The 55594-nt window shown below is 50.7% G+C and carries 59 protein-coding genes, 1 pseudogene and 1 riboswitch (2 of these 61 cut by a window edge); of the genes and pseudogenes, 24 read left to right on the forward strand and 36 right to left on the reverse strand.

What is annotated here, in order from left to right; genetic code table 11:
• A protein-coding gene (locus KJS42_RS06955) for an NCS2 family permease (protein WP_213622412.1) crosses the window boundary here: on the forward strand, positions 1–527 show its final stretch. It extends 763 nt beyond the left edge of the window; only the last 527 of its 1290 coding nucleotides appear in the window; the start codon falls outside the window, past its left edge; the stop codon is at positions 525–527.
• A 47-nt stretch (positions 528–574) separates the two neighbouring features.
• Here the strand turns inward: KJS42_RS06955 and KJS42_RS06960 are convergent, their stop codons facing one another.
• A complete protein-coding gene (locus tag KJS42_RS06960) occupies positions 575–1411 on the reverse strand; it encodes an alpha/beta fold hydrolase (protein WP_213622413.1) in 837 nt (278 codons plus the stop codon).
• 174 nt (positions 1412–1585) lie between these two features.
• Between KJS42_RS06960 and KJS42_RS06965 the strand changes: the two genes are divergently transcribed.
• The gene (locus KJS42_RS06965) at positions 1586–2035 is read left to right on the forward strand and encodes a MarR family winged helix-turn-helix transcriptional regulator (RefSeq protein ID WP_155604665.1); all 450 of its coding nucleotides are present in this window, start codon (positions 1586–1588) and stop codon (positions 2033–2035) included.
• 34 nt (positions 2036–2069) lie between these two features.
• On the opposite strand, the gene KJS42_RS06970 is transcribed toward KJS42_RS06965, so the two are convergent.
• Positions 2070–2771, reverse strand: a complete 702-nt coding sequence (locus KJS42_RS06970; RefSeq protein ID WP_213622414.1) for a MerR family DNA-binding transcriptional regulator — start codon at positions 2769–2771, stop codon at positions 2070–2072.
• 153 nt (positions 2772–2924) lie between these two features.
• Here KJS42_RS06970 and KJS42_RS06975 point away from each other — a divergent pair, with 153 nt between their 5' ends.
• Positions 2925–3803: an alpha/beta fold hydrolase gene (locus KJS42_RS06975; protein ID WP_244868406.1), complete on the forward strand. Its 879-nt coding sequence runs from the start codon at positions 2925–2927 to the stop codon at positions 3801–3803.
• Between the two features lie 59 nt (positions 3804–3862).
• Here the strand turns inward: KJS42_RS06975 and KJS42_RS06980 are convergent, their stop codons facing one another.
• The gene (locus tag KJS42_RS06980) at positions 3863–5374 is read right to left on the reverse strand and encodes a malate:quinone oxidoreductase (RefSeq protein ID WP_213622416.1); all 1512 of its coding nucleotides are present in this window, start codon (positions 5372–5374) and stop codon (positions 3863–3865) included.
• A 335-nt stretch (positions 5375–5709) separates the two neighbouring features.
• Here KJS42_RS06980 and KJS42_RS06985 point away from each other — a divergent pair, with 335 nt between their 5' ends.
• Genes KJS42_RS06985 through KJS42_RS06995 form a run of 3 tightly spaced genes read left to right on the forward strand, consistent with a single transcriptional unit; the run spans position 5710 to position 7232 of the window.
• Complete coding sequence (locus KJS42_RS06985) at positions 5710–6192, forward strand: DUF2975 domain-containing protein (RefSeq protein ID WP_155604919.1); 483 nt, start codon at positions 5710–5712, stop codon at positions 6190–6192.
• A gap of 13 nt (positions 6193–6205) precedes the next feature.
• Positions 6206–6418, forward strand: coding sequence for a helix-turn-helix domain-containing protein (locus KJS42_RS06990; protein ID WP_155604661.1), 213 nt, complete (start codon positions 6206–6208; stop codon positions 6416–6418).
• Positions 6408–7232: a DUF817 domain-containing protein gene (locus tag KJS42_RS06995; RefSeq protein WP_213622417.1), complete on the forward strand. Its 825-nt coding sequence runs from the start codon at positions 6408–6410 to the stop codon at positions 7230–7232. Before KJS42_RS06990 ends, KJS42_RS06995 begins: the two co-directional genes overlap by 11 nt.
• Positions 7233–7266: 34 nt before the next feature.
• Here the strand turns inward: KJS42_RS06995 and KJS42_RS07000 are convergent, their stop codons facing one another.
• The 3 genes from KJS42_RS07000 to KJS42_RS07010 all read right to left on the reverse strand — a co-directional run bounded on the left by KJS42_RS07000 (position 7267) and on the right by KJS42_RS07010 (position 10740).
• Entirely contained in the window at positions 7267–8172 is a 906-nt protein-coding gene (locus KJS42_RS07000; protein ID WP_213622418.1) for a helix-turn-helix domain-containing protein, read from the reverse strand.
• Between the two features lie 82 nt (positions 8173–8254).
• Positions 8255–9634 (reverse strand): amino acid permease, encoded by a 1380-nt coding sequence (locus KJS42_RS07005; protein WP_213622419.1) that lies wholly within the window; start codon positions 9632–9634, stop codon positions 8255–8257.
• A gap of 133 nt (positions 9635–9767) precedes the next feature.
• Positions 9768–9848, reverse strand: a riboswitch (glycine riboswitch).
• Positions 9849–9945: 97 nt separating this feature from the next.
• On the reverse strand, positions 9946–10740 hold the full coding sequence (locus KJS42_RS07010; protein ID WP_213622420.1) for an SDR family NAD(P)-dependent oxidoreductase: 795 nt from the start codon (positions 10738–10740) through the stop codon (positions 9946–9948).
• Between the two features lie 178 nt (positions 10741–10918).
• On the opposite strand from KJS42_RS07010, the gene KJS42_RS07015 reads away from it, so the two are divergent.
• The 5 genes from KJS42_RS07015 to KJS42_RS07035 all read left to right on the forward strand — a co-directional run bounded on the left by KJS42_RS07015 (position 10919) and on the right by KJS42_RS07035 (position 14676).
• Entirely contained in the window at positions 10919–11770 is an 852-nt protein-coding gene (locus KJS42_RS07015) for a helix-turn-helix transcriptional regulator (RefSeq protein WP_213622421.1), read from the forward strand.
• Between the two features lie 35 nt (positions 11771–11805).
• Positions 11806–12372, forward strand: a complete 567-nt coding sequence (locus KJS42_RS07020; RefSeq protein WP_155604657.1) for a TetR/AcrR family transcriptional regulator — start codon at positions 11806–11808, stop codon at positions 12370–12372.
• 132 nt (positions 12373–12504) lie between these two features.
• The gene (locus KJS42_RS07025; RefSeq protein WP_213622422.1) at positions 12505–13626 is read left to right on the forward strand and encodes an ABC transporter permease; all 1122 of its coding nucleotides are present in this window, start codon (positions 12505–12507) and stop codon (positions 13624–13626) included.
• Positions 13626–14315, forward strand: coding sequence for an ABC transporter ATP-binding protein (locus KJS42_RS07030; protein WP_213622423.1), 690 nt, complete (start codon positions 13626–13628; stop codon positions 14313–14315). The genes KJS42_RS07025 and KJS42_RS07030 overlap by 1 nt, the downstream gene beginning before the upstream one ends.
• Positions 14316–14346: 31 nt before the next feature.
• Complete coding sequence (locus KJS42_RS07035) at positions 14347–14676, forward strand: heme oxygenase (protein ID WP_213622424.1); 330 nt, start codon at positions 14347–14349, stop codon at positions 14674–14676.
• Positions 14677–14746: 70 nt separating this feature from the next.
• Here KJS42_RS07035 and KJS42_RS07040 read toward each other — a convergent pair whose 3' ends face one another.
• The 3 genes from KJS42_RS07040 to KJS42_RS07050 all read right to left on the reverse strand — a co-directional run bounded on the left by KJS42_RS07040 (position 14747) and on the right by KJS42_RS07050 (position 17213).
• On the reverse strand, positions 14747–15271 hold the full coding sequence (locus KJS42_RS07040; protein ID WP_213622425.1) for a DinB family protein: 525 nt from the start codon (positions 15269–15271) through the stop codon (positions 14747–14749).
• Positions 15272–15376: 105 nt separating this feature from the next.
• Complete coding sequence (locus KJS42_RS07045) at positions 15377–16348, reverse strand: helix-turn-helix transcriptional regulator (RefSeq protein ID WP_213622426.1); 972 nt, start codon at positions 16346–16348, stop codon at positions 15377–15379.
• 139 nt (positions 16349–16487) lie between these two features.
• A complete protein-coding gene (locus KJS42_RS07050; RefSeq protein ID WP_213622427.1) occupies positions 16488–17213 on the reverse strand; it encodes a 3-ketoacyl-ACP reductase in 726 nt (241 codons plus the stop codon).
• Positions 17214–17372: 159 nt separating this feature from the next.
• Here KJS42_RS07050 and KJS42_RS07055 point away from each other — a divergent pair, with 159 nt between their 5' ends.
• Positions 17373–17747: a MerR family transcriptional regulator gene (locus KJS42_RS07055; protein WP_213622428.1), complete on the forward strand. Its 375-nt coding sequence runs from the start codon at positions 17373–17375 to the stop codon at positions 17745–17747.
• Positions 17744–18505, forward strand: a complete 762-nt coding sequence (locus KJS42_RS07060) for an SDR family oxidoreductase (protein ID WP_213622429.1) — start codon at positions 17744–17746, stop codon at positions 18503–18505. Before KJS42_RS07055 ends, KJS42_RS07060 begins: the two co-directional genes overlap by 4 nt.
• A gap of 63 nt (positions 18506–18568) precedes the next feature.
• On the opposite strand, the gene KJS42_RS07065 is transcribed toward KJS42_RS07060, so the two are convergent.
• Positions 18569–19540 (reverse strand): aldo/keto reductase, encoded by a 972-nt coding sequence (locus KJS42_RS07065; protein ID WP_155604650.1) that lies wholly within the window; start codon positions 19538–19540, stop codon positions 18569–18571.
• A gap of 105 nt (positions 19541–19645) precedes the next feature.
• Between KJS42_RS07065 and KJS42_RS07070 the strand changes: the two genes are divergently transcribed.
• The 3 genes from KJS42_RS07070 (at position 19646) to KJS42_RS07080 (ending at position 21819) form a co-directional block, all read left to right on the forward strand.
• Positions 19646–20110: a MarR family winged helix-turn-helix transcriptional regulator gene (locus tag KJS42_RS07070; protein ID WP_213622430.1), complete on the forward strand. Its 465-nt coding sequence runs from the start codon at positions 19646–19648 to the stop codon at positions 20108–20110.
• Positions 20111–20269: 159 nt separating this feature from the next.
• A complete protein-coding gene (locus KJS42_RS07075; protein ID WP_213622431.1) occupies positions 20270–20911 on the forward strand; it encodes a thioredoxin family protein in 642 nt (213 codons plus the stop codon).
• Complete coding sequence (locus tag KJS42_RS07080) at positions 20908–21819, forward strand: DMT family transporter (protein WP_213622432.1); 912 nt, start codon at positions 20908–20910, stop codon at positions 21817–21819. Before KJS42_RS07075 ends, KJS42_RS07080 begins: the two co-directional genes overlap by 4 nt.
• Here KJS42_RS07080 and pdxR read toward each other — a convergent pair.
• Both pdxR and KJS42_RS07090 read right to left on the reverse strand, forming a co-directional pair.
• Complete coding sequence (gene pdxR, locus KJS42_RS07085; protein WP_213622433.1) at positions 21816–23264, reverse strand: MocR-like pyridoxine biosynthesis transcription factor PdxR; 1449 nt, start codon at positions 23262–23264, stop codon at positions 21816–21818. The two genes, KJS42_RS07080 and pdxR, sit on opposite strands and share 4 nt — an antisense overlap.
• A gap of 240 nt (positions 23265–23504) precedes the next feature.
• Positions 23505–24896, reverse strand: a complete 1392-nt coding sequence (locus KJS42_RS07090) for an MATE family efflux transporter (RefSeq protein ID WP_213622434.1) — start codon at positions 24894–24896, stop codon at positions 23505–23507.
• A 113-nt stretch (positions 24897–25009) separates the two neighbouring features.
• Here KJS42_RS07090 and KJS42_RS07095 point away from each other — a divergent pair, with 113 nt between their 5' ends.
• Complete coding sequence (locus tag KJS42_RS07095; protein ID WP_306433130.1) at positions 25010–25516, forward strand: staygreen family protein; 507 nt, start codon at positions 25010–25012, stop codon at positions 25514–25516.
• A 44-nt stretch (positions 25517–25560) separates the two neighbouring features.
• Here KJS42_RS07095 and KJS42_RS07100 read toward each other — a convergent pair whose 3' ends face one another.
• The 4 genes from KJS42_RS07100 to KJS42_RS07115 all read right to left on the reverse strand — a co-directional run bounded on the left by KJS42_RS07100 (position 25561) and on the right by KJS42_RS07115 (position 28642).
• Positions 25561–25986, reverse strand: coding sequence for an SRPBCC family protein (locus tag KJS42_RS07100; protein ID WP_213622436.1), 426 nt, complete (start codon positions 25984–25986; stop codon positions 25561–25563).
• Between the two features lie 72 nt (positions 25987–26058).
• Entirely contained in the window at positions 26059–27015 is a 957-nt protein-coding gene (locus KJS42_RS07105; protein ID WP_213622437.1) for a sigma-70 family RNA polymerase sigma factor, read from the reverse strand.
• A gap of 46 nt (positions 27016–27061) precedes the next feature.
• Entirely contained in the window at positions 27062–27583 is a 522-nt protein-coding gene (locus tag KJS42_RS07110) for a DinB family protein (RefSeq protein WP_213622438.1), read from the reverse strand.
• A gap of 84 nt (positions 27584–27667) precedes the next feature.
• Positions 27668–28642, reverse strand: coding sequence for a phosphotransferase family protein (locus KJS42_RS07115; RefSeq protein WP_213622439.1), 975 nt, complete (start codon positions 28640–28642; stop codon positions 27668–27670).
• 342 nt (positions 28643–28984) lie between these two features.
• Between KJS42_RS07115 and KJS42_RS07120 the strand changes: the two genes are divergently transcribed.
• The gene (locus tag KJS42_RS07120; protein ID WP_213622440.1) at positions 28985–31363 is read left to right on the forward strand and encodes a glycoside hydrolase family 16 protein; all 2379 of its coding nucleotides are present in this window, start codon (positions 28985–28987) and stop codon (positions 31361–31363) included.
• 64 nt (positions 31364–31427) lie between these two features.
• On the opposite strand, the gene KJS42_RS07125 is transcribed toward KJS42_RS07120, so the two are convergent.
• Positions 31428–32012 (reverse strand): TetR/AcrR family transcriptional regulator, encoded by a 585-nt coding sequence (locus KJS42_RS07125; protein ID WP_193417505.1) that lies wholly within the window; start codon positions 32010–32012, stop codon positions 31428–31430.
• A gap of 131 nt (positions 32013–32143) precedes the next feature.
• On the opposite strand from KJS42_RS07125, the gene KJS42_RS07130 reads away from it, so the two are divergent.
• Positions 32144–33295: a YhgE/Pip domain-containing protein gene (locus KJS42_RS07130; RefSeq protein WP_193417506.1), complete on the forward strand. Its 1152-nt coding sequence runs from the start codon at positions 32144–32146 to the stop codon at positions 33293–33295.
• A 109-nt stretch (positions 33296–33404) separates the two neighbouring features.
• Here the strand turns inward: KJS42_RS07130 and KJS42_RS07135 are convergent, their stop codons facing one another.
• The 3 genes from KJS42_RS07135 to KJS42_RS07145 all read right to left on the reverse strand — a co-directional run bounded on the left by KJS42_RS07135 (position 33405) and on the right by KJS42_RS07145 (position 35147).
• A complete protein-coding gene (locus KJS42_RS07135; RefSeq protein WP_213622441.1) occupies positions 33405–34022 on the reverse strand; it encodes an NAD(P)-dependent oxidoreductase in 618 nt (205 codons plus the stop codon).
• A 150-nt stretch (positions 34023–34172) separates the two neighbouring features.
• The gene (locus KJS42_RS07140; RefSeq protein WP_155604642.1) at positions 34173–34640 is read right to left on the reverse strand and encodes a phage tail protein; all 468 of its coding nucleotides are present in this window, start codon (positions 34638–34640) and stop codon (positions 34173–34175) included.
• A 21-nt stretch (positions 34641–34661) separates the two neighbouring features.
• Entirely contained in the window at positions 34662–35147 is a 486-nt protein-coding gene (locus KJS42_RS07145; RefSeq protein ID WP_213622442.1) for a GyrI-like domain-containing protein, read from the reverse strand.
• A gap of 96 nt (positions 35148–35243) precedes the next feature.
• Between KJS42_RS07145 and KJS42_RS07150 the strand changes: the two genes are divergently transcribed.
• Positions 35244–36218: a helix-turn-helix transcriptional regulator gene (locus KJS42_RS07150; protein ID WP_213622443.1), complete on the forward strand. Its 975-nt coding sequence runs from the start codon at positions 35244–35246 to the stop codon at positions 36216–36218.
• A gap of 67 nt (positions 36219–36285) precedes the next feature.
• Here the strand turns inward: KJS42_RS07150 and KJS42_RS07155 are convergent, their stop codons facing one another.
• On the reverse strand, positions 36286–37518 hold the full coding sequence (locus tag KJS42_RS07155; protein ID WP_213622444.1) for an endo-1,4-beta-xylanase: 1233 nt from the start codon (positions 37516–37518) through the stop codon (positions 36286–36288).
• A 139-nt stretch (positions 37519–37657) separates the two neighbouring features.
• Positions 37658–38338, reverse strand: a complete 681-nt coding sequence (locus tag KJS42_RS07160) for a TetR/AcrR family transcriptional regulator (RefSeq protein WP_213622445.1) — start codon at positions 38336–38338, stop codon at positions 37658–37660.
• A 133-nt stretch (positions 38339–38471) separates the two neighbouring features.
• Here KJS42_RS07160 and KJS42_RS07165 point away from each other — a divergent pair, with 133 nt between their 5' ends.
• Positions 38472–39824, forward strand: a complete 1353-nt coding sequence (locus tag KJS42_RS07165) for an MATE family efflux transporter (RefSeq protein ID WP_213622446.1) — start codon at positions 38472–38474, stop codon at positions 39822–39824.
• Between the two features lie 71 nt (positions 39825–39895).
• Here the strand turns inward: KJS42_RS07165 and KJS42_RS07170 are convergent, their stop codons facing one another.
• Together KJS42_RS07170 and KJS42_RS07175 are read right to left on the reverse strand one after the other, a co-directional pair.
• Positions 39896–40777, reverse strand: a complete 882-nt coding sequence (locus KJS42_RS07170) for an RNA polymerase sigma-70 factor (protein ID WP_213622536.1) — start codon at positions 40775–40777, stop codon at positions 39896–39898.
• A 31-nt stretch (positions 40778–40808) separates the two neighbouring features.
• Positions 40809–42152: a phytoene desaturase family protein gene (locus KJS42_RS07175; protein ID WP_213622447.1), complete on the reverse strand. Its 1344-nt coding sequence runs from the start codon at positions 42150–42152 to the stop codon at positions 40809–40811.
• 73 nt (positions 42153–42225) lie between these two features.
• On the opposite strand from KJS42_RS07175, the pseudogene KJS42_RS23100 reads away from it, so the two are divergent.
• A pseudogene (locus KJS42_RS23100) lies at positions 42226–42321 on the forward strand (oxidoreductase); the annotation flags it as partial.
• Between the two features lie 62 nt (positions 42322–42383).
• Here KJS42_RS23100 and KJS42_RS07180 read toward each other — a convergent pair.
• The 5 genes from KJS42_RS07180 to KJS42_RS07200 form a co-directional block, all read right to left on the reverse strand.
• On the reverse strand, positions 42384–43289 hold the full coding sequence (locus tag KJS42_RS07180) for a sensor histidine kinase (RefSeq protein WP_213622448.1): 906 nt from the start codon (positions 43287–43289) through the stop codon (positions 42384–42386).
• Between the two features lie 20 nt (positions 43290–43309).
• Complete coding sequence (locus KJS42_RS07185; protein ID WP_213622449.1) at positions 43310–44074, reverse strand: ABC transporter permease; 765 nt, start codon at positions 44072–44074, stop codon at positions 43310–43312.
• Positions 44067–44990, reverse strand: coding sequence for an ABC transporter ATP-binding protein (locus KJS42_RS07190; protein WP_193417516.1), 924 nt, complete (start codon positions 44988–44990; stop codon positions 44067–44069). Before KJS42_RS07190 ends, KJS42_RS07185 begins: the two co-directional genes overlap by 8 nt.
• Positions 44990–46441, reverse strand: a complete 1452-nt coding sequence (locus tag KJS42_RS07195; protein WP_213622450.1) for a serine hydrolase domain-containing protein — start codon at positions 46439–46441, stop codon at positions 44990–44992. The genes KJS42_RS07190 and KJS42_RS07195 overlap by 1 nt, the downstream gene beginning before the upstream one ends.
• An 88-nt stretch (positions 46442–46529) precedes the next feature.
• Positions 46530–47225: a response regulator transcription factor gene (locus KJS42_RS07200; RefSeq protein ID WP_213622451.1), complete on the reverse strand. Its 696-nt coding sequence runs from the start codon at positions 47223–47225 to the stop codon at positions 46530–46532.
• Between the two features lie 206 nt (positions 47226–47431).
• Between KJS42_RS07200 and KJS42_RS07205 the strand changes: the two genes are divergently transcribed.
• Positions 47432–48925 carry a peptide MFS transporter gene (locus KJS42_RS07205; RefSeq protein ID WP_213622452.1) on the forward strand — a complete coding sequence of 498 codons (1494 nt, stop codon included), beginning with the start codon at positions 47432–47434 and terminating at the stop codon, positions 48923–48925.
• A gap of 157 nt (positions 48926–49082) precedes the next feature.
• Entirely contained in the window at positions 49083–49856 is a 774-nt protein-coding gene (locus tag KJS42_RS07210; RefSeq protein ID WP_193417520.1) for a SagB/ThcOx family dehydrogenase, read from the forward strand.
• On the opposite strand, the gene KJS42_RS07215 is transcribed toward KJS42_RS07210, so the two are convergent.
• From KJS42_RS07215 to KJS42_RS07245, 7 genes are all read right to left on the reverse strand, one after another.
• The gene (locus KJS42_RS07215; protein WP_213622453.1) at positions 49857–50231 is read right to left on the reverse strand and encodes a YciI family protein; all 375 of its coding nucleotides are present in this window, start codon (positions 50229–50231) and stop codon (positions 49857–49859) included. It lies immediately after the preceding gene.
• Positions 50232–50245: 14 nt separating this feature from the next.
• A complete protein-coding gene (locus KJS42_RS07220; protein ID WP_213622454.1) occupies positions 50246–51580 on the reverse strand; it encodes a sensor histidine kinase in 1335 nt (444 codons plus the stop codon).
• A complete protein-coding gene (locus tag KJS42_RS07225; protein WP_155604630.1) occupies positions 51577–52251 on the reverse strand; it encodes a response regulator transcription factor in 675 nt (224 codons plus the stop codon). The genes KJS42_RS07220 and KJS42_RS07225 overlap by 4 nt, the downstream gene beginning before the upstream one ends.
• Positions 52252–52276: 25 nt before the next feature.
• Positions 52277–52858, reverse strand: coding sequence for a hypothetical protein (locus KJS42_RS07230; protein WP_213622455.1), 582 nt, complete (start codon positions 52856–52858; stop codon positions 52277–52279).
• A gap of 217 nt (positions 52859–53075) precedes the next feature.
• Positions 53076–53780 (reverse strand): VIT1/CCC1 transporter family protein, encoded by a 705-nt coding sequence (locus KJS42_RS07235; RefSeq protein WP_213622456.1) that lies wholly within the window; start codon positions 53778–53780, stop codon positions 53076–53078.
• A gap of 199 nt (positions 53781–53979) precedes the next feature.
• Complete coding sequence (locus tag KJS42_RS07240) at positions 53980–55236, reverse strand: acyltransferase family protein (RefSeq protein WP_213622457.1); 1257 nt, start codon at positions 55234–55236, stop codon at positions 53980–53982.
• A 136-nt stretch (positions 55237–55372) separates the two neighbouring features.
• Positions 55373–55594: the 3' portion of a VOC family protein gene (locus tag KJS42_RS07245; protein WP_213622458.1), read on the reverse strand. Its footprint extends 174 nt past the window's final position; 222 of the gene's 396 nt are visible here — the last part of the coding sequence; its start codon lies beyond the right edge, outside the window; the stop codon is at positions 55373–55375.

Below are 55594 nucleotides of genomic sequence, written 5' to 3' on the forward strand. Positions count from 1 at the left end.
TCGAGAATATCGGGCTCGTCCATTCCCAAGTCGACGGCATGCTTCAAGCTCCAGAGAAAAATGGGAAATCGCTTAAATCTGTATCGATTTCCGCGGTGGCTTGCGGACTCTTGGGTACCAGCCCGACGGTATCGACGGTCGAGACTGCGGCCGGCATTACCGCAGGCGGAAGAACCGGGTTAACCTCGGTCACGACCGGGTTGTTATTTCTGGGTTCGTTGTTTTTTATGCCCTTGATCAAAATCATCCCGGACGCCGCGATCGCCCCGATCCTGATCATCATCGGCGGACTCATGCTGACGAATATCACGAAGATCGATTTCAGCGATTTCTCCGAAGCGTTTCCCGCGTTTCTCGTCATTCTGATGATTCCTTTAACGTATAGCATTGTCGACGGTATCGCCTTCGGCTTTATCGCGTATCCGCTGCTTAAGATGTTCTCGAAGAAGCGGGAACAGCTGTCGGTCTCCATGTTCGTCATCTCGTTCCTGTTCCTGGCCAACTTCCTGCTGCAGTCGGTTCTATAGAACAAAACAAAGGGCACCCTCTTGGGTGCCCTTATTTCTTATTTTACTTATCCTTGAAGAAATTTCACCAACGCCGCATTAAATTCTTCCGCATGCGTCACGTTAAATCCGTGTGGGCCGCCTTTGACCACCACAAGCTGGCTGCCCGGAATTTGCTCGTGCGCTCTTTGGCCGCTAAACTCTACCGGTACAATCGCGTCCGAATCACCATGAAGGATTAAGGTTGGTACGTTGAATTTATCCAGATCCCCTCGGAAATCCGTATAGCTAAATGCAGAGATGCAATCCAGCGTCCCTTTCGGGGAGGCAAAGGCAGCGATATCGCGGTTGTATAAGCGGAACGGTTCACTCACCAGGTCGGTTCGACCTCCAGCCGCGAAGAAATTCGTCGTGAAGTCGTCCAGGAAAGCCAGCCGATCCGTGAGTACGCCGTCCTGGAATCCCTTGATGGCGGCGTCATCGAGCCCGCCGTCCGGGTTATCCTTGGATTTGTACAGGTACGGCGGAACCGCCCCAGCCAGAACCGCCTTGCTTACCCGCTGCGTCCCGTAGGTTCCGATATATCTAGCCACTTCTCCGCCACCCATCGAGAATCCGACCAAGGTGACATCGCGTAAGCCCAGATACAAGATCAATTGATGCAGATCAGCAGCAAAGGTATCGTAGTCATAACCGTTCCAAGGCTGCGACGACTGGCCGAACCCGCGGCGATCATACGTAATCACCCGGTAGCCGGCTTCCACCAAAGCAGGCACCTGCTTCTCCCACGATCTTCCGCTCAGCGGCCAACCGTGAATCAAAATCACCGGCTTCCCCGAACCTACATCCTCGTAATGAAGCTCCACCGGAATTCCATTCTCTTGACCAACCGTAACTTTTGCCATTGTTAATCCCTCCACGTTTTGTTTTTCAAAATTATATTGTGCAAAATATTTATATTCACATCTTACCCGCCCTCCACAATATTGTCAACAATTAAATTGTAAAAAATATAGTTTCTTTTTCTTGCTTCTGTTATGATGTTTGTAAACTTACATTAAAGGCAATCGAGGTGCATCATGGAAACGAATGAGCCAAGCTTGAAGTTAGGTGAACATCTTTGTTTTTCGCTGTATGCCTGCTCCCGCGCCATCCTGCGGCTGTATCGCCCGTATTTGGATGAGCTGGAGCTGACCTATCCGCAATATCTGGTCTTGGTCACCTTGTGGGAGAAGGAGAAGAGCACCATTAAGGAGCTCGGAGAAGCGTTGGATCTGGATACCGGAACTTTAACGCCTTTGTTGAAGCGGATGGAAGCTGCGGGGCTAATCGAAAGACGCCGCGATTCCGCCGACGAGCGCGTGGTGAATGTGCTCATTACCCCGAAAGGCAAAGCGTTGCAAGAGAAAGCAGCCTGTGTTCCGCAGTCCCTGCTTGCTGCTTCAGATATGGAGCCTGAGGAGATAAACCGCCTAAACGAAACGATCATCCAATTGCTTCAGCAGGTGAACGCCTCGTCGAAGAAATAAACAACCCTCTTCCGTTCCTTCCCAGGCGCTCGAATTACGAGAGACATTGGATATAAGCCATCAGCTCTGCGATTCCTCGGTATTGGGTCGTGAGCTTCTGGTTTAGTTTCTCGAGAGCCACTTGGAAGGAACGGTCGACTTTGGATAAACGGAAGGCTTCCATGTCTTGCAAAATATCCCGCAGGTTCTCGATATAATAGATCGTTTTACGTAAACTGCTGATGACCAGAATCTTACGCAATTCGGGCACGGAGAATAGGCGATATCCGCTTTCCGGGTGCCGGGTCGAGGTGATCAGCCCCTCCTTCTCCCAATGCCGAATCGCCGAGGGATTCACCCCCGCCAGCTCGGCCACCTTCCCGATCGTCATCGCTTCGGTCAGCTTCCGGTTCTTATACGAACGGAAATCCGCCTGCCGGATCATGGTTAACAGCCCTTCCACCCTCTGCTTCTCTTCCTGGACCTGGTACAATTGATGATTGATCAGCCACAAGGCTTCCGTGACGCTGCCTTCTTTGATTCTTCGCATCACCTCATAAACGACAGGGATCTCATAACCGGCTAACAACGATCGAATGGTGATAAACGCTTGGATATGGACCGTCGTATAGATTCTATGGTTGCCCGCCGATCTCAAGACCTCTGGAATTAACCCTTGTTCTTCATATCGCCTTAATGTGGTTGTGCTTACGTTCAGCCGTTCCGCAATTTGTGCTGGCGTATAGACTTCCTGCATAAGCCCACTCCCTTTGCTTAAAGTAAAACCTTAAAGTGCTACGTTAACCTAGTGTCGTTATAATCATCATAACATCAGGCATTCGCGGCACAAAACCGAAAGATTGCATGAATGTTATATCCTGAAGGTATCACATGCAAGGGAGCGATTCGAATGAAACATCAGAAGCTTGTCACCTTAGCCGATGGTTCAACGTTGGAAGTCGGCCTAACCGGAAAACCCGGAGGCAAAACGATCATGCTGCCTATAGCCAAAAAGCCCGCCTACGGACAAGAAGCGGAAAGCCTTAGGATGTGGGGCGTTGATCCCGAGTTAGGCAAGCGCTTCGTAGAGGGCTTGTCCGATCAGTTTCAAGTTCTGCATTTTGATTATGAAGGGCATCGGTTTCAACACCCTGAGCCCGATCATTTGACGCCGGATCGTATCGTGCTCGATTTCCTGCGCATCGCCGACGAGATGCAGGTCGAAACCTTTAGTTACTACGGCTATTCCTGGCTGGCCCTAGCCGGCTTACAGCTGGCGATTCGGACGAACCGGCTGGAGAGCTTGATCATGGGGGGATTTCCGCCTTATGGAGGACCCTACCGAGAAATGTTGACCGTCACAGCCAAAACTCATGAACAAGCGCTGAGCCCCTCCCCGTCTTCAAAAGAACCCCTACAGGACTTCGGCAGCCCGGAAGAATTCGACTGGGATCAGGTTCAGGTGACACTCGATCCGAAGCAAACGAAGCAATTTTTGACCCTGTATCTAAGCTTGATCGATTTCGACGACACCTCCGTGCAGGAGAATATAACCCTTCCGAGACTTACCTTTGCCGGCGAAGCGGACTGCATCGTGTATGGCGAGAACTTTGGGAGCGTAACTGTCGATATCACGGGGACATTACGCAAGCATGAACAAACGTTACGCCAGCTCGGCTGGGATGTGGCGATCTTACCGGGGAACGAGATGGACCATACGAAAGCCATGCAGCCTGACACTGTTCTGCCTGTGATCCACCCCTGGCTGGCCGCGAATTTATTAAACTAATGGAAAGAGCTAAGCTCGGCTTGACGCCGGCTTAGCTCTTCAACATGATGCAGAACAAATTATGATACCGAAACGGCTTGTGGCTTGGTTTCCGATAATCCAAGTGCCTGTGAAGTTGCTCGATGAACCGACTGGAAGAGGTCCGGATTTTCCGACAACGAATAGCCAAATGAAGGAATCATTTCTTTGATCTTAGGCTTCCAGGTTTCATACTGCTGCGGGAAGCATTTCTCGATAACCTCCAGCATGACTTGCACCGCGGTCGAAGCCCCCGGGGAAGCGCCAAGCAATGCGGCTATCGTGCCATCGGCGGCACTGACTACTTCCGTGCCGAATTGCAGCGTTCCTTTGCCGCCCTCCACTGTATCCTTGATGACTTGCACCCGCTGACCGGCGACGATCAGATCCCAATCCTCGCTCTTGGCCCCCGGGACAAAGTCCCGCAGCTCCTCCATACGTTGTTCCTTGGACAACATGAGCTGCTGAACCAGGTATTTGGTCAGTGACATCTCCTTTACCCCGGCGGCCAGCATCGTCAGAAGATTATGCGGTTTGACGGAGGTGATGAGATCGAATAGAGAGCCGGTCTTGAGGAACTTCGGCGAAAAGCCGGCAAAAGGTCCGAACAGCAGCGCCTTCTGATTGTCGATGAACCGGGTGTCCAGATGCGGAACGGACATCGGCGGTGCCCCAACCGAGGCTTTGCCGTAAACCTTGGCATGGTGCTGCTCTACGACTTCCGGATTGTTGCACACCATAAACAACCCGCTGACGGGGAAGCCGCCGATCCGCTTCCCTTCCGGGATGCCGGATTTCTGCAATAAATGCAAGCTCCCGCCGCCAGCACCGATAAAGACGAACTTGGCGGTATGGCGCTGGGTCACGCCGCTGCTCAAGTCCTTCACTTTCAATTCCCACAACCCGTCCGGCATCCGCTTCAACTTCTTCACGCTGTGCTTGTAACGGATATCCACGTCCTGTTCCTTCAAATGATTCAGCAGCATCCGCGTTAAGGTACCAAAATTCACGTCCGTGCCCGAATCGATCTTCGTTGCCGCAATCGGCTCTTGGGCTTTTCGCTCTGTCATCATCAACGGAACCCATTCTCTCAGTTTCCCAGGATCATCGGAGAACTCCATCCCTTGGAACAGAGGATGCGAGGATAAGGCTTCGTAACGTCTTCTGAGGAATTCAACATTCTGCTCCCCACGCACGTAGCTCATATGAGGCAGCGGCATGATGAAATCCTGCGGATTCCGGATCAGATGGCGTTGAACCAGATAAGACCAGAACTGCCTTGACACCTGGAACTGTTCATTCACTTTAACCGCCTTGCTAATATCGACGGTTCCGTCCAGCCGCTCCGTGGTATAGTTCAACTCACACAACGCGGCATGACCCGTTCCCGCATTATTCCATTCGTTCGAGCTTTCCTCCCCTGCTCGGGCAAGTTGTTCAAACACCGTGATGTTCCAGTCCGGCGCCAATTCTTTCAGCAGGGTCCCTAACGTCGCACTCATAATTCCGGCACCAATCAAAATAACGTCTGTACTTGTTTGTCCGTGATTCATGTTTACCGTCCCTTATGCCCTTATTTTGCTGAAAGGATGTAAGCGCTCTCGAATCGCTCTCGCTACAAGTCTGGAGACGAGCCGGCCCACACCTTTTCCGTAATAATTGATTTGATTTAAGTGTAACAACAATAGTGAGGGATTGAAATATTAATTTCTAAGATATTTAATAATTGATTTTTTGAAGCCATCCAAAAAGAACTTATCAGGCACTCTTAACAAAAGTATCATTTCTCGATATATACATTTCATTTATTAATAAATATTTATTGATTATCGATAAAAAACATGCTAAATTAGCTTCGACACTATCACTACGCGAGGTGCTGTTAATGATGAAACGTGAACAAGGTTCTACCCTTTTCTTAAGGGGGGTCGTTTTCTTGATGGGGATCGCCATCCTTGCCGTATGCGTGATTGGGGTACCCACGATTGCCAAGGATTTGGTGGAGTATTATCCGCCGTTGATATACTTGACCCTGCTCACTGCCATGTACGCTTCCGCTATTCCCTTTTTCTATGCGCTATACCAGACACTGAGGCTGTTAAGTTATATCGACAAGAATACTGCCTTTTCTGAAGCCTCGGTGATGGCTTTAAGACGGATTAGAAACTGCGCCATCACCATCTGCATCTTATATGCGGTCATCTTGCCAGTCCTATTCATCATCGCGGAGAAGGACGATGCTCCGGGCCTCGCCGCTCTCGGATTGGTCATCTGCTTCGCTTCCCTCGTCATTGCCGTTTTTGCGGCCGTGCTGCAGAGGCTCTTAAGAAATGCTATCGACATCAAATCGGAAAACGATTTAACGATCTGAGGTGAGGGAACCCATGGGTGTAATTATCAATATCGACGTCATGCTGGCAAAACGGAAAATGAGTGTCACGGAGCTTTCGGAGAGGGTCGGTATCACCATGGCCAACCTCTCTATATTGAAAAACGGGAAGGCCAAAGCCATTCGTTTCTCCACCTTGGAGGCGATATGCAAGGCGTTGGATTGCCAACCCGGTGATATTATGGAGTACCGAAACGATGAGGAGTAGCCTGAGTCAATCCCTGAACAAAGGGGAGTTGCGCGTAGGTGAACGCCTTGATCATGCCCTTCGGCAGTTGGTGCGCTTCGGCTGGCAGCAGGCATTGTCCTGCGTGTTCCCTGTGGTGATTTTTGCATCGCTGGCTTTGACGCAGTTTCTTCCGCTGCCTTGGCTCCCCCGTTATGACTGGTTGCTGCTGATCTGCCTCGCCATGCAGGTCTGGATGGTTCGTTCAGGACTGGAAACCCGCGACGAACTGAAGGTCATCACGGTCTTCCACTTGATCGGCTTGGCGCTGGAGCTGTTCAAGGTTCATATGGGTTCTTGGGCGTATCCCGATGAAGGGTGGACAAAGGTAAACGGCGTGCCCCTCTACAGCGGGTTCATGTACGCCAGTGTGGCGAGTTATCTGTGCCAGGCCTGGCGACGTCTGAAGGTGGACCTGGTCCGCTTCCCCCCGCTCTGGTTGGTCGTCCCGCTGGCCGCCTCCATTTACCTGAATTTCTTCACCCACCATTATTGGATCGATGTTCGGTGGTGGTTGTCGGCGCTGGTGCTGCTCGTCTTCTGGCGGACCTGGGTCACCTACGAGGTTGGCGGCAAACCCTACCGGATGCCGTTATCCCTCTCCTTTGTGCTGATTGGCTTCTTTATCTGGGTCGCAGAGAATGTCGCCACGTTCTTCAGCGCCTGGAGGTACCCGAACCAATCCGATGGCTGGCATCTCGTCCATCTCGGCAAGATTAGCTCCTGGCTTCTGCTCGTCATTATCAGCTTCCTGATCGTTGCGGCATTGAAGCGGGTGAAGGGGCAACAGAAATAAGTAAAAGGCCATCCAGCAGGATGGCCTTTCCCCTTTATCCCTTCTTCTTAACCGGTCGCAGCACGGCATATCCGTAACCTTCCGGGTAATGCCGTTGATAGTCCTGCTTGAGCTCTTCATCCCATTCGTACCCCAGTTGGCTGGGATCAAAGTTCCAAGCAACCTCCTCCACCGCGCTCATCACCGCTCCGTTATCCTTTAGGTAGTCAAACGGCGGGTGGAAGAACACCAGGTATTCCGACTCCGGGATCTCCCGGCACTCCATTCCTTCCGGAATCGGTCCGTCATCTTCCAGGGGAACCGGGATGCCGTACAGATACCCTTTTTGGCCGTCCCGGTAAAACCACCCCGCCGTCTGCCCTAATTGCCCCTTCAGGGTATGGTTAGACATGCTTTCTAAGGTTCCGCTGACTTCGTCGCAGGAGTGCCCGTTCTCCCAGAAATCCCCGTAGTTGTTGACGGTCAAATCCCAGATCCCGATAAACTTATGGGCCGGAATGAACTCGACTTTGATCTCCGCCGGCTGCAAGTGAATTTCACTCATGTGATCCCGCTCCTTGATCCAATAGTGATAAGGCGAGAATACTTCCTGACGAATCGCTAAGGGAATGGGTCTTGGCGCCTTTTGGTAGGCCGCAGGGGTGAGCTGAAAGGCTTTCACGAACGCTCTCGTAAACGCCTCCTGCGATGAAAATCCATACTTTACGGCGATATCCAGGACCCGCTGATCCGTGTCGCGGAGCTCCATGGCGGCACGGCTGACTCTTCGCGTCCAGATATAATCCCGCAAGGTCACCCCCGTGTACTGGTTGAACTGTCTGGAGCAATAAAACGGGGAATACCCCAGCGCGTCTGACATCTTCAATAGAGACGTATCTTCCGTGATGTGCGTCTCCACCCAGTCCACCATGCGTTGAACCGTCTCATTCCATTCGTACATGGAAGTCCTCCTCCTTTCACCCTGATCATATCACCGGAAAATCCTATAAATTTGATTCGAATTGCAAACCTGGAAGCCGCTGTTATAGATGGGTTTGCTCTAGGGGTGCAGGGGTTGCCTGTTCCTTACGCTTTCTCATCGCATGCAAGACGAACAATAGAATGAACCATAGTGGAGTCAACAATAGGGCCGGACGTGTCTCATCCGCGAACAACATAATCAGCAGGATTGCTGCAAACAAGGTGAGAACAGCATAATTGATAAAAGGGGTAAACAGCGCTTTAAACTTCGACTTAGCCTGCAGCTCCGGTTGCGTTCGCTTATAACGAATATGACACACAAGCACCACGCCCCACACCCATATAAAACAAATGGCGCTAATCGTCGTCACGATGCCGAAAGCTTGCCCCGGGATCAGTTTGCTTAACAGCGCCCCGACGGAGATGATCAGCGTGGAAATCAGCAGTGCGTTGCCAGGCACATGGTTCTTGTTCAATTTCGCCATCCGGGTAGGAGCTTGATTATTCTTGCTTAAGTTATACAGGATCCGGCTGGTCGAGAACATCCCGCTGTTACAAGCGGAGGCGGCCGAGGTCAAAACGACAAAATTAATGATCCCCGCGGCAATCGGAATGCCGACCAGACTAAATGTCTTCACAAACGGGCTCTCCGCCGGAGTCAGCCCCGTCCAGGGGTTAATGCATAAGAGAGCGACTAAAGCGCCAACGTAGAAGAATAAAATTCGCAGCGGAATTTTATTGATGGCGGATGGGATATTTTTCTCCGGATCGGAGGTTTCTGCAGCGGATACCCCAACGAGCTCCACGCCAACATAGGCGAACACGACCATTTGGAAGGAAAGCAAGAAACCGGTTATTCCGTTGGGAAACAGCCCTCCGTGCCCCCACATATTCTTCACGGTTACGGCTCCAGCATCGGTCTTGAATCCGATGACCAGCAAAATCACACCGATGGCGATTAACACGAGAATCGTCACAACCTTAATCAACGCAAACCAAAACTCCAACTCGCCGAAATTCTTCACGGTTAACAGGTTAAGTCCCAGCAAAATAATCAAGCAAATCACCGCCGGCACCCATTGCGGGATATCAAACCAATATTGCACGTACACCCCAACAGCAATGACATCCGCCATCGCCGTCATGATCCAGCAGAACCAATACGTCCATCCTGTAACGAACGCGGCCCAGGGCCCAAGATAGTCTTCGGCAATGTCCGTGAAGGATTGATATCCCGCTTTCGATAACAGCAGTTCTCCCAGCGCTCGCATGACAAAAAATACGGCGATCCCCACAAGTAAATAGGCAAAAACGATTGAAGGGCCGGCCAGTTGGATCGCTTTCCCTGATCCTAGGAATAACCCGGTCCCAATCGTTCCTCCTATAGCGATCAGTTGAACATGTCGATTGGCTAAATCTCTCTTTAATTCTTGTTGCGCCACCCCTAACTCCCCCTTAATCCTTCATGATTGACTACATGTGAAATATTGAACAAATAACGCCAAAAAAAAGAGATTGGATGCGCTCCAATCTCCGGGTCATAAGAATAATAAATAACCTAAATAAACAATTATTTAGTACTCTTCTGTCCTTTTGCCTGAGATTGTGAACCCTTCGGCGCCGCGGAATCTCCGCAGTCTCTCCAGAAGCTGCTCCGACTATAGTGTGATCCATAGCCATCATAGCTTGCGAATTATTCAATTTTTTCAAATACTACTCGCGGATAAATATTTTGTCAATAACATTCCTTCCATCAGTTCTTCGGTCTTGTCATGCGTTCCATGATCAGGGCCACTCGGCGTCGGCTTACAAATCGGATCATTTGAGCCATAAACGAATTGGATCGACCCTCAATGATATAACTGCGCCCTTGGTCAATCCCGCGAAATCCGGTCTGCACTACCTTTTCCGGTGTAGAGAGCTTGTTGCCTGCAGCCATGTCTGTACTGCCAACCGCATCGAAGAATCCTGTATCGGTTGCCCCTGGGCATAATGCAAGCACTCGAACGCCCCTTCCCCGCATTTCCGCCCACAGCGCTTCAGAGAACGAAATGACAAACGCCTTGGTTGCGCCATAAACGGCCGAATATGCACAAGGCATAAAGGCGGCCATCGAAGCCACATTCACGACGACTCCGTCCCCCCGCCGCAACATATGGGGCAGCAAACGATGCGTAAGATCGACTAACGACGCCGTGTTCAGCGTGATTTCTTCCTGCTCACGACCCGGGTCGAGCTCCTCGAAGCGTCCATGTGTACCGAACCCGGCATTGTTGATCAAAATATCGACCGTCAAGCCCAGCTCGGCAATTTGATCGGCTAGTTGACGAGGCGCATCCGCTTGGGACAAATCGCATGCCAAAACAACCGCCTGCACCCCGTACTGACGTTTAATATCCCCTGCAATGGCCTCCAATTTATCCTGGGATCTTGCGACCAGCACGACGTGACTGCCCCTTGCCGCCAATTGTTTGGCATAAACTTTTCCGATCCCGGATGAAGCCCCGGTGACTAAGGCCAACTTATTAGAATATTCATACTTATTCATGAAATAACCCCCCTCCTAAGGACAACACTTCGTGTCTTCAATGATCTTCATCTTATCTTCGCCAGGAGGGGGCCAGCCACATCATATTTATACTATTAATGGGATTACCCGGTAAAGGCGATCTCTTGTGGCAAGAGTCACGGAACTGGGACTATAATGGTCTTGGGGGGTGAAAAATGTGAATGTAAATCGGACCTCGTCCGCATTGGGGGAATTCATCAAATCCCGTAGGGAACGGCTGCAGCCTTCCATCGCCGGGATCAAGCCACTTCCCGGACGTAGACGTACCCCGGGCCTGCGAAGAGAAGAAGTCTCCTATCTCGCGAATGTCAGCTTAACCTATTATACTTGGCTGGAGCAAGGCAGAGAGGTTAACCCTTCACCTGAAGTGTTATTAAATATCAGCAACGCTTTGATGTTGGACGAAGACGAGCGAAAATATCTATTCGGCCTCGCCAATCTCGACCCGGCCAGCGCTGGAGTTGTGCACCATCGCGAAGGGGCGGATTTTGGTTTCATGCAAACCATCGTCGACCAAATGGTGTATCCCTCCTTCGTTACAGACGAAGGTACGGATGTCATCGCCTGGAATCGGGCAGCTAAACTGATTATCGCCGATTTCGGTCGTCTACCCAAGAACGAACGGTATATGCTGAACGTCCTTTTTTTCAGTGCGGATTACCGTGAGAGGCTGGTGAATTGGGAGGAATTTGTCCGATTCAGCACGGCTACGCTTCGGGCCAACTTAGATCTATATAAAGATCATCCGCTGTACATGGAAAGATTAGAACGTCTGAAACGGCACAGCGAAGAATTTTCTCGTTTCTGGGAGCTGTATGAAATAAAACAAAAGCGGGTGTCCACCGCATTATTTCGTCTTCCGGATGACCAGATGATGGAGTTTAAGGTCCATTCCGCCTCGATCGATAACAATCCGGGGATGCATTGGTGTTTCTTTGTTCCCGTGCCTGGAACGGGTACGGAAGAGAATTTATTGCGCATGTTGGAGCAGGATGAGAAGGATAATTAAGCTTTACACCGCGGTGAAGAAAGGAGGAATGACCCATGGCCAGAAAACAATCCTACTCCCATTCGGAGCTGCTAGACCTAACGAAACGTTTGGTGCTGGAGCGCGGTTATGACGGGTTTAACCTCAAGCTGCTCTCGGAACACTTACCCGGTGCACGAAGTACGATCTATCAATATTATGCCAATAAGGATGAGATCATTGCAGCCTGCATGAAACGAAGCATTGGGGCCATCCTAGAGAAAGCCTCTGCGCTTGACGAAACCGACTCCATGCGAGCCCTTCAGGAATTGCTTAACATCTACCTCGAGGAGTTCCAGTTGCATCAGCTCTTAGCGGATGCGTACAAAATCAAAACAACCGCATCGGAGGCCGCACGCAGGGATATCGAATATGTGGAATCCGCGCACGAGTTTCTTAAAGTCCAGCTCACCCGTCTGTTTCAGAAAGCCCAGCAGGAGAAGCACCTCAGAGAAGACATCCCCCTGCCTGTGCATGTCGGCATGTTCTTCAATCTCATCAACACGCCGAATATGATGAACGTTCCCGTCCCTGAGTGGAGCAGGATGCTGTTTCAAATATGGATGGGTGGGGCCAAGCAGTAAGGGCGAAGTCCTTCCATATTTTAATTTTGACACAGGTGTCAAAATGGTGTTTAATCAAGAGGTAGTCATTAAGTGATATTTGATATCCAATCTGACACTAGTGTCAAAATACAGAGTGAGGAGCTGAATTACATGTTTTTAGCTATGAGAGAAATCATGCATAGCAAGCTGCGATTTTCGATGATTGTCATTATTTTTGTCATGATGGCTTGGCTGGTCTTTATCCTGTCAGGATTGGGGAACGGGTTATCTTCGCTGGCGGCGTCAGCGTTTAAGAATATGGAAGCCGATTATGTGGTCTTCGAGCAAGGCTCCCAGAATTCCATGAGTAAATCCCTGTTATCCGATCAGTTGGTAGAGGAAGCCGGGAAACTGCCGAACGTCATTGCGGCAGCTCCTATGGGAAGCACGATGGCGACGGCCCTGAAAGGCGATAGCACGAAGAATGACGATAAAGTCGATATCGCAATCTTGGGCATCGTTCCCGGCAGCTTCCTAGAGCCGGAGGTCATCGAGGGCGATAAGCTTACGAATGATCAACTAACTGGTGTCATCGTAAATGATTCGATGAAGGAAGAAGGATTTAAACTCGGAGATACGTTCAAATTGGACGGTTCGACAGAGGCTTTGACGATTATGGGGTTTGTTGAGAATCAAACCTATAACCATCTGCCGGCCGTATTTATTCCGATGCCGGAATGGCGCAACATTGCATTCGCCGCGCCCGGCTCCGACAAAGGGATTGAAGGTCCTGTCAATGCCATCATGCTGCAGGGATCCAAAATTGACCCGGATACCATCAACGACAAGCTTGGGAATACGGACACCGTGACGCGTGCCAAAGCGGTACAGGGCATGCCGGGCTATAAGGAGGAGAATGGCACGATCCTCATGATGCTGGCCTTCTTGTTCGTCATCTCCGCATTTGTGTTGGGTGTATTCTTCTACGTCATGACGATGCAGAAAACGAATCAATTTGGCATTATGAAGGCGATCGGCGCAAAAAATGGATTCCTAAGCAAAGCGATCGTGTCGCAAGTGACGGTTCTCTCGCTTGTGAGCATTGTCATCGGGGTTCTTCTTGCGTATGGGACCGCGGCTATCATGCCTAAGGGGATGCCGTTCAAGCTGGAGACGAATCTCGTCGTGGTGTATTCGGTGGTCCTTCTGGTAATTGCGGTGCTAAGCTCCCTGGTATCGGTTCGCAAAATCACAAAAATTGATCCGCTTCAAGCGCTTGGGAGGGTGGAATAATGACAACAGGTTTGGAAATCAGCAAGGTATCGAAATATTATGGCGAGGGAAGCAACAAGGTCACCGCTTTAGAGCAAGTATCGATCTCCGTCGAGCCAGGTGAGTTCGTCGCTGTAGTCGGCCCGTCCGGATCCGGGAAGAGCACCTTTTTATCGATTGCCGGGGCATTGCTCAAAGCTTCCGAAGGAGAAGTTCGTTTAAATGGACAACCGATTTCGACATTCTCCGATAAAGAGCTGTCCAGTGTTCGGTTGAAAGAAATCGGATTTATTATGCAGTCCTCCAATTTGGTCCCCTATCTTAACGTTCTTGACCAACTTCTCATAGTAAAGAAGATGGCGGGCAAGATAAAAGCGGAGGATCGAGCATTCGCCGTTAAGCTGCTGGAGGAACTGGGACTCGGATCGAAGCTGAAGAGCTTCCCGGAAGAGCTGTCTGGCGGCGAAAAACAGCGCACCGCGATTGCGCGGGCGTTGATGAATCATCCCAACGTCATTTTGGCCGACGAGCCCACAGCCAGCCTAGACACCCAGCGGGCGCATGAGGTGGTCAATCTGATCTCGCATCAAGTAAAGACGCGCAAGATTGCGGCGATTATGGTCACCCACGATGAGCGCATGCTTGAATACTGCGATAGAGTGTATCACATGGAAGATGGCAAGCTGCTGCTAGCAGAACGGGCGAAATAAACGAATCCATGAGAAAAAGGAGAGGTTGAAGATGATCGTCATCACGAACCGAATCAAAGTCAGAAAAGGGATGGGTGCCGTCATGGCTCCAGGTTTCACGGCCTCCGGACCGCTAGACCAAACGAAGGGCTTGGTGAAAGTCGAGGTTCTCCTGGCACAACACGAAGATCATGATGAGCTGAATGTGAACATGCATTGGGAGACCATGGAGGATTTCACGGCTTGGAGAAACAGTGATAGCTTCAAGGAGGCGCATAAACGTCCGGAACCCGGTGCCGGTGCCGAGCAAAAGGAATCCCCGATTCTCGACAGCCAACTGATCACTTATGAAGTGGCCTCTTTGAAAGAAAGAACGAAATAACTTCAATATCTCGGCATACGAAGACGGAAAACCAGCCCATTCTGAATAGGCTGGTTTTTTTGCTTGATGGTTAAAGCGACGGCGTTCCCGCCTGCCGCCCCAGCAAGAAGAACAAATAATCCGTAGGGACGCCGGCATACCCTTGCTGCCGCAGCATCGCGGTCACGTTCCCCCGGTGATACGTCCCGTGATTGACCACATGATGCAGAATATCGGAGAAACGCGTATCCAGGCTGCCATATTTCGGGTGGTGGATCGTCATCGCCATATCCGGGTCGGGCGTATGCTGCAGCAGATCGCGGAACCGATCGGCGACGCCGGCGAACAGCTGCCGTATTTCGCCTACGGACTTGCCTTTCGTTTCCTCTGACCAGATCGGCATTTTCGGAAAAATGTCCTCGCTCGGAACGCCCTCAAGCACGGACAGATAAAGCTGATCGAACAGGTAAATATGTCCCAACGCCTGAGCCACGGACGGGAATACGCTCGTCACATCCGCATGGAATACCTCCTCCGGAAGCTGCTCCAAATGAGTGAACAGTTGGTCATTCGCCCAAACATGATAGTTAAGCCATTGATCCGAAGGTCTTTGCATGGATCGTTTCACGCTCCTTGTCATTGTCGTCGTTAGGCTGCCGCTTCCGCTGAAGCCGTGTCTCTATCATATACCGGACTCCATGACAAATGCTGTCAGCGAAGATCAATCGGTTTCATCCAAGTAATGTTTGGCGATGCCGTAGGCAGTCTCCTGAATTCTGCGTTTCAACTCCGGCGGTTCAAGGACTCGGATGGCCGTCCCGAACGTGATGAGATACTTCGGAAGGTACTTGTTCATCGTCGGAACGTCGAGCGCAAAGCTCGCCTCCCGGTCGGTGCGTTCCGTCAAATAGTGGCGTAGATGCCAATGGCTGCACACCTCGTTGAGCCTGTCCGGTAATCCTTGGATACGAACGACGACCAACGGCCCTTCCGCTTCCCGCCCCTGCTCGGTCTGGTCGCGGAAATAATCGGATGCCGAGAAGCCTTCCGGTTTTTCAAACTGCCCCTCGGTCGGCTCTAACCGCTCGATGCGGTCCACGCGGAACGTCCGCATCGCATTCGACCGTCGGCAAAACGCGACCGCGTACCATTCGTTCCGGTCAAAAGCCAACCCGTACGGATCAACGTCGCGTTCTTCCTCCCGCTCCGAGTTGGCCTTGCGGTACACGATGCGGACCGTCCGCCCCTCTTTCGCCGCTTGCTCCAAGTCCCGCAATGCTGCGATCAAGAAGGGAGGGCGCGCCGGAGATATCACGTCAAATCCGCTCGTTTGCGCCGAAAGATCCTGACGCTGCTCTTCATGCAGGCTGTTCTCCACCTTCTTCAACGCGCTTTCCAGCTCTTCCGTAAACGGATATCCGGCGCCCTGGGCAAATTTGTACGCGTCGACAAGCGCCTTTAGTTCTACCGAGTTGAAGAACAAGGGCGTTTCCTTGAAGCTGTCCAGAATGTGGATGCCTCCGTCGTGGCCCGATTCCGCAACGACCGGCACGCCGCTGGCGCATAAAGCATCGATATACCGGTACACGGTGCGGACGCTGATCTCCAGGTTGTCTGCGATCTGGGCCGCCGTAAGCTTCCTGCCGAAACGCAGCATCCATAACATGGACAACATATTATCCCATTTGGCCACGAGGCGGGCCCCCTCTTCTCGTCGTATAACCTCATGTTCGCATATTCGCCGCCAGCAGATCAACCGTTCCCCTACAAAAAAACAAAAAGCCCACAAGGGGGCTTCCTGTTTATGAGCCTAATAACGCTGGCTCCACCGCTCAAAACGGGTTCGTCGCAATGAAGCTGGCCGTCTTCACATAAACGCGTTGACTCAGTTTCAATTGGCTGACAATAAATTCTGCCAGATCTTCCGGTTGAACGAACTTGGAGTCGTTATTGTCCTTAATCAAATTCAGCTCAAGGGCCAAATCGGTTGCCACTGTGCTTGGCGTTAAAGCCGACACCCGGATGTTATTGCGGCGAACCTCCTGAGCAAGGGACTCCGTAAACCCGATCACGGCGAATTTCGAGGCGCTGTAGGCGCTCGAGGTCGCTGCCCCGTTCAGTCCATTCGTCGAGGAGATGTTGATGATATCTCCGCTATTTTTTTCGACCAGTTGAGGTAGTACCGCTCGGGTTACGTAGTATGTACCCAATACATTGGTGTCAATAATACCCTTCCATTCGGCCGGGTCCATCTCCAGCACCGTCCCAAACGTAGCAATTCCCGCGTTATTGATCAAAATATCCGCTGGGCCCAGCTCGTTCTTCAACGTTTCAACAGCCTGCTCCACTTGTTCTTTCGAGGCAATATCGGCCACCGCATAAGCGACCTTGACTCCCAACCCTTGCAGTTCGGCTGCGACCTCTTTCAATGTCGACTCCGTTCTTGCGATTAAACCTACGTTTACGCCTTCTTTGGCTAAGGCCACGGCTGTTGCTTTCCCGATCCCTCTAGCTGCGCCTGTGATGATCGCGACTTTACCTTGTAATGATTGTGCCATTTCCCTTGGCTCCTCTCTTTGGGGTCTTTCACTCCTCCCCTATTATACTGTAACCGAGCAGGCTGACGTAAATGCAAACGAACTTGTTGACTTAAACCATAGTTTAAGTCGTATCATAGTCATGTCGACAAGAAACCTTAGATTCGGGGGCCTCCACTCATGAAGTATTATTCCATTGGCGAAGCTTCAGCAACCTACGATATTCCGGAATCCACCTTGCGTTACTATGAGAAAAAAGGGCTGCTCCCGTTTATCGAACGGGACGAGGCGGGCAGACGCTTATTTTCAGAACGTCAATTGGCGCTGCTTCAAATCGTGATTTGCCTCAAGAACACCAACATGCCCATTAGCGGCATTCGGCAGTATATGGAATGGGTTGTCGAAGGGGATGCCTCCATTGAGAACCGGCTTGAGATGCTGGTGAACCACAAGAAGAAGGTGACGGAAGAGATCGCTTTGATGAACGAGCACTTGCTGGGGATTGACGATAAAATCGAACGTTATCAAAAACAACTAGAGGAGGAAAGCAAATGAAGCTTTCAGAAAATACGATATTGATTACCGGCGGCGGCTCCGGGATCGGGCTGGCTTTTGCGGAAAGATTCGTGCAGTCCGGTAATACCGTCATCGTGTGCGGCCGACGGGAGAGCGTGCTCCAACAAGCCCGGGAGCAAGTGCCCGGCTTGATTACCCGAGCCTGCGACTTGGAGGTAGAATCTGATCGCGTGGCGTTGTTTGACTGGGTGACAACGAACTATCCGGACGTGAACGTGCTGGTCAATAATGCCGGCATCCAGTTGCGATATAACCTGCTGAAAGCAGATGCGAGAGACCACTGGCACGACTATGGCAAGGAGATGACCACGAATATCGAGGCGCCTGTCCATTTATCCATACTGTTCGCTCCGTATTTTGCGAAGAAAGAAACCGCTGCGATTCTTAATGTCACCTCTGGGCTGGCGTTTACCCCCTTTGCGATTGCCCCGGTTTATTCGGCTACCAAAGCGGCGCTTCACTCTTTCACCGTCAGCTTGAGACATCAATTGTCCGATACATCGGTTGAAGTCATTGAAATTGCTCCGCCCGCGGTGAACACGGATCTCGGGGGGTCTGGATTGCATACGCACGGAGAACCGCTGGATGCCTTCACGGATGGGATTTTCAAGGGCTTAGCCGAGGGAAAGAAGGAGATTGGATACGGCTCGTCAGCAGAGCGTTTGCGCATGTCCCGGGACGAGATCGACGAATATACGGAAAAGCTGTATCAAGCCACGAAGGACTCGATAGAGTAATGGGGCGAGTGCGCAAAAATGAAGAAGCCGCTTCCGGTTGAAGCGGCTTCTTTTTCGTTTCCTTTAAGCCAGGGGATGTGGCACGTAAAGCTCCTCCAAACTCACGACTTCTTCGGGTGTCAATTGAACCGACAACGCCGATACGGCATCGTCGAGATGGCGGGATTGAGTCGCCCCGATCATCGGAGCTGTGATCCCTTCTTTTTGCAGCAGCCATGCCAGTGCGATTTGGGCTCGAGGAACGCCCCGGTTCGCGGCAACCTCCGCGACTCTCTCCGCGACCTTGCGGTCCGCTTCTTCGGTTTTGACGAACAAGGCCTTGGCGATCGCGTCCTTCTCCGATCTCGAAGTCTGCTCGCTCCAGTCCCGAGTCAGCCGCCCCGCGGCTAGCGGCAAGTACGGCGTGATTCCCACCCCCTCATCGATGCATAAGGGAATCATCTCCCTCTCCTCTTCGCGATACAGCAGATTGAGCCGATTCTCCATGGAGATAAACCGGGTCCAACCGTTACGTTCGGCAACGTGCTGAGCCTTGGCGAATTGCCAGGCCGACATGGAGGAAGCGCCGATGTACCTTACCTTCCCGGCCTTCACCAAATCATGAAGCGCCTCCATCGTCTCTTCAATCGGCGTATTCGGATCCCAACGATGAATCTGGTACAAATCGACGTAATCCGTACCCAACCGCTTGAGACTGTGATCGATTTCGGTCAGGATCGCCTTGCGGGAGAGCCCCATCGCGTTGGGACCCTTGCGCATCGGAACAAATACCTTGGTGGCAATGACGACCTCGTCCCGGCGGGCATAATCGCTTAACGCACGCCCTAGAATCTCTTCGCTGGTTCCGTCGGAGTACATATTGGCGGTGCTAAAAAAATTAATCCCCGCTTCAATCGCCTTCTTGATGAGCGGTCTACTGTCTTCTTCGTTCAGGGACCATGGGATGGTCCCCCTTTCAGGTACGCCAAAACCCATGCAGCCGAGGCATAGTCTCGATACCTCCAACCCCGATCGTCCAAGCTTGAGATATTCCATAAGTGCACGCTCCTTATTGTTGAATCCATTTTAGGTTGATACGTCAACCAACGCTCTCACTTTATCATATTGTGGTTGACACGTCAACCGTGTTATGATGTGGCTATGAAGAAGAACGAGTTAACCGAAGAAGAAATGCGAATATGGAACTTGTGGAAGGGCTCCTTCAAACGGATCTTCGGCCATGTCATCAAAGACCTGACGGAGCAAACGGGACTTTCCGAGGGGGATTACGGCATATTGGACCGGCTTGACCTCCTGGGGGAAGGCAGCTTGCGGCAGCAGGAACTAGCCGATTCCATGGACTGGGATAAGAGCCGCTTATCCCACCACCTTACGCGGATGGAGAAACGTGGGCTGGTCGAGCGAAAACCGCTGGATACGGACCGCGGCGTCCAGGTATTGCTTACGGCTGCGGGCAGATCCGCCTTAGAGGACGCACGACCGGTAGTCTCCCAAGGCATCCGCAAGTATTTCCTGGATCCATTAACGGAGGAAGACATCACCTCGATTACAAAGTTGGCGGAAAGAACCAAACCCGGCTCGTCCGGGAACCTCCCGCCGTCATGACAAAGAACCCTCCGGGAACGGGGGGTTCTTGCTCGTAAAGCTGAACTCGCTTATTCAAGTAAAAACAACTGTCTCTTACAAACATCTCAAATCTGACCGTTTATTAGCGGTCAGATTTCGTTTATATTCACCTTATCCTACAAATGAGGTGATATCGAAATGGAGCAACCGTTAATTCTACGACATCTTCTCGGTCAAGGCATTCTTCCGGAACAGTTCATGGAGAACATGCTGGACCGACAGATGCCCTTAAGCGGGATCGCGAACACCAAAGAGCGATTCCGGGAGATCTATGACCATTTTACTTGGGGGAGCGATGAAGATCGTCAATTTTTCTTTCGCTTCGGCGAGCATGCCAAGATGACCTGCCTGATCCTCTGCACGGACTGGTGTCCGGATGTCATCTGGAACGTTCCCGTGTTATTTCGAGTGATGGAGCATGCTGATATCAAGGCCGGCGTCCTGCTCATGGAAGAGCACCTTGAGGTAATGGACCTCTTCCTCACGAACGGAGGACGAGCGCAGCCCATCGCCGTCTTTATGGATGAAGACGGCCGCGTGCTCGGCCGATGGGGGGCGCGCCCCGCTTACATTCAAGCCGTGATGGACGGGTTCAAGCAATCCCATCCCAATCCCCAAGCCTCCGATTATCAGGAAAATCTGAATGAAACGTATAAGGCTATTGGAGAGCTCTACCGCGCCGACTCGGGGATCACGTATCAAAATGGATTGATCGGAGAACTCAGGCAGCTATTCAACCGGTTTCCGCTAGAATCAAATCCAAGGGGCCCGCGGTCATGAGCACCCCGCGTTCCCGTTACCTTGCCCTATTGATGCTGGGTGCTATCTGGGGCGGCTCCTATTATTTTATCAAGCTCTTAGTGGCGGACTTTGGCCCTTGGACCATCGTATTTTTCCGCTCCGCCCTAGGTTGTCTAGCGATAACGGCCGTGATGCTGCTCTTTCGGATCCCCTTCAAATGGAGGCAAATTCCATGGCGGCCCGTTGCCTTGATGGCAATGGTGAATACCTGCATCCCCTGGGCCTTGATCGGATTCAGCGAAACCCATATTTCGAGCAGCATGGCTTCCGTACTGAACGCGACGACGCCGCTTTTTTCCTTGGCGGTAGGCACCTTGTTTTTCGGAGCTTCGATGCATAAGACAAAGTGGATGGGAATGGCTGCAGCCGCGGTAGGGGTGCTCCTAATCCTTGAACCTCATCCGGGTACCGTGTCCGAAACCGGCGCATGGGGGGTTGCAGGTATGCTCCTCGCATCGCTGTTCTACGGCACCGGCTCCCAACTATCGGGTCGGCTATTGCGCACCCTCTCGACATATCAAGCCACTTTTGGGACACTGCTCTTCTCCATGGCCGGCAGCGGGGTATTTGCCCTGTGCTTGGAGCCGATCCCCTATGCCCGTATGCTGGAGCCTTCCAACCTCGGGGCCATGATGGGTTTAGGCATCCTGGGCTCAGGATTAGCCTACATCCTGTTTTATTGGCTCGTCAAACATGGCGGGCCGACGTTTGCAACCTTCGTCACTTACCTGCTGCCCGTATTTTCGCTCCTATGGGGCGTCAAGCTGCTCAACGAGCCGTTTCATTGGCGGATGATCGCAGGGCTTGTCCTGATTCTGAGCGGCGTTTTCCTAGCGGGAACAAGCAGCAGAAAACGTTCGAACCCAGCGACAACCTTAACCTCTTAAGGTGTGGCATCGTCAATGAATCCTTCGAACCAAGCTTTGCGCAATAACCGAATGCCGGTTTCCATCTCCTGCAGGCCAATCCCCGCAAATCCCAGGAATACGTTGGGGAATTTCTCGGCTATCGGTTTCTCCCCCATCCACATTTTATGAAAATCATATACGGCCACGCCGGCCCCCGCCGCCAATTTGACTAAGCTTTGAGCAGATTGCCGGGTTTTTACGGCCAGTTGAAGATGCAGTCCGGCGTGCTCCCCCGTTACCTCCACAAGGTCGCCTAAATGCAAAGCAATCAACGCGAGGAGATGGCGATGCTTTCTCCGGTACGTGTTGCGCATTTTACGGATATGCCTATGCCAGTGACCCTGCTCTATAAAGAGGTACATCGCCCATTGCTCGATACGGGATGGCGCGAAAAGAATTTCATACGGCATGGATCTCAAGGTTTCCAGCAAAGCAGGCGGCAATACCATGTAATTGAGACGCAGGGCAGGAGTGACCGCCTTTGAGAACGTCCCGATATAAATCACCCGATCGCGTCGATCCAAGCTTTGCAGGGACGGTATCGGTTTGCCCGAATAGCGAAACTCGCCTGCATAATCATCTTCGACAACATAAGCTCCTCGTTCCGCTGCCCAATCCAGTAACCGTTCCCGGTCCGGGTACGGCAAAATACCGCCGGTAGGGAATTGATGGGATGGCGTTACGTATACGGCCTGTGCCGAACTTGTCCAAAGATCGGACACTTCGATTCCATTTTTCCGTACCTCAATGGGATCAATCCCGTATCCGTTCAACACGAATTGATCACGCACCAAATTATACCCCGGCTCCTCCATCGCAACCCGCTTCAAGCCGGGCAGCAGTTTGATCAAGATTCCGATGCTGTAGGCCATGCCGGAGCCAATGACGATTTGTTCCGGCAGGCAATTTACTCCTCGAGAGCTCCACAGATATTGAGCTACGGCTGTTCGCAGCTCCCACTCCCCCTGCGGATCTCCATACTTCCCCATGTCCCCTGCAAAATGTTCTAGAGATTGTTTCAGCAACTTACTCCATGTTCGGAACGGAAACAAAGCAGGGTCTAGGGACGTCGGGTTAAAATCAACAGCGGTCGGGCGTGCCCGCAAATGGAGTGGTTCTTCCGGTCTGCCCGGCGTCGGCGAACTGTTGAAAGGTCTCGACGGTTCGGTCGGGAACAGCCGGTCATAATCCGCTATGTACAACCCCGAGCGAGGAACGCTGAGCACGTACCCTTCCGCAAGCAGCATTTGGTACGCCGTCTCGATCGGCGTCTTGCTACTGTTCAGTTGAACCGCAAGCGAACGGACCGAAGGAAGCCTCATGCCACCCTGTAGCCGGCCAATGTGGATTTGCTCCCTTATTTCGTCGTAGATCCTTTGGTATAAGGGCGTATCTTGCTGTTCCGTGATGAGAAGATCGAACATCTGACTTCATCCTTGTCATGAGCGGTTGCGTTGACTGCGATCCGAACTCGTATTTTCCTCATTGTACGTATAAACGATTCAATTAACAACACATCCGGCCAAAGGTCTTGTTAGGACAAAACCGTCGAACGGATGCATGGAAAAATGGATGCGAAGTGAGAGAACGATCCATTCGTCCTTGTCCCACTTCCCATCCATCGAGTCCGCATGTATTCTTTTCGTCCAATAGTTCCGTACGTGTTAGGCTGGCGCTCCAAGGCCGTCTTCCGTTGCGGAAATCGGCTTGACGAGCGCTTTCTTCTCCCAGGTGCGGCTTCTCCAGCGAAGCAGCATGATTAAACCCCGCAGCCATTCATCCACAGCAAATGCAATCCATATGCCAAGCAGCCCAATCTCCAAGTGAACCCCTAGCAAGTAAGCCAGTGGAACCGACACGCCCCACATCGAGCATACGCCCATGAGAACAGGGAAACGGGCATCCCCGGCGGCGCGCAGCGAATTGATGATGACCATGTTGAAGGTCCGGCCGGGCTCAAGCACGATGGAGAGCAAGAAGATGCTTGCTCCGGTTGCGATGATCGCAGGATCATCCGTGAACATGCCAATGAGGTCATGGCGGAAAATTGAGGCCACCCCCACGATGGCCAACGTTAACAGGAAGCTGATCCGTACGCTCTTCATCAGTCGCTTATAGGCGGCCTTCATTTCGCCAGCACCGACCATTTGACCAACGATAATCTCCGTCCCCGCCCCGATCGACGCGGCCAGCGCCATAAAGTAGTTCGAGATGTTCATCACGTAAACATGCGTATTTAAGGCCGTGATGCTGATCATGTTCACGAAACCGATGATCATGAGGTACTGCGATTGCCAAGCGAGATGCTCCCCCGCCGCAGGCAACCCGACGCTCAAAATCTGTTTAGCATAAGTCCCGTTCCAGGTCACGTAATCTTTCCCGCGAATCGGCGCTGCAACTCGGCGGTATAAGATGAAGAACAGCACGATAATGCCGACGAACCGGCTGATCACGGTCGATATGGCCGCGCCGGTAACACCCATCTCCGGAAAGCCCAGGTTCCCGAAAATGAGCAGATAATTCCCCGTAACGTGCAGGAGATTCACGCCGAGCGTCACGTACATCACGCTTTTGGTGTTCCCGCTTGAACGGATGACCGAGGAAACCGCGTAAGACAACGCCTCGATCCACATAAAGCCACCGATGATCTTCAAATAATGGCTTGCGATGCCAATCTGTTCCGGATTCAGGTTAAGCAGCCGCAGGAGAGGCTCCCCAAAGCTAAAAAGGATAAAGCTGACGAGAATCCCGAAAATGAGGTTCATCGAAATCGCCAATGCCGAGACGCGGCTCGCTTCTTTCTCTCGCCCGGCGCCGATATACTGGGAGACCGCCACACTCGTCCCGATGCCGACAAATCCAAACATCAAAATGCAGAAATAGATGATTTCATTCGCTAAGCCCACCGCGCCTGTTGCCGTATCGGAAATCCGGCTCAACATAAACACGTCCACGGTGCCCAGCATCATCCTTAACACCGAATCGATGAAGATGGGCCAGGTCACGGCAAAAAGACTAAGTTTCTTCCACGAAGGGATACGTTCAGTTATCGTCACGTTAAACAAGCTCCTACTAGATGTATTCTTTGTCGCCTACCCTAGTGTAGCTCCAACTGACAAATACGTCTATTGGAGTTTTTTGTCGTGCTCCAGAATCGACGAATGAATCCGTGGAGACCGACATAAACGATAATAAAGCGAATAAGGGAGAGAGTTTCTTGGGCCATTTCAACCCTGATAAACTGTTTGTTTGTTACAGAGACGGCATCACTTCTACGGAACCGGTAATGCCTCGGCGTCACTCCTTAACTCACTCGGATTCGACGGGAGCGTTATTTTTAACGATTGGATTGGAGTATGCTTGGGATAAAGTCAATTCGATAAGAGATGAGGTATTAGGCGAATGGCGCCTAGACGGGGGTTCCTTGATTTATGCGGTGTCAGTATATATCGATCAAGGTGAATATAACCAAAGCGCATCAGCCAGGCGCTACGAAACTTTTCGACGCGAACTCCCCCTTGCATTCACCGCCATTCGATACGGCGACAGGTACTTATTTGATGTATACCCCGAATTGGATCGTACCCCTGTCATTGTAAACTTTGTGTCCTCCTATCCCCTGTTTGCTAGACAAGAAAGCTGGGGGGCTTTCCGCAATTATTCTATACTTCCTTGATTCCATTCGAAAAAAGGCGCCCCTTGAGGCGCCCTTTCCGTTTCTTAGGATTGTTCCACGTACATCTTGAAATTGTCCAAAATCGCTTGCCAGCCGGCCTGTTGAAATTCCACCGGATGCGTGCTTTCGGCATCAAACGTTTCAACGACCTTCGTCCCTTGGCCTTCTGCGGCGAAGGTGATCTCCACCCGTCTCCCATCTCCCAAGGTGTAGGAGATGAATTCATGCGTTTTAACTTCATCATAAACTCCGCCAAAATCAAAACCCATGCTGCCATCCTTCGCTTCCATCCGGGTCAGGAACGTGCCGCCCGCCCGCAAATCGTTCTCCGCTCTTGGCGCATGCCAGTCGTCGGAGGCTTGATTCCACTTCGTAATGTGCTCCGGCTCCGTCCAATCGCTCCATACTTTTTCAACAGGGGCTTGAATGACCGCTTGAACGGTTACTTTCGTCGGTTGGTTCGTTTCCATCTCTCAAAGGCACCTCTTTCAACAGGATTGTTTTTACTTTACATTCCTATAGACGTAACCCGAATTTGAAATTCATCGGTCCAATCGCTCCGGCAGCCCCAATCGGGAAAATAACTTCGTGTTAATGAAATTTTGGACGTGGAGGATGCGATCCTCTTTCGTTTCAAGGACATGAATCCCCCAAGGCACCAGGCCGGAGCCCTCCTTGCTTGGCATATACTGAGCAAGCGCCGGATACCCGCCGTTAATTTTGACCGGCAAAAACCGGGAACCCTCGCAATGCCAACGCGTAAGCGTGAAGAACTTCGACAAATCCTCTTTGCCGCGGACCCACATCGGGAACGGCGGCATGGACATGCACCCTTCCTCGTGAAACAACGCGACCAGCCGGTCGACGTCAAATTGCTCAAAGGCCTCCACATACCGCGACAACAGCTCGCGGTCCGGCTCGCCTTCCATCCGACTAAGCTCGTCGGAACGAAGCCGGGTTCGGTCCATGGTTTCCCGGGCCCGCTGCAAAGCGCTGTTCACGGCCGCCGGCGTCATTCCCAGCGTCTCCGCAATCTGTTTGGAGGACCAGTCGAAGACATCCTTCAGAATCAATACGGCTCGCTGGCGGGGCGGCAAGGTCTGCAGGAGCGCGATGAAGCAGAGCTGCAGGGTATCCTTGCGGATGAGCGCATCCTCGGGATTTTCCCCGAAATCGGGAGCCAGCCAGATCCATGAGGAATCGGGCAACGTCTCCCGGGGTTCGTTAATGGAACCCGCCGGATCGGACAGATCGACGGGAAGCACCCGGCGTTTGGCCTGTCTAAGTTTATCCAGGCATAAATTGGAGGCGATTCGATAGATCCATGTCTTATGCGAGGATTCCTGCCGGAACGAGCTCCAGCTTTGCCAAACGCGGATATAAATCTCCTGAACCGCGTCGTCCGCGTCATCGATCGATCCGAGCATTCGGTAGCAGAACGCGGTGAGCTCCGGCTTCATTTTTTCCAATAACTGCAGGTCCAGGGTGGTCCCGTTCATATAAGCCTCCTTTGGGTGGGGAAAATAGGAATTTCATGGACTAGATCTAGCGCAGTCCTGCTTCAACCAACCGTTGATCCAGCTCGGCCTTCTGGCGCAGATGATGCCGGCTATGCATGCCCACCAGCTCGAACCATTCCAGGGCATTCAACCAGCCGAACCAGCCATGCTGCACCTTGTATGCCGGATGTACTTCCTGCACGCGAGCCGCCCAGTCCTTCAAATCCTTAAGGATGTGCTCAAAGCCGGCCGCAAGTTCGTCCTTGCTCTCGGGGTTTCGGGTGGCGTTCACCGGTTCTTCTAGCTTCACGCGGACATTGGGCCACATCTTCTCCTCAAACACCCTCGTTCCGTCAGCGCTCTTGCTTCCGGGTTGCTCTCCCCCAGTTGCAGACGCGCAAGCCCGAATATACCCGAGGTATTCCTCCGCCACGCCGATCACGTGGTGGAACATCTGCCCAACCGACCAAACGTTCTCTTCACTTTTATAACGCAGCTGTTCTAACGTATATTCCTTCAGACTCGACTGATACTGTTCAATCACCGTCAAAGTATCCGGTTTCGGCATTCGATTCCTCCGTCTCGGCAAACTTCATTTTTTCTTCGTTCTGATTTCCATATTAACAAAAATCTCCCTCAGATATATCATTTTTTAAATAAAATGAAGGGCGCTTTGTACATTAAATTCCATGATTTCCTTCACGGTTTCCGCATCCGGAAATCCCCGTTGGAGAAGCCGGTAGGGAGCGGCACTGTAAGAGATATGATGGTAGAGCTTATAGAACGCCATCCGATGCGGGTCCAGTCCGCCGGTCTTCAAGTACTGATCATAGTTGTCGAACCGGAATTCCATGAAGCTATGCTCGTATTCAGGGTCGAAAAATAAGGCGCCCTCGATATCGATGAACCAGGGCCGGAGTTCTCGATCCACGAGCACATGGTTGGGTCCTAGTTCCGCATGGATGAAACTGTAGGTAGGTCTTGGTTGAATTTTTCCGGCCAATCCTTCGATGACCTCGACGAACCTGTCGAGACGGTTCCGGAACACTGGTACATTCTCGGCTAAATACGCCAATTCGCGGCGAGCCTGTGCCAACATGGGTAAATGGCATCCGGAAGCCGACTGCGCCAACGGCTCCTGCAGTTTTCCCCAGTACGTTCTGGTTTGCCGATGCAATCGGTTCAGCATGTCCGCGAGCGGTTCAAAGATTCGCCCCTGAATCTTGGCGTCAGCCTGAAAGAAATCCGAAGCCTCCCTTCCATCCACGTACTCGACAAAGGCGAAGTCCGCATCGCCCGTGGTAGCGCCCGACTCAAAGTGATACAGCTTCGGCGTGCGAACCTGCAGCTTCTCCATAAATTCGTTCACCGTTCGAAATGGCTCGCCCCCATAACCGGATATCGCTTCGGCAGCCTCCTTCTGCTCCAATTCTTCGCGAAAATAATTCATCCTAACATCCCATACATACAGCACAAAGCGAAAGCCATTCGAGCAACGCACCGTGTATACTGCCTTCTGGGCTCCGCCGTGCATCTGGTTCGCCTCTTCCGGGCGATATCCCGTTCCGAAGATGCGTTCCGTCCAATCCCCAAGCTTCCCCTGCAGCAAATCATTCATATCGTTCATCCGAGCACTCCCCCTACTAATTCTTGCCCGATTAGCATAAGACGTTTGGAAAAAAAAGTATAGACTGTTTCTTGGCGATTTGTTATGATGTTGAATAAGGTCTTTGTAAAAATAGGCATACACCAAGCTCAGGGAATTTCGTTCCCTGGGCTTTTTTGTTCGGCCTTTGAACTGGCGATCCCGCGAATTTTTCTTGCTTCCCTAAAAAAGTGGCACCTCACCCGAAATATGGAACCTATTCATCAAATGCCTGGATTGATAGAATGTAAGCGTTCTCCTATGTAAGTATTTTCCTATGATAGCGTAGGTTGGGAGAATGATGATAATAAAGGGAGGGTATTTATGAAACGTTCTCAATTGACGGAAAGGCAGCTGGTTCGCAAGGTATTCGGCTTATTCCTGGCGGTCGTTCTGGCCGCTGGCGTCGGTCTGTTGCCAACGCCTAAAGCTCAGGCAGCCGGGACGACGATTACCTCGATGAGCTACTTCTCGGCGGCAGACGGTCCGGTGATCACCAAATCGGGTGTCGGGCAAGCCAGTTACGGCTTTGTGATGCCGATTTTTAATGGTGGCTCGGCCACCTGGAGCGAGGTTGCGCAGGATTTGGGCGTCAAGGTGAAAGTAAACGGCAACTGGGTCGATATCGACAGTGTCGGCAGCTTTGTCTACAACCAGAACTGGGGTCACTGGAGTGACGGCGGTTTCAACGGCTATTGGTTCACCCTTTCCGCAACGACGGAGGTTCAGCTGTACTCGAAAGCCAACGGAGTAACGCTCGGATACAACCTCGTCTTTCAAAACATCAACAAAACCAACATTACGGCAATGACGCCGACGCAAGGCCCGGTCATCACCGCAGGGACGACGGGCGGGGCCGGCTTCACTTATCCCGTCTTCAATAACGATCCGGCCATTCCGTATGCGGCGGTAGCCGATGATTTAAAGGTATACGTCAAGCCGGTAAACAGCAGCGTTTGGATCGATATCGATAACAATGCGGCCAGCGGCTGGATTTATGACCAGAACTTCGGCCAATTTACCGATGGAGGCGGCGGCTACTGGTTTAACGTGACGGAATCGATTAACGTCAAATTAGAATCGAAAACCTCATTGGTGAACATCGTATATACGATCAACTTTAATGAGCCCGTCAGAAATTCGTATGTCCTTACTCCCTTTGAGGGAACGACCTTCACCGCAGATGTAAGCGGTGCCATCGGTCTGCCTCTGCCTAAAATCGACGGCAGCGCCCCGATCGCCACCGAGCTGGGGAATTTCGTCTACCAAATCCATCGTAACGGGCAATGGGTAGATTTGGCGGATTCCGGTCAAAGCGGATTCGTCTATTCCGCGAACGGATACAATAACCTGTCCAGCGCCAATCAATGGGGCTATTGGGCGGACCACATCTATGGGCTGTGGTTCCAGCCGATTCAGCAAGACATGCAAATCCGCATCGGATTTCCCCTGAACGGGCAAAAAGGCGGGAACATCGGCAACAACTTCGTCACCTACAAGTTCATCGGCAATCCGGATGCGCCGCGGCCGGACGATGCTGACCAAGGAGATATTCCGCTCAGTTCGCCAACCGATCCGGCTATCTCTGGCCTGACGCTGATCTGGCAGGACGAATTCATCGGATCTGGGCTGGATACGGGCAAATGGAATTACGAGCAGGGGTACTATCTTAATAACGATCCTGGCACCTGGGGTTGGGGCAACGCGGAGCTACAGCATTACACGAACAGTCCGCAGAATGTTTTCGTCCAGGACGGGAAGTTGAATATCCGGGCCCTGAACGATCCCAAATCCTTCCCGCAGGATCCCAGCCGGACCGCGCCATACTCTTCCGGCAAGATTAACACCAAGGACCATTTTTCCCTCAAATACGGCAGGGTTGATTTCCGAGCAAAGCTGCCTACGGGGAACGGCATTTGGCCGGCCCTTTGGATGCTGCCGCAGGATCAAACCTACGGTACCTGGGCCGCTTCCGGCGAAATCGACGTGATGGAAGCTAGAGGACGCCTGCCCGGCATGACTTCCGGAGCCATCCACTTCGGCGGACAATGGCCAGCCAATACGCATCTTTCGGGCGAATACCATTTCCCTTCCGGGCAAACCATCGCAAATGACTTCCACGTGTATTCCGTTGTGTGGGAAGAGGACAACATCAAATGGTATGTAGACGGCAAGTTCTTCTTTAAGGCCACTCGGGATCAATGGTATTCCGCGGCGGCGCCAAACAATCCGAATGCTCCTTTCGACCAGGCCTTCTATCTCATCATGAACCTGGCGATTGGCGGAAACTTCGACGGCGGCATAGCTCCAAGCCCAGGCGATATTCCGGCAACGATGCAGGTCGATTATGTACGTGTCTATAAGGATAACGGCAACGGCGGCGGTCAAAACCCCGGAGATCCCGGCACCCCCTCCACCGTCGTGATCGGCGATCAAGTGAAGGGATTGAAGAAGACCGGCGATAACCTGTTGTTCTACGTCAACGGTGCTACCTTCGCTGATCTGCACTATAAGGTCAATAACGGTGGTCAACTGAACGTAGCCATGACCTCGGTGGGAAACGGTAACTATACCTACGCTGTCAACAACCTGAGCCAAGGGGATACCGTCGAGTACTTCTTCACCTATAACCCTGGGCAAGGAGCGCTCGACACCCCATGGCAAACTTATGTTCACGGAGTCACGCAAGGTACGCCGGAGTAACCTCCCGATCTTGCCAAAAGACTCACAAAACCAGGGCTCCCCAAACAGGGCCCTGGTCCTTTTTTTATTTCCCTTGAATAAAGGTTATGATTTCGATATAGCAAGCCGTCATCTCGTCAGGGGTTTTGTCCAATTCATTTTGAATCCACTGTTCCACTAGCCCTAAAAAAGCCGAGGTGATAAAGGAAATAAAGTAATCTTTAGGAACGTTTAACGTTTCATAAAAGCTTCCATGCTGTTCCAGATTCAGACGCACCTTTTCCGAAAAGGCGTTCTTGAAGCGAATGTGAAAACCCGCCCGGCCATGATCGCTAAGAAAAGCTTTTAATACGGGTGAATGGATTTCAATAAAGCTGAACAAGGCACTCGCTAATTGCTCTTGTTCTCTTTCAAAGGTAGGGGCCGACAAATAATGAGATTGCAGCTTATCAATATGATTTCCCAAATCCGAAAATAACTGCTCCTCCATTTGTTCCAGCAAATCGAACTTATCTAAGTAATGCAAATAAAAGGTCCCTCGATTAATGTCAGCCTTTTTCGTAATATCCCCAATCGCGATGGAGTCGAACGATTTTTCCGCCAGGAGGTTCATAAACGTCGTTTGGATCAGTTGCTTTGTTCTTTGTTTCTTCTCCTCATAGATACTCATGTCAAAGTCCACCCTCTTCTTCAAATCCAACAACTTCACTAAATCTGTTCATTGCTTGTGCAACGATAAGATTATAGAATATGGGAGTGCCACTAAACAACATGTTGATTACTTAGAAAGGGTGACATCCATTGAAATTATTTAAAGAAAAACTCGCATGGGCCGCTCCAATCGCCGTTATTTTAATTATCGCTCTATTTTCCGTCAATTTATTCGTTCAAGGAGATCCCAAAGCTACGAACCTTCCCGTTGCACTTATCGTGAATGATGAGGGTGCACATGTCGATGCTGTAAAAGCAGCTGTCGAACAAATGGGTCAAGGGATCAACGGCGAAGATCCTGTCGTTGCCTTTTCCACGGAGAAGGAAGAGAACATTGAGGATTTGTTTAAAGATAAGCAGTATTATGCAGCCTTGGTGGTACCTGAGGGTTATAACGACGCCGTACAAAACGCCGTCACCAACAACGCCGCAGCTACATTGAAGATCTACGTAAACCAGGGTTTCAACATGACAGGCGCGAATTATGCGAAGTCTGCATTAAATGCTTTAATCGGACAAATAAGCAATCAATACTCCACTGGCTTCTTGAATCAAATGAATGATCAGAAAATTGATGCAAGCCAAGCCTCTGTAATCGTCAACCCGATCGTCCCGGAGGAGAAGGTATTTAATGCAGTGACTTCGGCTACGGCAAATGGCAGTGCTCCCATTTTGATGGCGATGCCTGCTTGGGTAGGAGCGTTGATCGGCGGTTTCATCCTCTTCTTGGCAACATCCAAAATGACTAAGAAGGAAAGACTCACTCCTAGACAATCCGTGCGTGTAATGGGCGGCCAGATTCTGTTTGGCGTTATTATCGCTCTGTTCTCCGGATTTACGGTGGCTACCTTAGGCTCAATTGCCGGCGTGAATATGCCTAGCTACTTCCTGGTTGGATCGTTTGTATCCTTTGCCGCCTTCTGTTTCTTCCTGTTGGTATCCGCCGTGACGGCCTGGATTGGGAAGCCGGCCATTACGTTATTCATGGTTGTGATGCTTCTGGGAATGGGCGTGATTATGATGCCAAAAGAAATGATTCCCGATTTCTTCGTCACCTTCGTTCGTCCATGGATTCCGATTCGTTTTGCGGGTGACGGCTTGCGTGAAATTTTCTACTTTGGCAGCGGCTTCTATACCGGTGAATCCTTTAACATCATTTTGGGGATTGGTGCGGTCGGCTTAGTGGTTTACCTGCTGTCTATTTTCAAGCCCGTACGTCATAAGACGGTTTCTATAAAATAATGGTAAAAGTTCAGCAACAGGCGATTGCCCAAAAACACCGAGGATCTCCTCGGTGTTTTTGGGCATCCACGAGTAAGTCATAGCTAGCGTTGGGACGTCGTTAGAATCTTTATGTGGCAAGTCCAATTGACTTATGGTTATACCGTGTATCTTTTAGTGTCTTTATGATAAAGTGGGCAACGTCGGCACGAGGGATGGACCGTGATTTCTCGGGTACGCCCGTCGCCGACTCTCTGTACTTCCCTGTAAAAGGTTGATCCGTTAACCCCATCGGTCTAACAATGGTGTAGTCCAAATCATGTGCTTGAATACAATCGACGGCAACCCGATGATCTGCAAGAGGATTCTTCAACATGGTCATGACCAGCTTCCCGCTAATGCCGGGCACTTCCTGGTGGATCCCTGCGGATGCGGTATAGATGATTCTCTTCACCTGATGCTCCTGCATCCCCTGAACTATACATTTCACCATTTCTTGAAGTTCGGTAGATTTCTTCATCCCCTGACTAGAGCCTAAACAGGACACAACCGCATCATGACCCGCAATCGCGGCAGACACCTCCTCTTGATTCAATGCATTCCCCTGAACAACGTGTAAGTTCTCATCCGCGAGGGTTAACTTTGCTGGATTCCTTACAAACGCTGTGATTTCGAACCCTTCCTTAAGCCCTTGCTCTACCACGGACAGACCTACACCGCCTGTAGCACCAAAAACGATAATCTTCATTGTGCTAGTACCTCCTTTGTCCAGCTTTACGATCACTTATTCTCACTATACATGAAAAACCTCATTTCACAATCAAACGTAAAAACAGGGCCCCCTCAGCCGGGGGCCCTGTTTTTCTCAAGTATCTACGTTCAGGGTAACATCATCGTTTCAATACTCGCCTTTAATCACGAAGAACGAGCCCCGGATCGTTCCGGCCAATTTGGACTTCTGCCGGGCAAACTTAAACTTCTTCTCCTCCAGCTCTTTCGGGACCTCCATCCCTTCGGACAGCTTAAACCCGACGGCCCGCTTCTTGGGATCGTCCAAGGTATACAGGACGTTAACCCCAAGGCCATCCTCATAGAAGACAAAGGCCCACCGGATGTTCTCCACTTGGAATAGCGACGTTTCTAACGGTTTGGCGGCAAACTCGATGCCGCGTTCTTCCTTCAATACCCGGTTCACGTAGTCCAGGGTTTCCTGGCTTTCGCTGGCCGGTTCAACCGTAAACTCATGCTTATATTTGTTCATGAAATAACGCGCTTCGTTGGCTCGCAGCCCGGCTAGCGCCTCTGCTACAGGAGAGGATTCCAAACCGACGGTAGATACATTTTTGAAATCAACGATATAGGACATGCTTGCCCCTCCTCCTCTTGTCTATTTTCGAACAACGGGAATCCACATTTCTCCCACGACGCGGTCGTTCTCTTGCCCCATCAATACCGTGGCGTTTGGCCCTCCAACATAGGCGACTTGATTGACTTCCGGCAAGACTTGACCAAAGGCGATCCCCGCCAGCTGGTTGCTTAATTCATCGGCTGTCGTCCCTTCCCCTTTCACAATCAAGTACTCTCCTTTCGGGAATTGAATGACCCGGGAGCCTTCCGAGGCCGGCAACACTTCATGGCTCAACACGCCGGCGTAATGCATCATCTTGTTGTTTACCGCTTCATTCACGACAAATACGTACTCGTTTTCGGCGATCGCCTTCAGCTGATCCAGTCTTCCATCCTCGTTCACGGCTTGCCAGAAGTTTGATTTTTCCTGATTGATGCCGACATAGTCCGTATAATTACTTTTCAACTCCGTGCCAAGTCCAAATACGGTGAAGCCGTCCTTTTCTTCCAAGAGATAATTCGTCATGTTTCATACCTACCTTCTTTTAATTTGTTTTCTGTTCTTGATGGGTTTATCATAACTTTAAACCATGTCAAAAAATGAACCTGTTTAGGAGCCCTGATGAAAAAAGTTGAACGGATCAACACCCTCATGCGGTATATCAACAACCGGTCGCACTTCACCATTTCCGAAATCATGCGGGAATTCGACATCTCCCGATCGACCGCAGTCCGAGACATTCGGGAAATCGAAGCCTTAGGGATGCCGCTGGTCGCCGAAGTTGGAAGGGATGGCGGCTATTCGGTGATGCATAACTCGATCCTCCCCGTCGTTCGTTTTACCGATACGGAGGTCAAAGCCCTATTCATTGCCTTCATGGCCACAAGAAATGCACAGCTTCCCTATCTCAAGAGCCGCCAATCCTTAGCCGAAAAATTGCTGGGGCTGATCTCCAAGAATCAGCAGGACGATCTTTTGCTCCTGGATGAAATTCTGCTGTTTGAGGGCACCAACCCGCATAATCCTGATCTGCTAGAGCTCTCAGACCTCCCTCACCCCATGTTGGAGAAACTGATCCAAAACCTGCTTCTCGACAGTTATTTATGGATTACCGTGGAGGAAGAGAAGGAACGTAACTCTTATCCTGTCTATCTCTTGCATCTTTATCACGAAAAAAGCCTCTGGCTGATGGAAGTTTTTGATTTGCAGGATGAGAAGAAAAAGTTGTTCGCCGTTGACCAGCTCACCCATGTCGAGACCTACTCCCCTAAGAAGAGAGTCAGTCGGAAGAAGATTCTGGAGATGCTTAGCCAGCACGAGGAAGAATTCAACCTGATCCTGGAGCTGGGTCCCCAAGCCATAGCTCAATACAAAAAGTACCACCCCTTAAAAGCATTCATTTCCTATACTAATCCCTATCAAACCACCGCCATGCTAAAGATGGTTGTCCAAGTGAATCAAGTGGAAGAGTTATCGGATATGATCCAATGGCTGTTGTTCCTGGGTGAGGATATGACATTTAGAAAGGCGCCAGCCGAAATCATGGAAGGATTGCAGCAGAGAGGAGGCCGGATGGAACAGTTAAGAAGAGAGTGAAATAAGGCTTCTTATTGAAAAAAGTTAAGCCACCCTTAGACAGGATGGCCTCTTCTTGATGTTTGTGTCAATTGAGGATGAGCGGTTCGGGTTCACCCTCTTTCTCTATTTTAAAGGTAACTTTTGTGCCTGCGCAAGCCAGCTCATACTCTCCAAGGAATCCCTCGAAGGAGACCTTCCCGCTCTCATCGGTACGCGCGGTTACTTGGGTAGACCAGTCGCCTTTAATCCGTTGCTTCAGCACGTCGTAGGCAGGTTTCGGGGTGTTGTCTGTTCTGACCAAACCGGCGGGTGCGCCAAGCCAGGCCCCTTCATCGCTGAAATTCCAGGCAGTAATCGCCTCGACCAAAGGGTGTTGAAACAGAATCGAGTACATTTCTTCGACCTCTCTGGCCTGCCGATCTTCAAATTCCGGGGTGGATGGCCATTCCGGAATCTGATAATCGTTCAGATCCTCAATATCCGCCGGCATGAGATGTCCGGAGGTCAATGTATTTTCCGTAAAATGAATTGGAAGGCCGAAGTGAGAGAAGCGCTCCAGCACTTCCTCCAGCTTCTCGCGTCCCCAATATCCTTGATGCTGGTGCGACTGAATGCCGATGGCATCAATCGAAATCCCCGCGTTTAAACATCCGTCAATCAGAATCTCGTAGTTGATTGAAGTGTTGAAGTCATTTAGTAATAACGTTGCACCGGGGTTGGATTCCCTTGTCTTCGCAAACATTTCTTTAATGATCCCAACGCGGCCTAAATCTTTACTGATTCTTGTGATCCCATTATCGTACTTATCGAAAATCGGCATGATCACCACTTCATTGATGACATCCCACATCTCAATTAAGCCTTTGAAGTCGGCTACGTCCCGCTCAATTCGGGCAAACTGCGCTTTCAAGATGTCCTCGTTGCTCAAGTCCAGCAGCCACGGCACGGTGGCGGTATGCCAGCAGAGCGGATGTCCTTTGACGGCAATATTCCGTTCCTTCAACCACCGTGCGGCCGCCTGTAGCTCTTTCGTCCGCGGCTTGCCTTTCTCCGGCTCAAACATCCCCCAGTAAAAAGGCAACGTTGCAAAGTTAAACACATCTAGGAATAAGTCCAGCTTCTGCTCCAAATAAGCAAGCCGATCCTCCGGCACGTTTCGATTGGCGATCGGAATGACGTCAAAAATCCCGCAGCCAAACAGGAATTGATGGTTGGTCTGATGAATCGCGACTTCCTTCCCTGTGACGGGATTTCCGGACGCATCCACAAGCTGGATGGTTTTGCTTGCCATGCGATGGGACAATGGGTTCTTCTGCATTCGATGACCTCCGTATCCGTAGCGATTAATGGTAAGCGTTTTCAACGCCTACGGATTCGATTGTACTAAACCTCTCGTCACCGGAATAGGAGCCATTTAAAGCGAAAACCTTTGAAATTTGAGATGTTGCTCTCCCCCTCTATTCCTCCTGCTCCTTCATCACCTGCTCAACCCCGAGCAAAATCACCTTTAACCCAAACTCAAACGCCCGATCCGTCCCCATCAGCTCGAACAACTCGTTCTTAAACATCGTGCGGAACAGCCCTGCTTCCTCCTCACTCAGAGAGTCCAGAAGCCGGGTCATCTCCTCGCCCGGAAGCTCCCCCTGATTCTTAAGGATCGCCGAGACGTTGCGCTCATGCTGATAGGCGTCCAGAACAAAGTTGTAGATGTAGTTCACCAGCGTGATAATAACCTGCAGCTTCTGCTCTTGCCTCAGCGGCGTCGATTCCACGCAGAGCAGCATTCGGTTATTGAACCGGATAATATCCGGTTCGTGGGGCAGCGTCATCATCATCAGCTGCGTGGAGCACGGATACCGGCTCAAGACATTCCGCACCGTTACCGCAAGCCCCGTCAGTTGCTCCTTCCAGTCCCCCTCGGAATGAAACTCCTCCAGGATGATTTTGGATACCTGGTTGGCCAGACGCTGGTAGAGGTCCTGCTTATTCTTGAAATACCAGTAAAGAGAAGGAGCTTGAATCCCCAGCCGGTCGGCCAATCGTCTCAAGCTGAACTTCTCAATCCCTTCATCTCCCAAAAGTACCCATGAAGCTTCTAAAATTCGATCCTCGGAAACTTGAGGCTGCTGCTTTTTCATTAAAATCCGCCCTTTTATCTAACAGTGTAAGTTTATGCTTTACAGTTCGATTAGGTCCATGATATCATCTAACACTGTAAGGTTCAAACTAACAGTGTTAGATTGAATAAAAAAAGAGAAAGTGGTGATCCACATGGATGCAGAGAACCTCCATTACTTTGAGAAGGCCCCCATCGCCAAAGCCGTAGCTCACTTTGCCGTTCCAATGATGTTAGGTACGTCAATGAGCGTGATTTACTCCATCCTCAATGCCTATTTCCTTGGCACACTAGGTAATACCGCAATGTTAACCGCGCTCGCGTTAACCTTGCCCTTATTCGCCGTCATCATGTCGTTAGGCAACTTGATCGGTATAGGCGGGGGCACCTTCATCTCCCGTTTGCTCGGCGAGAAAAAATATGAAGATGTGAAGCATGTTTCTTCCTTCGCTTTTTACAGCAGCCTCGTTCTCGGTCTGATCGTCATTGCCGCGGGCCTCCCGTTGATCGACTCGATCGTCCATGGCTTAGGGGCAACGCCTGACTCCTTCGGCTTCACGAAGGACTATGTCTTGATGATGCTTATCGGTTCCCCCTTCGTTATCCTCTTCTTCACCCTGGAGAACATCGTACGTTCAGAAGGGGCGGCCATCACGTCGATGGTGGGGATGATACTGAGTGTTGTCGTAAATATTGTGCTTGATGCGCTGGTCATTTTCGTTTTCCATTGGGGGGTCATCGGCGTGGCGTCGGCTACGGTTGTTTCCAATCTGGTCGCGAGTGCTTTCTACGCCTTCCATATGGGGGTTAGGAGCCAATTCTTAACCGTCTCCTTCAACTGGTTCAAGGTGAACAAGGAAATTCTCAGCAATGTGCTCAAAATCGGAATTCCCGTCTTTATTATGAGTGTCTTCTTGGGTGCGATGTCGCTGATCTTCAACCATTTTCTCGTTGAATATGGGGATCAAGCTGTAGCGGCTTACGGGATTTCATCGCGTTTGCTGCAGTTTCCGGAGTTTATTCTGATGGGGTTATGCGAGGGAGTCGTGCCGTTGATTGCCTTTACATTCACAGCGAATCGGTTAAGAATGAAGCAAACCATCGGATTTACGATCAAATCCATTGGCGTGTTAGCGGTCTTGTTCGGCGTCATCGTCTTTCTGATTTCCGACCACTTGATCGGCTTATTCACGAATGATCCGCTCCTAATCGAAATGGGCAGCTACATTCTGCATGTCACGTTCTTATCCTTATTCATCTCTGGAACGACCTCCTTGTTTACAGGGATCTTCCAAGCAACCGCACAAGGAGCCGCCGCCTTGATCATGTCGGTGATTCAAGGCGTCACACTGATTCCCGTGCTTTATATCGCCAATCAAATGAACGGCTTCCACGGCGTGGTCTGGTCACTAGTCATCGCGGATGCCGCCGCGTTCCTTGTTGGAGCCCTCATGCTGTATGCGCTGCGAAATAAATTGCAGCCGGAATTGGAAGCATTAGTACACTAGGTAAATTCGATAGCCACATGCGAAAAAGGCAGGATAGGGACTCTCCCCGTTCCCGCCTTTTGACTTACGTATCAAGGGTTGATTCGTAGCAATTTGTCCGGGTTCCGGACCATGAATATTCTCCGAATCCGTTCACCTTCTCGTTCGAATGATACGGTGCCGACCACATGATCTTCGACTTTTAACAGAAGCCCCGGTTGACCGTTAATGGTGACCACATCGATCGTGCTGTTCGAGGGGGAATTGCGGACGATGCCTTGTAAAAAGGCGATCACACGGGCCGAAGTAACAATCGGATTAACCGCGGCCAAAACTTTCCCGCCGCCATCGGAGAGCAAGGTCGCATCATAGGTAAGCAACTGAAGCAACGTGTTCGTGTCGCCCATGGAAAGGGCTGAGATAAAACGATTTAACACCGTCTGATCCTTCTCGTAGTCGACGCGGCGATCGGCAGCCTCCGGTTGAACTTTTTGCTTCGCTCGGGAATGTATTTTTCGGCAATTGGCTTCGGTCTTGCCAACGATGCTCGCGATCTCTCCATAATCATACTGAAAGGCTTCACGTAAAACCAAGACTGCACGTTCTGTCGGAGTAAGTGTCTCCATCATGAACAGGTAAGCCATGGTCAAATCATCGCGGCTTAGCAACTCATGCATCGGGTCATGACCGGCCCCGTCATTATCGTTACGCCAGACGACGGGCTCCGGCAACCAAGGACCCGTGTAGACTTCACGACGTTGCTTAGCAGAACGCAAAAAATCGATACATCGGTTCGTCACCATTTTACAGAGGTAAGCCCGAGGATTGCGAATGGCGCTTACCTCTTTCAATCCCGCATACGAAGCAAAGGTCTCCTGCACGGTATCTTCTGCATCCATGACGGTGCCAAGCATTCGATAAGCCAGCGAAAACAGAAGTGGCCTGTATTCGATGTAAAGGTCGTTCGTGTCGATCCTGGTTCCCCCCTAGTTCCTGAAAACGTGATTAGTGTCGCTCTTTACTAGCTTCCATTTTCAGTATAGACGAAGGAGGGGGCGGTGTCGCCAATGACATTTTCCTATGCAGGATGTGTTCAGCCGCTGCCTTCCCGCTGACAATGGCGGCATCAGACAACATGGCGTCACCCGCAGTCCAGTCGCCCGCTAGATATAGGCCCGGGATATCCGACACGAGGGTTTCCTCCCCGTTGGAGCAAGCCCGTTCCACCGTTTGGAGGCCGTAGGTAACGGGGATCCGCGGAAGATAGCGGGAGGTTATCAGCTCTTTTCTCCATCCCGGTTGGAGCAGGTCAAGAAATTCCTCGAGCTCCTTCCGGTCGCGCTCGGCATTGGGGTTATCGTCCGGACTTGTATATTTATAGAGGTGCAGAACGACATGCCGGTCATCTCTCGTTAATCTGGCAACGTTGGAATGGTTAGAGAAATAATACGGTTGGTCGAGATGGAGCGCGAAGTTGATATTAGGATCGGGTAATCTGCGTAACGCAAGATCGAGAGCCGCCCCCCGTACAGGAATCAATCTTTCACAAAGAGCGGCCAGATGCGAATTCGGCACCTTTCCCGTCAGTTGATGGGTCACCTGGGGGTCAAGCGCTGCGACGATAGATTGGGTTTCGACTTTCGTGTGGTCCGCGAGGTGGATTCTCATAGCGGGATGAGCTCCGGTAATGCTAGTGACTTTTTGTCCGGTACGCAAGACAGCTCCAGCCGATTGGGTCAAGGCCGTGAGGGAGTCGATCATCGCTTGCCATCCTCCATGCAGATACCGGACCCCGCCCTTGCTGATCTGAAATTGCCGAAGGCAGGCTCCCGCGCTCACCCGCGACGGCGCGTTCGAATAAGTTCCGAGCCGAAACAGGCAGTACAGAAACTCTCTTACGGTCTCCTGGCTTGTGATTTGGTTGACCCACTCTTCCAAGGATAAATGCATGCATTCTCCCGGCAGAGTGGCCCTCGAGACTTTCGTCAACACCCGAGCGAACTCCAATTTCTCTCGAAAGGAGAATGCGGTGGTCTTCAACAGTTCCCGAGCCGATACCGGCAGAGCATGAATCCCGTTTGGTGTAACAAGACGGCCGCCAAGAACCGCTTCGTTCCCGTCAGGATCAAGTCCGAGCTCTTGCAGAATTTGAAGTCCTTGCCCCCGGCTATAAAGCGCGTGCGGGCCCATATTAAACAAGCAGCCGTCTTTCTCATCGGTTGATGCACGTCCTCCCCATCTCGAACTCTGTTCCAGAACCAAGGTCCGCAAACCCTGTTTTGCCAAAAAGGCCGCCGTCGTCAAACCAGCTAACCCGCCGCCGATCACTGTAACATCCCATTTTTCCATAAGAAGGGCCTCCCTTATCTTCAAGCTGTACTCAAGACGAGGAGGCCTCATAATTTGTGACAGGTTAAAGCGCCTTCCCGCCTCCGCCATTGCCTGCGGGATCGCTTATGCCATCGAACAGCCGGCAAACGTCGATGTGAATGAAATGGTGATTCGACCACGTATGTAACATTGAAGACGAAACACCTATCGCTGCCCGATTCCCTGTAGGATCAAGGACGGCGATATTTTTCAGCTTTCTTGAACCGTCCACTCGCATCTCATCTCTACGTACCCGTTATGGAGCTCCGCGGTCAGTCGCCCGTTCATCTTCGACATGAGACTTTGGGCAATGGATAAGCCCAAGCCTGTTGTCCGGCTTGCTCTTGATCGATCCGCCGTGTAGAATCGGTCGAACAGCCTGTCGATGTCCTGCCCGGTCAAGTACGCTGCCTTATTCTTGAAGATGAGCACGATTTGATTCCCCTCGCCCTTCAGGCTAATCGATACCTCCCCGGTCGCATGCCGGATCACGTTGCTGATTAAGTTTTCGAATACGCGTTTAACCGCTGACGCATCTACATTAGCCATCAGGGGATCCTCCGCGATTTGCAGATCGGGCTGAAGCTGCCTCTCGTTAAATTGATCATAGAACCCGGTCAGGACTTCCCACAACAATCCATTTAGAGGCATCGGCTCTAGTTGAAGCTGATAATCGGAAGATTGCACGAGAGACAAATCGAAGAAATCATGGAGTAAAGTATGCAGACGATTCGCAGCGTTCTGGATCATGGACGTATATTCCTGGCGTTTATCCTCTACGACGGTACTGGCCCCCAATAACTTGGCATACCCGATGATTGAAGTGAGCGGAGTCCTTAAATCATGGGACATATTCGCGATCGCTTGTCTCAATTCGCGATCGCTTCCGATTCGATCCCTGTTCGATTGAACCGATAGGTCAATCAATTGATTGATACTTTCCGCAAGTTGTTCGAAATCCTTGTCCAGCAGCGCAATATCGACCTTCTTCCCGCTTAGGCCTTGATGGTAGCGTTCGACTTGACGTGATAAGCGTCTGATTTCCTTCTTGATCATCACAAGGCGAAGGAGAACAATGAACATAAGCAGAACTGCTACGATCGCGATATAGATCATTTTCTCCCTCCTCGCCATCTTTACTTCATCTCTTTCCTCTTAAACACGAGACTTCCGCAGCACGCCAGAATGACCATGCTGCCGAGTCCAACCGACAAAGACCGGACCCCATCGACGTTGGGCATCCCAAACCGGAAGGAGTCGATCAGATAGTGGAATATCGTATACTGATAGATTGTCTCTAGAACGCCCGGTAACGGCCTCAGAACTTCTGCTATGGAGCTCAAAACGGCGATGACGACGGAAATAATAATGGTTTTCCCGCTATCCTCCGCAAGCAAGGCGATCAGCATCAATAAGGCCGTGAGCGCAAGCAGATGAAGGAGGAACAAACCCATCGATCTTGCCAGATACCCTAAAGACGACGGATCCGTTATTGACCCAAATCCGAATAATAGCTTCCCGCCAATGATGATCAAGAGCGGACAAACCACAGCTAAGAATACGGATCCGAGTGAGAGTATAATCAGCTTGGCCGCAAAAATATGCCTTCTATAATTCCCGCTCATGACGATGTTCTTGACGACACCGATCGTAAAGTCGTTCGCCACGAAAAATCCGGCGAGCGTGCTCAAGTACAGCATGAAGTAGAACGGGGTAGTTGCAAGCGCTAGCGAAGAGAATATCTCCAGACCCGCATCCGTAAACGGGGTACTCATCTTCCACCACCCGACGGTGATTAGATAATGCAAGAGGGCAAAGACAACCGTTACGATAAGGGTCAGCGTCCAAAATACTTTATTTCTGCTGAGCTTGAACAGCTCCGCACGCAATAAATTAATCATGAAGTTCTCCCCCCACTCGTTTGGTATAATAGCTCTCCAAATCATCCCCACCTGGCGCAAAATGCTCAATCACTAGGTTGTTGTGGGTTAGAGCCAGAGATACCCTCTTGACATCGTGGTAGAAGCTGTAGAGCTTAATCGTACCGTCCTGCAGAACCTCATAATCCCGAGTGCCAAGTTCCATTTCGAGAATGGCAACGGCTTTGCTGACATCGTCGACCCGGATGCGAAGATGTTTCTTGCATTTCTCATTTAATTCTTCATGGGTAATTTGTTCCAGCAGTCTACCTTTATGGATAATGCCATACTTCGTTGCCATCTGATGAAGCTCGCTCAAGATATGGCTGGAGATCAGAATCGTCAACCCCAACTCGCGATTCAGCTTTTTGACCAGCTCTCTAAGTTCCACGATACCTCCAGGGTCAAGACCATTCGTAGGTTCGTCGAGAATCAGCAGCTCAGGATCGCCAAGCAAGGCGATGGCCAAGCCCAAGCGCTGCTTCATGCCGAGTGAAAAGTTCCTGGCCTTTTTCTTCCCCGTATCCTCCAGTCCGACAAGGGCCAGCGCCTTCGAGATACATGCCTTGCCCGGGATACCGCGGAGCAAACGATAATATTCAAGATGATCGCGAGCCGTCATATCCGGAAATAGGGCCGGGCTTTCAATGATCGCCCCTATGCGCTTCCGGGCTTCAATCAACCCTGCCTCGCTGGTTTCCCCGAACAAGGTGACGGATCCGCTCGTTGGCCGGGCCAATGCAGTCACAATTCGCAGCAGCGTGCTCTTGCCCGCCCCGTTCTGCCCGATAAACCCGTAGATATCTCCCTTTTCCACGATTAAATTCACCTGATCCAGTGCGGTCTGTTCCTTGTACTTCTTCGTTAAATCATGGGTTGTCAGAACAGCCTGTTCCACTAGGATTTGCCCCCTTTAAGCCGTAGCCGGTAATACACCCTCATCCCTGTAAGGCATACCGCGAACAAGAAGCTAGTCCCTAGCAGAATCGCCAAAGCCGGCCATAATCGAAACACGTCCAAAATCGTCGAACTATTGTCCTGCAACTGCGGTACGACAAACAGGAGCCATCCAATTCCCACAAGCGGAATCAGCTGAGGAATGAATCGCAACCCGTATCGCCAGGCCGAATGATGCCGGCGTTGATCGGACCACTTTTTACTGCGCAATATCCCCCTGATTCCCAAAATGAGATACAGCAAGGTAAGAACGCCAAGTGATAAATCAATCATCGTAGGCACAGGTGCCTTGTTCGGTGCTGCTTGTCCCTCGGTCAGCCGGATAATTCCTGCGCTCATCTCGTAGGCATGCTCAAAGGTCGTTGTGAAGCTGTTCAGCATGACGGCGACGGCGTAACCGCTGCCAGGCAGGATGCTTTGTTGAGCCTGATAGCTGGATAAAGCTCCGCTATGCTGGACACGCTGCGGCGTAACCTCCGAAGAACTGATCGACCAGCCTAGGCCGTAATGTTCGCTTCCGGGCTGCGGGGAATACGACTCCTTTAGTAAAGAGGAAGACAACAATCTTTCTCCCGAGGGGCTTACTCCGTCATGGGTGTGCATAGAGAGCCACTTTCCCATATCAACCGCCGTAGTCACGATACTCCCGGATCCCGTAAACATTTGCTCCATCTCGGATATGGGGATGGCCGTTCCGTAGGCCGTGACATACCCGCGTGGCAGCCCAGGCACCGCATCCCCCGAATTCACTGGAGAGCGCGAGTCGTTCATGCCGAGCGGAGAGAATACCCTCGTGTCCAGATACGCAGCGAACTTCATGCCGCTTACTTTCTCAACCAGCCAGGCTAAGATCCAATAATTCGCATTACTATAGGAATGTCGTTCCCCCGGATTGGATTGAAGCTTCCACTGCTGCACACGCTTAACTCCCTTCTCCAAGGTGTCTGCCTTAGGCACAATGGTTGGACTGGGAATCCCAGAGGTATGGCTGAGCAGTTGGCGTATCGTGATTTGCCCAAACCTCTCGTCCTCCATGGTTAACTCGGGCAAATATCGGATGATAGGATCATCCAACTTGACCGATCCTTCATCCACGAGCTGCAACACCGCAAATGCGGTGAAAGACTTGGATACAGAACCGATCCTCATCAATGAGTGCTCCGTTATTGGGCTTCCTTCGGAATCATGTCCGTAGCCTTGCGCGTAGAGGATCTCGCCATCCTTAACCATAACAACCGATGCACCTGGCAGTCCGTTCCGTTCCAAATAACGTTGAACATAGTCGTCTATCGCGTCCTTGTCGAGGACAGGCGCAGCATGGACGGATGGAGGGGAATAAAGTAGTGATGCGAGGAGTGCGAGGGTCATCGCTGCAATTAGAAACTTGTTCATAACACATTCTCCTATCTGATCTGATGATGTTCATTCTAACCACAAGATCCTAATAGAAGATTAACCGAAACCTTAAGAAACTATTAATTCACCCTTTCAATCGATACCCCATCCCCCAGATGGTTTCAATATATTCGGCCTCCGGGTTAGCTTGGGCCAATTTTTTTCTTAAATTGCTCATATGTACGGTTAGGGTATTGTCATCGCCCAAGTAAGCCTCTCCCCATACCGCTTCAAACAAATTCGGTTTCGTATATATTTTCTTCGGATGGGTCATCAAGAGTTCCAGCACGGCAAATTCCCTCGCGGTTAAAATAACATCGGTACCGTTCACCGTCACCTTCTTCGCATCTACGTCCAGACGGATGTCTTTATACGTCAATTGACGGATCGGATCGGGTGCCGCGACTCGTCTATATCTGCCAAGATGAATGTCGATCCTTGCAGCTACTTCTTCAACGTCAAACGGTTTCGTGATGTAGTCATCCGCTCCCATGCGTAAGGCAGAAACCTTCGTTTGCTGCTCCCCCTTGGCAGAGATAATAATAACAGGAAGCCGTCGTTCCGGTCCTAATTGCTGAAGAAGCTCTTCGCCACTCAGGCCCGGAATCATCAAATCGAGCAAAATCATGCTCCATTCCTGCTCCTTCTCCAAATACAACAGGGCTTCCGTGCCAGAGTACACCGGTTGCGGAACATAGCCGCTACCCGCAATCACTTCGCACAATAATTGATTAATTTCATTATCATCCTCAACAACCAATATCTTTACGTTCTTGTTCATTGCATTCACCCCCTTCACCTTATATTCTTTTGGGGGGTTAAGCAAGTAGGGTGCAACCAATCTTATAGTTAAGCCCATCCTACGTGTGTTATACTGTTTTTTCGTATCCAGTTGAAAACGGCCATTACTGGGTATTCTGATTCTTAGTACCGTGCATTTGCATTTCAAGCACACCATTGATTGCCGCCTAGGGAGGAAATAACAGCATGACGGACTTAAACAAGCAAAAGATTGTGGAGAGCGTTCCGCAACGAGGATTTTTTGGGCATCCCAAGGGATTGTTTACCCTGTTCTTCACGGAGTTTTGGGAGCGTTTCTCCTACTATGGAATGAAAGCGATTCTGGTTTATTATATGTACTACGAATTGAGTCAAGGCGGACTCGGCATGGAGGAGAGCATGGCTCTCGCCATTATGTCCATTTACGGCTCGCTTGTGTATATGTCCGGAATTATTGGAGGTTGGTTGGCGGACCGGGTATTCGGGGCATCTAAAGCGGTATTTTACGGCGGCATATTCATCATGCTGGGGCATATTGCCCTGGCTATTCCAGGAAGTGTCTCCTTGTTTTTTGTTTCCATGGTTCTGATCGTATTGGGTACGGGCTTGTTGAAGCCCAACGTCTCCAGCATTGTCGGAGAACTTTATAGTGAACAAGACTCGCGCCGGGATGCAGGCTTCAGCATCTTCTATATGGGGATCAATTTGGGCGCCTTCCTCTCCCCGCTCATTGTAGGCACCGTCGGCATGGATTACAATTTCCACTTGGGCTTCGGCATTGCTGCCGTCGGCATGTTCCTTGGATTAGCTATCTTTATCTATACGAGAAAAAGAAACCTCGGCCTTGCAGGCACATTCGTACCTAGTCCGTTATCACCGGATGAACGAAAAAAGGTGTTTCGCCGAATCGGGATCAGCGTATTGCTTCTTGCTGCGATCGTCGCCATCGCCATCCCATTAGGTTGGCTGACCTTTGAATCGTTTATCGTAATCGTAGGCATTCTGGGGATTGTGATTCCTACATCCTATTTTATTGTGATGTACCGCAGCCCACGCACGACAAGCGTTGAACGTTCCAGACTCATTGCTTATATTCCGCTGTTTATTGCGGCGATCATGTTTTGGGCGATTCAAGAACAAGGGTCGACAATTCTTGCCAATTATGCAGATAAGCGGACGCAATTGGATTTTGCCGGAATTCATATTTCACCCGCTTGGTTTCAATCTTTAAATCCATTATTCATTATCACGCTAGCTCCCGTATTTGCCTGGTTCTGGTTGAAGCTCGGCAAACGGCAGCCGTCGATCCCGAAGAAATTCGCCTTTGGCTTGTTATTCGCCGGATTATCCTTCCTGGTCATCCTCTTACCGGCTTACTTTGGCGGCGAGAATGCCTTGGTTAATCCGTTATGGCTCGTGCTGAGTTATTTCATCGTGGTGCTAGGAGAATTGTGCTTGTCTCCTGTCGGACTGTCAGCAACGACCAAGTTGGCGCCCTCCGCTTTCTCCGCCCAGACCATGAGCTTATGGTTCTTGTCCAGCGCGGCGGCCCAAGCGATGAATGCGCAAGTGGTTAAATTTTATTCGCCCGACACCGAAATGGCGTACTTTGGCGTCATTGGAGGAGCGGCCATCCTCCTCAGCGTTCTACTCTTCTCCTTCTCCTCCAAAATCCAGGGGTTTATGAAGGGAATACGGTAACCCGCAGCACAATAGATCAATAAGACGAGCGGCGATTCTCCGAGAGCGGAGGATCGCCGTTTTCGATCTGAGAACGAGTACGTGATTCATATCACAAGCTCGCCGACCTAGAGGTGTATACTTTTTAACGAGTAGAAATATCCTAGGAGGATCTAGCATGGGACGATATGAACAGCAACGAAATTTCTTAAAGTCCAACTTTCTTGAATTTAAACATGTGAAAACGGATAAGATAAAGGGTTTACCCCAACCTGCGATCGTGAAGCCTTACTCCTCTTCCACCGAAATGATTAACCTTCCGGAGCCAAGCGAGGAGGTTGTCAGTAGATCAAATATTTATGATTGCATCAAGGACCGAAGAAGTACCCGGTTTTATTCGGCGGAAAGTTTACAGCTTGAGGAGTTATCCTATCTCTTATGGGCGACTCAAGGCATTACGAGTACCACGAAGACCGGACTTACCCTTCGTACGGTACCGTGCAGCGGCGCAACCCATACTTTTGAAACTTATCTTTTCATTATGCGGGTAGAGGGCATCCGCCAAGGAATTTACCGATACCTACCGGTCGAGCACAAGCTCTTGTTTGTGTCTGAGCTGGACGAAATGGATCGAAAAATTGATGCGATTACCTTAGAGCAGCCCTTTGTCCCCCATTTTACGAAAAAAGCGGCTGTCCTGTTCGCATGGAGTACGATTCCCTACCGTTCGGAATGGAAATATGATATCTCCGCGCACAAAAAAATCCTCATCGATATTGGTCATGTCTCCCAGAACCTTTACCTGGCAAGCGAATCGATTGATGCCGGGGCTTGCGCGATCGGGATCTACGACCAAAACCTCATCGATGAGGTGTTAGGGTTAGACGGAGAGGATGAATTCGTTCTTTTCCTCGGGGCTGTAGGGAAGAAGCGAATTTCGACCCAAGAATGACTATTCTGTAGATTTGAAGTAGTGGACTGGGTGGATCTCGATCCTCCATCCAAAAAGCTCACCTGCGTCAACCTGTACTGCCGGATGTAAAGAGGCTATTCGGGCTGCTTCCTCCATGTCCCGAGCTTCGATCAGAAAGGCGCTGCCTATCGTCTCTCCCGCTTCGGCAAAAGGACCTTCCGTCTCCTGTATCGCACCGTTTGCCCGGCGCAAGCGCCTCGTTTTGGGGGAGAGACCCGCATCTAGTATCACTTGACCGCTGTTATAGAGTTGCTCGAGGTGAGGCGGACACTTCTGCATGACCGCCTCGATTTCTTCCTTGGGGCGACCATCCATTTTGGTTGAATCCAAGTAACCCAAACACAAAAATTTCATTCTTCCTTCCTCCTTCATGTATAATCTGGATCTCTCCAACCGCTCTTAGGATAAGAGATCCTAAAGCACACCCGACCATCATGGTTCTCCACAGTAATGCTTCCTCCGTAGTAGTTAATGATCTTACTGGAGATGCTTAAACCGAGACCGAAGTTTCCGTTAGACCCTTTATAGAGGGATTTAAAGATATGATGGATATCTTGTTCCGAAATGGAGGGGCCGTCATTCTTGATTTCAATGATCCAAAACCGCTCCGAATCCATGAGCGTCACTTCGACGGTCTTCTTAGCGAATCGAAGCTGATTTTCCAACACATTCTCTAGAGACACACGTATCCGATCCTGGCTGCCAAAGATGGCGGCCTGCTTGATACTCAACGCTAAGCTCCAGTTTAATTCCGGGTTTACCGCTTGAAAATTTGTGACGAGGTAAGTTAGCTGCTTATCGAGATAAAATTCTTCATATTCCTTTTCATTATCTAGGACGTAGTCAAGCGTATTGAAGTATAGAATTTGTTTGATCTTCTTCTCCAAACGAGTCGCTTCATTCTTGATAATGGTCGCCGACTCCTCTGGAGAATCCTCGTACATCCCATCGATGATTTCTTGAGCATAACCCATTATGACCATGACCGGCGTCTTTAAATCATGCGAAACACTTTGCAGGAATTTCCGTTCTTCCTCATCCGCTATTCTTAAGGCGTCCTTCATTTCTTTCATAGCCATAGCCAATCTCCCGATCTCATCTTTGCTTCTGATTTCAAGTTCACTATTCCACTCTTTATTCGCAACCCGTTTCGTGTATGCCTCTAGCTTCTTTAACGGCTTGGCTATATTGTTAGCAATCAACTTCGAGATGGGCAAACTCAACAGGGTGACCAGTAAGGCCATGAAGATGATCTTGAGTATGTCTTCGCGCTCATCAGTGTTCGTATAGGAAATGAGGTAGGACGACTCCCCAATCGGACTCATTCGAAGGAGATAGTGAGTCCGACCGATCGTCTCGTCTGTTACCCGCCCTTTATCCTGGTTAACTAGGCTCTCCAATTGGTTCACTAAAGGATCTGGGATCTGCGCCTCTCCTAGAATAGGCGTAAGTTGCCCATCCGTCAGATTAAATACAAAATGCCGGTAGTGGTGACCCGCAGCTTCGACCGTACTTTCATTCCCAGGATTGTCCTTTAACGAATCCAGTACGATCTGATGCGTAAGCTCCAGTAGATGCTTGGCATCGTCATCTTCAAAACCATTCGTAACAAACATAAAAGCCAGTGAAGTCACCAACGCGATGATCAAAATGACGATCGACAGAATGACCCATATTCGCAGGGTAAGGGATTTCATTCTCATCCTTTCATTTCCAAGTTGTAGCCAAATCCATAGATGGTCTCTAGATTCATTCTAGGCAACTTCTTTCTCAATCGTCGGATCGTGTCGTCAACCACTCGGTCAGAGCCAAAGTAGGGGTCGCCCCAGACCTTTTCAAGAATCTGCTCTCTGGTGACAACGGTATTGTGATTCTGAATAAAAAACAGCAGCAGATTGAATTCTCTATTGGTCAGACTGATTTTTTCGTCATCATGATCGTAGACGGTTCTTTGCCTCTGGTCAACCCGATAATCCTCCAACCGTAATTCCGGCGAATTTTCTGCTTTATTGACGTCTAGGCGCTGCAGCAATTTGTTGGTTCGAATGACCAGCTCTCTAGGCAAAAATGGCTTGGATAAGTAATCGTCACTCCCCAACTCTAAGCCGACTACGCGATCGAGCTCCTGGTTTCTTGCCGACATGAATATAACGGGGGTTTGAGGTTTAAATTCTTTAATCGCCTTGATGAGCTGATACCCATCCATATCCGGAAGCATGATGTCCAATATCCACAAATCAGGCAAGTCGGCAATTCGTTGCCGTGCCGATTCGCCTTCGAAGAACGTGACGACCTTGTACCCTTCTTTCTCCAAATATTTCTTCAGGAGTTGATTAAGATGCTCTTCATCCTCAACCAGATAAATCGTGCGCATGATTTCCGCCACCTCGAACGCGTAATTAACCCGCCTGCTTTGCCTTTATTTTACCAAAAAACCACATCAATACGCCTACCATAATTGTTAGGAATGTGGCCATAACAGCAGAGCCTCCCGCATGAATAAACAGTGCAGGTACCCATGCGATCCCTAGCGTGCGGTGAACGAGGCGCATCCACTTATTGCGAATTCTTTTGATGAAGAAGCCGTATCCTGCAATCGCAAGCAAAATGAGGAACGCGGCGATACCCGAATAGATATCGCGGTTTTGAATGTCCGTAATCAGGAAGTAACCCCCGTGAAAAGCAACCAGTCCCAAGGCCAGCCATCCAAGAGGCTGATGCAATCGGTGCAGCAGGGCTCCGACTCTCCGGATGATCCATTGAGGAGCTTTGCGTTGTTTCTTGAACCATAGCCAACAGAAGCCTCCTGCTCCAACAAAAACCGTAACCGTACCTAACGTTTTGAATATCTCTTCCGCCGGCCCCGGTCTGTGGCGATATCCCGCGATCTCCTTCACCACTAACATCTGATAAACGATGAGAAACAAGGCTGCTGCCATCGCGGCGACGGCGAGAATCCACACCTTTTTACTTTTGCTCATAACTAGGAATCCTCCTCATACCCATTGATTGTCCCTGCTAATCTCTACCTTGAATATAGACCCCAATTTTCTTTCAATTTTCATGAGAATATGTGAAGATGATGTGTTCTGCGGGGGAGCGACAAAGGGCAAATTGAAAAGGACCCCCTAAGGAGTCCCTTCCTGGCGTTCATGCTGATAAGCGTCCCGAAAAACCGATAAGATCAAGGGCTACACGCTAGGATATGATATTGGCTATGAAAAAGGCAATCCCCGCCGCTACTCCTCCTACAAGAGTGGTTTGCCATGCACTTTTAAATGGCTTGGATCCAGTAAACCGCCCCTTAATATAGCCGAATACATATAATGCGATTAAGGTTGCAATCACAGAAGTCATTAGCGCCGTATTGGCTTGATGGATGAACATGTAGGGAGATAGCGGGATCAATCCGCCAATGATGTAGGATAAGCCGATGGTTATGGAACTATTTCTGGCCCTTTTCGGTTCCGGCTCTTCCAGTCCGAGTTCGTGCTTCATCATAAAGTCGACCCATTTGTCCGGGTCCCGGCTAATGGAATCCGTGGCCGATTGGACGTTCGATTCTGGGATCCCCCATCTTCTGAGCACATCTGCGACCTCTTCCTTTTCCCGCTCCGGGACCTCCTGGATCTCTCGGCGTTCCCTTTCTAATTCAGTCGCGTAATGTTCACGATCCGTTCGCGCGGCCAAATAGCCGCCTAATCCCATCGCAATCGACCCCGCCGCGATTTCTGCGATTCCGGCTACTACAACAATATTCGTACCGGAAACGGACCCCGACAATCCGGCAGCTAGCGCGAAGGGAACGGTTAGTCCGTCCGCCATGCCAATGACAATATCCCGAATCAGATCGGATGACGCAAAATGTTTTTCAATGTGTTGATTGTCTACCGAATCGCCCATATTTTACCGCCCTTTCCATGCATCAGTTTGCATCCTTCCTATTTATCTCCACCGTGTGAACCCTTTATGAATGTAACTGTCAGGAACCATGAGAGGATGCGGCACACCTGACCCGATGTTTCCGTCAAGGATATGATTCCTGGCGCTATCAACGAAGACAAAGAACCTGCCAAGGGCAGGTTCGTCGATAATCACTTCTTCATGCGACATGAACTTCGTTCGGTTCCGTCCGCTTACGCCGAAAGAACGGCTTGCCTTTCGACCAATTGATAAACGGTTGCTCGATGAGATAATAAGAAATCGTTGCCGCAACAAACGAGATGAGGACAACGAAACCACTGATGGCGAGCCATCGCCCCACGTCTTCGATGCCGAAATAGTGATAGTCCGGAATGCCGTATTTTTCGATCAATATAATAAATAAGTAGTGCCATATGTACAGGCCAAATGAGATCTTGGCGATGAATCGGAACAACCGATTATCCAGCCAACGCCCTAAGCCCAAGCTGAACGGTGCGGACAACAGCACAATACCGAACAAAATGGCATACGTCGGGAAATAGTACGGCTGCTGCTGGAGGCTGAAGTCAAATTCGCCGAGGTGACGCATGCGCCAGATCAGCAAGCCCGCAAGCACCAAAGCGGCTGCCCCGACGGCGTCAAACAGCCCGCGCTTACGCAACCGTTCGATGTCGGCACCGCGCTGCATGATCGCTACCGTTACGCCTGCCGCCATTATGCCGATAGTGAAGTGGCCGAAGAATCCGATTGGATTGTAATTCGGCATCCAGAATTTTGCCCCGCCAATCTGACCAAAGTCCCAACCCCGACCGTTCTCGCTTGGCGTAAACCACTGATGAACGAGCGAGTTGGCAACAAGCACCAATCCGAACGCGATGAACCAGAATAACATGGCCTTTGCAAACGAACGTCGCTTGCCGAGCAGGAACAAGATAGCCATCAACATAGGCATCAGCACGTAGCTAAATACCTCGAAGCTGATCGACCAGAACGGCCCGTTCAAGTCGGACGGAAAGAACGTGGTATAGTGAAAGCCCGCCGTAAACGTGAAACCCGTGAGGATTCGCCGCCACATGAACTCCGTAGGAATGCTTAGGCTCCAGGTGAGGAGCAGACAAACCAGGAACGAAACATAGTAGCCGGGCATAATACGCGCAGCGCGGCGCTTCGTGTACGTTCGGATGCTCGGAAATGACTCCTTCTCCAAGTAAGCACTCCAAAAAGGGAATGACAACAAAAATCCGCTTAACACAAAAAACAAGCTGACCCCGCTATTCCCAAGCAGGGCAACCGACTGCACTTCTTGAAGCCATTTCTCTTGCGCGGGCATCGCTAGACGTTGTGACAAATGATGTAGGATGACAGACAAGCAAGCGATCGCGCGAACGCCATCCGCCCCTGTTAATCGGGTATTGCCCAACCGAATCTGTGACATCAGTTCAATTTCCTCATTTCCATCATTGACTCCCCGAACGGATCACCCACGCGGGTACATCATATCATTCCATATATCCTAGGAAAATCCTCCCACGTTCTGCTAGTTCAGCATAAAAAAATACCGGAAGGGAGGGTTAGAGCACCTGCGCAATCTCCCATACATAACCGTCCGGGTCTGCAAAACAAGCCGTCCGCCGCCCCCACGGACGCGTGATCGGACCATTTAGCCATTTGACGCCTTGCTCTTCCAGCTCGTTGCAAATCCGGTCGACGTCCGACACTTGGATCGTGAACAGGAACCGGGGCCCCTCCCCGTTTCGACCAACCTGAGCCGGCTCGATCAATTCAGGGGCATT

Origin of the sequence: Paenibacillus sp. J53TS2, assembly GCF_018403305.1 — a bacterium.
Lineage (GTDB): Bacteria > Bacillota > Bacilli > Paenibacillales > Paenibacillaceae > Fontibacillus > Fontibacillus rhizolycopersici.

Excerpts from the sequence above, each read along its gene's own strand:
- KJS42_RS06975 (WP_244868406.1), top strand. The coding sequence starts at position 2,925 with ATGAAACATCAGAAGCTTGTCACCTTAGCCGATGGTTCAACGTTGGAA.
- KJS42_RS07000 (WP_213622418.1), bottom strand. The coding sequence starts at position 8,172 with ATGTACGAATGGAATGAGACGGTTCAACGCATGGTGGACTGGGTGGAG.
- KJS42_RS07100 (WP_213622436.1), bottom strand. The coding sequence starts at position 25,986 with ATGGAAACGAACCAACCGACGAAAGTAACCGTTCAAGCGGTCATTCAA.
- KJS42_RS07145 (WP_213622442.1), bottom strand. The coding sequence starts at position 35,147 with ATGACGAATTATCTCTTGGAAGAAAAGGACGGCTTCACCGTATTTGGA.
- KJS42_RS07195 (WP_213622450.1), bottom strand. The coding sequence starts at position 46,441 with ATGAACAAGTTTCTAATTGCAGCGATGACCCTCGCACTCCTCGCATCA.
- KJS42_RS07080 (WP_213622432.1), top strand. The coding sequence starts at position 20,908 with ATGAGCACCCCGCGTTCCCGTTACCTTGCCCTATTGATGCTGGGTGCT.
- KJS42_RS07155 (WP_213622444.1), bottom strand. The coding sequence starts at position 37,518 with ATGCAGAAGAACCCATTGTCCCATCGCATGGCAAGCAAAACCATCCAG.
- KJS42_RS07160 (WP_213622445.1), bottom strand. The coding sequence starts at position 38,338 with ATGAAAAAGCAGCAGCCTCAAGTTTCCGAGGATCGAATTTTAGAAGCT.
- KJS42_RS07205 (WP_213622452.1), top strand. The coding sequence starts at position 47,432 with ATGACGGACTTAAACAAGCAAAAGATTGTGGAGAGCGTTCCGCAACGA.
- KJS42_RS07010 (WP_213622420.1), bottom strand. The coding sequence starts at position 10,740 with ATGAATAAGTATGAATATTCTAATAAGTTGGCCTTAGTCACCGGGGCT.
- KJS42_RS07235 (WP_213622456.1), bottom strand. The coding sequence starts at position 53,780 with ATGGGCGATTCGGTAGACAATCAACACATTGAAAAACATTTTGCGTCA.
- KJS42_RS06985 (WP_155604919.1), top strand. The coding sequence starts at position 5,710 with ATGAAACGTGAACAAGGTTCTACCCTTTTCTTAAGGGGGGTCGTTTTC.
- KJS42_RS07230 (WP_213622455.1), bottom strand. The coding sequence starts at position 52,858 with ATGAGCAAAAGTAAAAAGGTGTGGATTCTCGCCGTCGCCGCGATGGCA.
- KJS42_RS07135 (WP_213622441.1), bottom strand. The coding sequence starts at position 34,022 with ATGAAGATTATCGTTTTTGGTGCTACAGGCGGTGTAGGTCTGTCCGTG.
- KJS42_RS07065 (WP_155604650.1), bottom strand. The coding sequence starts at position 19,540 with ATGGAATATCTCAAGCTTGGACGATCGGGGTTGGAGGTATCGAGACTA.
- KJS42_RS07105 (WP_213622437.1), bottom strand. The coding sequence starts at position 27,015 with ATGAACGGGACCACCCTGGACCTGCAGTTATTGGAAAAAATGAAGCCG.
- KJS42_RS07050 (WP_213622427.1), bottom strand. The coding sequence starts at position 17,213 with ATGGCACAATCATTACAAGGTAAAGTCGCGATCATCACAGGCGCAGCT.
- KJS42_RS06980 (WP_213622416.1), bottom strand. The coding sequence starts at position 5,374 with ATGAATCACGGACAAACAAGTACAGACGTTATTTTGATTGGTGCCGGA.
- KJS42_RS07115 (WP_213622439.1), bottom strand. The coding sequence starts at position 28,642 with ATGAACGATATGAATGATTTGCTGCAGGGGAAGCTTGGGGATTGGACG.
- KJS42_RS06965 (WP_155604665.1), top strand. The coding sequence starts at position 1,586 with ATGGAAACGAATGAGCCAAGCTTGAAGTTAGGTGAACATCTTTGTTTT.
- KJS42_RS07055 (WP_213622428.1), top strand. The coding sequence starts at position 17,373 with ATGAAGTATTATTCCATTGGCGAAGCTTCAGCAACCTACGATATTCCG.
- KJS42_RS07020 (WP_155604657.1), top strand. The coding sequence starts at position 11,806 with ATGGCCAGAAAACAATCCTACTCCCATTCGGAGCTGCTAGACCTAACG.
- KJS42_RS07150 (WP_213622443.1), top strand. The coding sequence starts at position 35,244 with ATGAAAAAAGTTGAACGGATCAACACCCTCATGCGGTATATCAACAAC.
- KJS42_RS07215 (WP_213622453.1), bottom strand. The coding sequence starts at position 50,231 with ATGAAATTTTTGTGTTTGGGTTACTTGGATTCAACCAAAATGGATGGT.
- KJS42_RS07075 (WP_213622431.1), top strand. The coding sequence starts at position 20,270 with ATGGAGCAACCGTTAATTCTACGACATCTTCTCGGTCAAGGCATTCTT.
- KJS42_RS07165 (WP_213622446.1), top strand. The coding sequence starts at position 38,472 with ATGGATGCAGAGAACCTCCATTACTTTGAGAAGGCCCCCATCGCCAAA.
- KJS42_RS07060 (WP_213622429.1), top strand. The coding sequence starts at position 17,744 with ATGAAGCTTTCAGAAAATACGATATTGATTACCGGCGGCGGCTCCGGG.
- KJS42_RS06995 (WP_213622417.1), top strand. The coding sequence starts at position 6,408 with ATGAGGAGTAGCCTGAGTCAATCCCTGAACAAAGGGGAGTTGCGCGTA.
- KJS42_RS07025 (WP_213622422.1), top strand. The coding sequence starts at position 12,505 with ATGTTTTTAGCTATGAGAGAAATCATGCATAGCAAGCTGCGATTTTCG.
- KJS42_RS07175 (WP_213622447.1), bottom strand. The coding sequence starts at position 42,152 with ATGGAAAAATGGGATGTTACAGTGATCGGCGGCGGGTTAGCTGGTTTG.
- pdxR (WP_213622433.1), bottom strand. The coding sequence starts at position 23,264 with ATGTTCGATCTTCTCATCACGGAACAGCAAGATACGCCCTTATACCAA.
- KJS42_RS07180 (WP_213622448.1), bottom strand. The coding sequence starts at position 43,289 with ATGATCTATATCGCGATCGTAGCAGTTCTGCTTATGTTCATTGTTCTC.
- KJS42_RS07035 (WP_213622424.1), top strand. The coding sequence starts at position 14,347 with ATGATCGTCATCACGAACCGAATCAAAGTCAGAAAAGGGATGGGTGCC.
- KJS42_RS07240 (WP_213622457.1), bottom strand. The coding sequence starts at position 55,236 with ATGTCACAGATTCGGTTGGGCAATACCCGATTAACAGGGGCGGATGGC.
- KJS42_RS07125 (WP_193417505.1), bottom strand. The coding sequence starts at position 32,012 with ATGAGTATCTATGAGGAGAAGAAACAAAGAACAAAGCAACTGATCCAA.
- KJS42_RS07185 (WP_213622449.1), bottom strand. The coding sequence starts at position 44,074 with ATGATTAATTTATTGCGTGCGGAGCTGTTCAAGCTCAGCAGAAATAAA.
- KJS42_RS07040 (WP_213622425.1), bottom strand. The coding sequence starts at position 15,271 with ATGCAAAGACCTTCGGATCAATGGCTTAACTATCATGTTTGGGCGAAT.
- KJS42_RS06970 (WP_213622414.1), bottom strand. The coding sequence starts at position 2,771 with ATGCAGGAAGTCTATACGCCAGCACAAATTGCGGAACGGCTGAACGTA.
- KJS42_RS06990 (WP_155604661.1), top strand. The coding sequence starts at position 6,206 with ATGGGTGTAATTATCAATATCGACGTCATGCTGGCAAAACGGAAAATG.
- KJS42_RS07030 (WP_213622423.1), top strand. The coding sequence starts at position 13,626 with ATGACAACAGGTTTGGAAATCAGCAAGGTATCGAAATATTATGGCGAG.
- KJS42_RS07110 (WP_213622438.1), bottom strand. The coding sequence starts at position 27,583 with ATGCCGAAACCGGATACTTTGACGGTGATTGAACAGTATCAGTCGAGT.
- KJS42_RS07220 (WP_213622454.1), bottom strand. The coding sequence starts at position 51,580 with ATGAGAATGAAATCCCTTACCCTGCGAATATGGGTCATTCTGTCGATC.
- KJS42_RS07120 (WP_213622440.1), top strand. The coding sequence starts at position 28,985 with ATGAAACGTTCTCAATTGACGGAAAGGCAGCTGGTTCGCAAGGTATTC.
- KJS42_RS07210 (WP_193417520.1), top strand. The coding sequence starts at position 49,083 with ATGGGACGATATGAACAGCAACGAAATTTCTTAAAGTCCAACTTTCTT.
- KJS42_RS06960 (WP_213622413.1), bottom strand. The coding sequence starts at position 1,411 with ATGGCAAAAGTTACGGTTGGTCAAGAGAATGGAATTCCGGTGGAGCTT.
- KJS42_RS07140 (WP_155604642.1), bottom strand. The coding sequence starts at position 34,640 with ATGTCCTATATCGTTGATTTCAAAAATGTATCTACCGTCGGTTTGGAA.
- KJS42_RS07070 (WP_213622430.1), top strand. The coding sequence starts at position 19,646 with ATGAAGAAGAACGAGTTAACCGAAGAAGAAATGCGAATATGGAACTTG.
- KJS42_RS07200 (WP_213622451.1), bottom strand. The coding sequence starts at position 47,225 with ATGAACAAGAACGTAAAGATATTGGTTGTTGAGGATGATAATGAAATT.
- KJS42_RS07225 (WP_155604630.1), bottom strand. The coding sequence starts at position 52,251 with ATGCGCACGATTTATCTGGTTGAGGATGAAGAGCATCTTAATCAACTC.